Origin of the sequence: Pseudomonas sp. BE134, assembly GCF_031456105.1 — a bacterium.
In the GTDB taxonomy this organism is placed as follows: Bacteria; Pseudomonadota; Gammaproteobacteria; order Pseudomonadales; family Pseudomonadaceae; genus Aquipseudomonas.
Window position 1 is genome coordinate 55273 of record NZ_JAVDUA010000005.1, and the last position, 57161, is coordinate 112433.

The window sequence follows — 57161 nt, forward strand, 5'->3', positions numbered from 1 at the left end:
CATTCGTCGCTGCCAGCCTGTTCGGCATGACTGCCCAAGCCGCCGAAGCCCCCGCTGCCCCCTATGTCGAACTGACCAATCCGGTTCCGGTCGCAGTGCCTGGCAAGATCGAAGTGGTGGAGTTGTTCTGGTATGGCTGCCCGCACTGCTACGCATTCGAACCGGTAATCAATCCTTGGGTCGAGAAGCTGCCCTCCGATGTGAATTTTGTGCGCATTCCAGCGATGTTCGGCGGCCCTTGGGACGCACACGGCCAACTGTTCCTGACCCTTGAAGCCATGGGCGTCGAGCATCAGGTTCACACGGCGGTTTTCGAAGCCATCCAGAAAGAACACAAGAAGCTGGTCACTCCAGAAGAAATGGCAGAGTTCCTGGCCACTCAGGGCGTTGACAAGGACAAGTTCCTGGCCACCTTCAACTCCTTCGCCATCAAGGGCCAGATCACCAAAGCCAAAGACCTGGCGAAGAAGTATGAAATTTCCGGCGTACCGACCATGATCGTCAACGGTAAATATCGCTTTGACGTGGGCTCCGCCGGCGGTGCCGAGCAAGCCCTGAAACTGGCCGATACACTGGTCGACAAAGAGCGAGCGGCTAGCAAGGCTGCCGCCAACTAAGCGAAGCGACTGCCATGCGCCGCTGGGGAACTGAACGCGTTGTTGGCCTGCATGATCCACGGGTCAACGAACATCACCTGGAGTCGACGGGCTTGCCCGCAGACAGTCGACTGCGCTTGCTCAGTTTTAATATCCAGGTCGGCATCAGTACCGAGCGGTATCGGCACTACCTGACCCGAGGCTGGCAACACTTGTTGCCGCACACCGGGCGTGCCGACAATCTGCAAAAAATCGGCAACCTGCTGGGCGACTTCGATCTGGTCGCCTTGCAGGAAGCCGATGGCGGCAGCCTGCGATCAGGCTACGTCAATCAAGTCGAACACCTGGCGCAACTCGGCGCCTTCCCCTACTGGTATCAACAGCTCAATCGCAACCTCGGTCGCCTCGGTCAGCACAGCAATGGCGTGCTCAGCCGTATGCGCCCATGGGTCATTGAAGATCACCCGCTACCGGGCCCCAAGGGTCGCGGAGCGATTCTGGTGCGCTTCGGTGAAGGTCCGGAGGCCTTGGTGGTGGTCATGATGCATCTGGCGCTGGGCGCTCGCGTGCGCAGCCTCCAACTGGCTTACATCCGCGAGTTGATCGGCGGCTATAAACACCAAGTGCTGATGGGCGACATGAATACCCATGCCAGCGACTTGCTGCAAAACTCCCCGTTGCGTGACCTCGGCCTGCTCGCGCCGCAATTGGAAGCGACATTCCCTAGCTGGCGCCCACAACGCTGCCTGGACCATATTCTGCTAAGCCCGACGCTGACCCTTGAAAAGGTCCAGGTCCTGGCACAGCCCATTTCCGATCACCTGCCGGTCGCGGTAGAGATTCGTCTGCCGGGTTCGCTCACGGCAGATGCATTACCCGCGTTGAGCCCTGCCCCTCGCGGACCCCATGAATGAGCGACGAAACACAGCGCTGGAAAGAGAAGTACCTCAAAAACATCGAACAACAGGAAAAGCTTGAACGTCGCTGGGACGCCCGGCTTGACCTGCTGCGCCGTGGGCTGGTGCGTAGCACTCTGGCGGCTGAGGGTACCGACCGCGCCGTCGACCAATGCATGAAAGAGATGCGCGAAGTCGTGCGCACCGATGACATGGACGCCGCCTTGGCCGCCCTGCTGCCGCGACTTGAAAAAGCCGTGCTCGATTCCGAAAAGCGCCGGGAAACCCGAATCAGTCAGACCAGCGCCGCACTGACAGCGCTGGTCTCGCAACTGCAATCATTGCCGCTGCCTCGGGAAGTGAGCCGACCACTCAAGAGCTTTGCCAAAAAACTCGAGGGTAGAGTCAGTCAGGCCCGCGAAATTCCGTTGCTGCTCAGCGAACTAAGCGGCCTGCAAGGCAAGGCCTTGAACCAGTTGGAGACCCCAGCCGAACCTGACCGGCCCGGTTTTCTGCAGAGACTGTTCGGCAGCCGCGAAGCTGACGAGGAAGTGTCACAGGTCATCGCACCTTCCGTTCACACCACGGCTGCGCAACCTGTGGAGCCCGCTGCCGAAATTGCACATGTCGATCACGCATCGAGTGAGGACCGGCCGTCAGTTACACAACTAGTGGCACCCGCCTGTGAAGTGGTAGCACTTGTCCCGCCCGCCCTTGAAGCAGTCGCCGCCTGGACGCCAGCTCCAGAACCACAAACAGCGTCGGACAATGAACACCAGGAAGAGCCCACCCTTCCCTTCCTCGCCCCCGTCATTGCGATCCAACCGGCAATCAATCCCGATGAGCTGACCCCGGCATTTACGACCATTGATCCTGAGCACAGCGAACCAGAGCACTTCCTCTACGCCTTGCCTGACTCACCGGAGCCGTCCTACAGCTCTGTCGCCAAACACATCGAAGACACACTGCTCGGCCTGCTCGACGATTTGACATTACCGGAACGCCACCGACCCCAAGCGGAAGCGATGCGGGATCGCCTTCAACATGGTTTGAACTGGTATGAGCTGATTCCGATCCTCGACGATCTAGCGACCCTGATGTTGGCGATAAACCACGGCGGCGAGCACGAATTCGAAGCCTATTTACAGCAACTCAATGAACGCCTGGAATCCTTCCAGAGCAACTTGAAGGCGGCCAGCGAAGGGCACGCCGACAGCCGCTCTGCGGCGCGGCAGATGGATACGCAGATCCGCGAACAGGTCGATGGCTTGCACAGCAGCATGCAGGAAGCGGCGGACCTGGACGACCTCAAACTCGTTCTGGAGAATCATCTGGAAGGCCTGCTTGGCACCATGGATCACCACCAGAAGCAGCGCGATGAGCGTGAACAAGCGGTCGCAGCACGGTTACACAGCCTGGCGGAGCGGGTGGCGCACATGGAGCAGGAAGCGCAGGGTTATCGGAAGCACCTTGAAGAGCAGCGCCAGAAAGCGTTGATCGATCCGCTCACCGCCCTGCCCAATCGAGCCGCGTGGAGCGAACGCCTGGATCACGAAGTCGGCCAATGGCAGCGGCACGGCAATACCTTGTTGCTGGCCATGCTCGATCTCGATCACTTCAAACGTATTAACGACAACTATGGCCACCTGGCAGGCGACAAAGTGCTGAAGATCATCGCCAACGTGATGCGCAAGCGCCTGCGCGGTACCGATTTCGTCGCGCGATTTGGTGGCGAGGAGTTTGTGCTTCTGATGCCCGGCACCGTGCCGGCAGTCGGTGCAAAACTGCTGGAAACCCTGCGCGCCTCGATCGAGGCTTGCCCATTTCACTTTAAAGGTGAGCGCGTAACAATCACTATTTCCATGGGCTTTACGGCGCTTAAACCCGATGAAAATAGCGATATGGCCCTCAAAAGAGCCGATCAGGCGCTGTATCGCGCCAAAAATGCCGGGCGCAATCGAGTAGAGGCCGGCTAACGGCCATTTGTTCCATTTTGTTGAAAACAGCGCATTTGCCGTCGGCACTCAAAGCAGTACGTTACACTGTTGCATTACTGTCTTGTGTGTACAGACTTGCCATGAAATATCTAGCTCTCATCGCGTCTCTGCTGCTGTTGGCCGGTTGTGCCAGCGGCCCCCGTATCGACACCAGCCACGCTTCGAGAAACTACGACAGTCGCATTCAGTTCGTGGTGTTGCATTACACCAACGCCTCGCTGGAGCGCTCACTGCAGTTGTTGACCCATGGCGAAGTCAGCAGCCATTACCTCATTGGCGACGACAAGGGCGCCACCATCTATAAGCTGATGGACGAGCAATATCGCGCCTGGCACGCGGGCGAAAGCGAATGGCAAGGCAGGACCTGGCTGAACTCCAGCTCCATCGGTATCGAAATCGTCAACCCGGGCTTCAAAGACACCCCCACCGGACGCGTCTGGTACCCCTACAGCGAGGATCAAGTGCAATCGTTGATCTTCCTGCTCAAAGACATCAGCACGCGTTACAACATCCATCCTCGCGCCATCATCGGCCATAGTGACATCGCGCCAATGCGCAAGCTCGACCCCGGTCCGCTATTCCCATGGAAACGCCTGGCCGCCGAAGGCATAGGCGTGTGGCCCAACGAGCAAGCCGTAGCGCGCCAGCAAGCCCAATTCGCAGCACAACTGCCGAGCATCAGCTGGTTTCAGGGACAACTGGCCAAACTGGGTTATGACACCCCACAAACCGGTGAACTGGATGTAGCGACGCGCCATGTGTTGGCGGCCTTTCAGTTGCACTTTCGCCCTACCCGCTTCGACGGCACGCCGGACGCTGAATCAGCTGCAATCCTGCAAGTCGTGAATCAGACAAATTAATGGCGCCCGTCCGACAGTAAGGGCTTTTTCCCAATCAGCAGCTATAACTCATTGGTAATTCTTCGGATATCAATGATGGCTGTAGAGCGCGAGACACTACGTAGCTGGTTCTATCGTCCCTGGTTTTTGGCGATGCTGGCGGCTGCCCTGAGCGCGACCTTGTTGATCGCCGGCAGTCTGTTCGTGGCGATGCATCAGGTTGAACAGAACGAAAGCCAGGAAATGAACGCTCAGGGCGAGCGTTTTCTCGCCCGCCTGGAACAGCTATTCGGGCAGCTACGCGAAAGCCTCGACGACCTCGAATCCCAGCCACTTCGAGGCTGCGATGCCGAATTGATCGCAACGTTGCAACAGGTCAGCTTCAACTACCGCTTCGTTTACGAAGCGGCTTACGTCGATGATTCACGCTTGTGCTCCAACCGTCCTCGTCGGGAAGGGCTTTCGCTGCTGCGACCTCCCGACATCAAAGGCCCCACCTACAGCTATTGGCTGAACACCACCACCGAACCCGATGAAAACCGTGCCGCGCTGATGCTTGGAAGGGGAAATTTCCGGGTGGCAACGTCTCGCGGACATTTGACCGACATGGTCGACTTGACGCCTGGAAGCAGCCTGCTAGTGGTGCTGGACCGCGGAACGCGCGCGATTCCCGTATTGGGTGCAGCCCAAGTCTGGCCACCGACGGAATCCTGGGTCCCCAAAAGTCGCGACGCACTGCAAGTCACGCAAACCCGCTTGATTTACCACATGCCGACCAACAATCCGGAATACCAATTGGTATTGATCACACCGCGCACGGTCATGCACGTGCCAGCGGTGTGGTGGTGGCTGCTTCCTGCCAGTCTGATGCTGGGGGTGATTGTGGGTTTTCTGGTGTTTCTGCTGGTGCGCCAACGCCAGTCGCTGGACGCCGAACTGCACGGCGCCATACGACGAGGCGAGCTGCAGGTGCTTTATCAACCGATCTTCGATCTCGACAGCCGCAACTGTGTCGGTGCCGAAGCGTTGCTGCGCTGGCGAAGGCCAGACGGCACATTGACCAGCCCCGACCTGTTTATCCCGATGGCGGAAAACACCGGCCAGATCCGGCAAATGACCGACTTCGTGCTGCAACGCCTGCTCGAACAATTGGGGCAACTGCTACGCGCTAACCCGCAGTTGTACATCTCGGTCAATCTCGCTGCATGCGATGTAATGGTGCCGCGTATCGGTCAAGTAATGGCCCGCCTGCTGACCCTGCACCGGGTCGCCGCGCAGCAGATTGCCTTCGAAGTGACAGAGCGGGGATTGATTGATGTGGTGGTGGCCCGGGAAAACCTGCAAGCGTTGCGCGATGTCGGGCATCAAGTGCTGATCGATGACTTTGGCACTGGCTATTGCAGCCTCGCCTACCTGCAAACCTTGCCGGTGGATTGCCTGAAGATCGACAAGGCGTTTATCGATGCTCTGGGCCATGACGCCGCCAGCAGCGGCGTCGCACCGCACATCATCCACATGGCACAAGCACTGCAACTCAAAGTGATCGCCGAGGGCATCGAACATGAAGCGCAAGCCGCGTTTCTATGCAGCGAAGGGGTGAAGTTCGGTCAAGGTTGGCTGTTCGCCCACGCCTTGAGCTCCGTGCAGTTCATCGAACTGATTACCCGCGGTCGGCGAAAGGCTGGCCGACGCGTAAATGACGAGGCGTGAAAACGGCTTATACCGCCAGTGCCATGTAGAACTGCGTACCCTGCCCCGGCCGCGAATAGACACCCATCCGCCCACCGTGCAATTGCACGATTTCCTTGCACAGTGCCAAACCCAGCCCGGCCCCCCCTTTCTTGCGGCCAACCTGGACAAAGGGCTCAAAGATTCGCCCTTGCTGCCCATAGGCAATCCCTTCGCCGTTGTCCTCGACACTGATAATCACCCGCTCGCCATGGCGCCGGGCCTGCAACCGAATCAACCCTTCCCGCGCGGTATGGCGCAAAGCGTTGTCGATGAGGTTGTCGAGCACCCGGTCGAGTTGCGGTTGATCGGCCTGCAACCGGGGCAATGGCCCCTGCACTTCTACCCGCAATTCGATGCCCTGCTCTGTCGCGGCATCTGCAAAGCGAGCATGGGCCTGCGTCAGCAGATCCTCGATGGAACATGGCGCCAGGGACAGTTTCTGCAATCCGTTCTGGTAGCGAGAGAAATTCAGCAGGTCGTTGATCAACTGCATCAAGCGCTGCATTTCTTCGTTGACGGTATCCAGCAGGTCCGCTTCGCGGGAATCCTGTGGAAATTTCGCCCGCTCGCGAAACAGACCGAAAGCCATGTGCATGCCAGTGACCGGTGTTCGCAGCTCATGGGAAGCCCGCAGGACAAACTCGCTGCGTACCCGTTCGAATGCCCGCTGTTCGGTGACGTCATGTAACACCATCACCGCGCCAAGAATATGACCTTGGGTATGGATGACCGGCGTCAGGCTGTAGGTCAGCAACCTCGACTCACCATCGACCTCGATACTCAAATCTTCCGGCGCACGCTCCAGCGTGCCGCCACGCAGCACCAGTTGCAGCTGTTCATCCAGTTCCGGACGTTCAAGGGCCGCGCCCAGGCCCTGGCCCAGGCGATCGGTGTCCCAACCCAGTTGACGTTGAGCTACCGGATTGAGGTGTTCAAGATGGCCTTCACGATCGATCATCAACAAGCCGTCGTCGATGCTGTCGAGCACCGCTTGCAGGCGTTGTTGACCGGCGAGCAGTTCGTCGATGTTGGTGGCCTGGTGCTCGCGCAATGCCTCGGCCATGATCCCGAAGCGCTTGGTCAGAAGGTTCAGTTCCACGGCGGACGAAATCGGCAGGGTTACCTCGAAATTGCCCTGGCCGATATTGTCGGCGGCGTGGGCCAAAGCTTCGATAGGCTCACCAAAACGCCGGGCAATCGCGTGGGCCGTCACAAATCCAATGATCAACACCGCCAATCCCACCAACCCCAGCAGGCCAGCCACCAGCAATGCGCGCTCCCGAGACTGGCGCTCGGTGTCAGTGATGTTATCCAGCGCACGTTTGTGTTCTGTGAGTAGACCGTTGCGCAACGTGTTGAATTTTTCCGTGAGCGCTTCGTTGCCACTCAACACCTTGGCCGGGTCAGAGGCCTGGCCGTAGGCCTGGAGAAAATCCAGATAGTCGTCCTTGGCCTGTTCAAACCCGTATGGGCCGCCATTGCCGGATTGTTCGAGGGCGATGCCTTCATCGAGCAACTGGATGTAATGCTGCCTCGCCGACTCGAATCTGACGGGATCGGGCTTCTCGCTGACCATGACCATCAATTGATCACCCAGGGTCTGACGCAGTTTCAGCCCCAGGTCGAGGGTGGCGAAGTTGTTGCGAACGAGCGCTTCCTGGGAGCCGGCCATCTGCATCACGCTGACCAGCCCGAGCAAAAGCCCGAGCAGCGCCACGGTGATCAGTGCGGAAATACTCAGGAACAGCCGAGTACGCAGCTTCATCGCCAGTTTCATCGGTTACAGCTCACAAGTTGTATTGCTTGCGTTTGCGGTACAGCGTCGAGGCATCAATGCCCAAGGTCTTTGCCGCCTGATCCAGTGTATCCGCCGTGGCGAGTACTGCACCGATGTGAGCTTTTTCCAATTCATCCAGGCTCAACGCCGCGCCAATGCGCGGTGCATTGTTAACCGGGGTTTCGGCCATGCCCAAGTGGCTGATCTCAACCCGCTCCTGCGGACAAATAATGCTCGCCCGCTCCACCACGTTACGCAACTCGCGAATGTTGCCGGGCCAGCGATAACCCAGGAGCGCCTCACGGGCTTCATCGCTGAAGGCACGGGCCGGGCGCGCGTACTCTTTGACGAAGCGGGCGAGAAAGCGATCGGCCAGGTTGAGGATATCTTCACGGCGTTCGCGCAGCGGTGGCAGGTGCAAGGTGATGACGTTCAGGCGATAGAGCAAATCCTCGCGGAATCGCCCGTCGCGCACCATGTCTTCAAGGTTCAGGTTTGTCGCGGCGAGAATGCGCACATCGGCGCGGCGGGTCACTGGATCACCGACTCGCTCGTACTCCTTGTCCTGAATGAATCGCAGCAATTTAGGTTGCAATGTGAGAGGAAAATCGCCGATCTCGTCGAGAAACAGCGTTCCGCCGTCGGCCTGATTGACGCGCCCCAGCGTGCTTTCGCTGGCACCGGTGAAGGCACCACGACTGTGACCGAAGAGTTCGCTTTCCATGAGTTCAGCGGTCAGGGACGGGCAGTTGATCGTGACGCAGGATTTCTTCTGACGCTTGCTCCAGCCGTGAATGGCTTGGGACAGTTCACCTTTACCGGTGCCGGACTCGCCCAGAATCAGAATGTTGGCATCGGTACCGGCAACCTGGCGGGCGGTTTCGAGCACCACTTTCATGGCCGGACTGTGGGAGTCCAGACCATCCTTGGGTTTACGCACTTCACCTTCAAGGGCTTCCAGGCGGGCGGACAGTTGTCGCACTTCCAGCTGCTTAGCGGTGGCCAGACGCAATTGATCGGGACTGCATGGCTTGACGAGGTAGTCGGCGGCCCCCGCCTGAATCGCATCGACAGCAGTGTCCACGGCCGAGTGTGCGGTAACGATCACCACCCGCATCCATGGCGCCTGGATGCGCATTTGCGCCAGAACATCCAGGCCATTGTCCTCACCCAGACGTAAATCAAGAAAGCACAGATCGAACACTTGGCGCTGCAACAAGGCATCGGCCTGGGCCGCGCTGGTCGCGGTGGAAACGCTATAGCCTTCGTCTTCGAGGCAATAGCGGAAGGTTCGCAGGATAGCGGACTCATCATCCACCAGCAGAATGCGGCCTTGATGCACCGTGGCTGATTCCATGTTCCTGCGCTCCTTTAAAGTTTGATCTTGGTTAGTCCCGAACAAATCGGGCAAGTTGCATGGTCGATTCTGATCCATTCCAGCGCCAGTCGGGTAGCTATCTGCTGCTGCGCTGCTTAATTGACTGAATTGCATGGGTTTTTAGATAAAAATCGAATTCAGGCGAATGCTCGCCTCCCTTTCTGACATCTGCGTGCGCCACGCAATTCAAAAAAATTCCAGACACCCCTGAATTTATCGTGCATTTCGCACGAGCATGGAGGGAGCATCGTGCAGGATGCGTCGCGGACGATTTTTCAAATACTTATAACTTATTGATTTTGTTAGTTTTTATTCGCTCAAAAAAACTGGCATGCACGCTGCAATGGTCTGGGTAATCAGGGCATTTCCATACGACGCCCTCTAACAAGATCACCACCAAAGTGGGAGGAGCTTCAGGATGACTCGCTACCGTGCCGCCCAACTGCATATCTCGCCGCTGCATATCCAGCAAGGCTTGTTTGCTGTACTGGCAATGCTGATCACATTGATCGCCGGCCAGCAGTTCTTTCGCTGGGAGCAGAGCCAGCAGCCAGAGGCGCCACACCTGTCGATTCAACATCCGACCCAAACCCACTTCAGTGCCGCCAGCAGCAACCTCACCGACATCGCCCCCATGCGGATGATGGACGTCGACCAGGCGCAGCCTTTGGATGAGATGCCGCGTCAGGAGCGCTGGGTATTTTAGTTAACCGAACTTGGCGTGCTCCTTGCGCCGGGACAAGCACCACAAGTGACACCTCTAATTAATGAAGCGTAAGGAGAATCACCATGTTGAGCTGGGCAATCACATTCTTGATCATTGCCATCATCGCCGCAGTGCTGGGCTTCGGTGGTATCGCGGGCACCGCCACGGGTATCGCCAAGATTCTCTTTGTCGTGTTCCTGGTGATGTTCATTGCTTCCTTCTTCTTTGGCCGTCGCGGTCGAGGGTGAACATGAGCGTTCTGTTTAAGACACTGGCAGCCGCCCTGCTTCTGGGCGGTAGTGCCATGGCGATGGCGGCCAATGATGGCCAGATGCGGGTCAATGGATTGCTCACTACGGACCCGCAATACCGTGAAACATGGCAACACGTAGTCAAGAAGGAAGAACGCTTGCCTGAATGGGTCATGAACCTGTCTGGTGATGCCGAGCAAATGACTGCTGTGGAAGAGAATGGCCACAAATATCTGGTCGGGCCGCTGTGCCAAACGCAACCGACCTGCCAGAACGAGCGCTTGATTGTGGCCTTCAGTTTCGACAAGGAAGACGCCTACGCCATGCTGGTCGAAGTGCCCGCAGGACTGCCGGCCGACAAGTCGCCGACGCGACATGCCAACTACCGCTTCCTTGGCAAACCGGACCAGGGCATGCAGGGCTTGCTGATGGAACAGCTGAAGAAAGATCCGAACTGGTACTGAATTCGTCAAATGAAGGAAGCAACATGCTTCTTTCCACTGCGCTACCCGAGGAAGGTAGACGCATGACCATGGGGTCGGGACGTTCTGACTGTTCCAGGGTCGGAGTGACCTACGGGTACAGGGAGTACCTGCGCAAGGGCCGGGTCAGGCAAAGCTGCGACGCAAGTTCGCCGGGTCACAGGACTCGGCGGATTTGCGGAGAGCTTCACTCGCTAAAGCAGTCTCCATGAGCGTTCTGCTCAATTGCCGCTATGCTTCTTCTGCTACCTTTCCGCAAAAAGCATTTCGCGGTGTTTCCTTGCGACCGTATATCGAGAAAGATGCCTACGTATGACAGCGATTTTTCGCGGCTAAACGTAGGTTTTATCTCAAGTTTTAGTCCCGTGTCGTTCGTTCTCAAAATACCCGACCGCCGCTGAAATGGCCGGTTCACGGTACTTTTAGCTGCCGAAATGTCGTATCAAAACCGGTTGAGACTCCCGTTTCATTTAGAAAGGCTCATGCCGATTCGGCATAGGGTAGGCATTTACGGCATTAGACGTTGCTTCCTTGCATGGGAATAGTTGCGCCTTTTTTCGCCTGCCAGAGAGCCATAACAAGCGCTCCGGGGCTCCTTATACGGGGGCAGATGCACGCACTTTTTCGCCACAAGCGTTCCAGTGCCTGTTTCTGCCTGAGTCAAACGCAAGTAAGGGTAAAGATATGAAGAAGGCAAAGCTTAGCCTCGCCTGGCAGATCGTCATCGGTCTGGTATTGGGGATTGCAATCGGTGCGCTGCTCAACCATTTCAGTGCCGAAAAAGCCTGGTGGATCAGCAATGTCCTGCAACCGGCAGGCGATATCTTTATCCGTCTGATCAAGATGATCGTGATCCCGATCGTCATCTCCTCGCTGATCGTTGGCATTGCTGGCGTCGGCGACGCCAAGAAACTCGGTCGCATCGGTCTGAAGACCATCATCTACTTCGAGATTGTCACCACCATCGCCATTCTGGTGGGTCTGGTGTTGGCCAACCTGTTCCATCCGGGCAGCGGCATCGACATGAGCACCCTCGGTACCGTGGATATCTCCAAGTACCAGGCCACCGCTGCCGAGGTTCAGCATGAGCACGCGTTCATCCAGACCATCCTCAACCTGATCCCGTCGAACATCTTCGCGGCCATGGTTCGCGGCGAGATGCTGCCGATCATCTTCTTCTCCGTGTTGTTCGGCCTCGGTCTGTCGAGCCTGCAATCGGACCTGCGCGAGCCGCTGGTGAAGATGTTCCAGGGCGTGTCGGAAAGCATGTTCAAAGTCACCCACATGATCATGAACTACGCCCCGATCGGCGTATTTGCACTGATCGCGGTGACCGTGGCCAACTTCGGTTTCGCCTCGCTGCTGCCGCTGGCCAAGCTGGTGGTGCTGGTTTACTTCGCCATCGCGTTCTTTGCCTTTGTGGTGCTGGGCCTGATCGCTCGCCTGTTCGGCTTCTCGGTGATCAAGCTGATCCGCATCTTCAAGGATGAGCTGGTGCTGGCCTACTCCACCGCCAGCTCGGAAACCGTGCTGCCGCGCGTGATCGAGAAGATGGAAGCCTACGGCGCGCCGAAAGCCATTTGCAGCTTTGTGGTGCCGACCGGTTATTCGTTCAACCTCGACGGCTCGACCCTGTACCAGAGCATCGCGGCCATCTTCATTGCCCAGCTGTACGGCATCGACTTGTCCATCAGCCAGCAGCTGCTGCTGGTGCTCACCCTGATGGTCACCTCAAAAGGCATCGCCGGTGTACCGGGTGTGTCCTTCGTGGTGTTGCTGGCCACGTTGGGCAGCGTCGGTATTCCGCTGGAAGGTCTGGCGTTCATCGCTGGTGTCGACCGCATCATGGACATGGCCCGTACCGCGCTGAACGTGATCGGCAACGCCCTCGCCGTGCTGGTTATCGCACGTTGGGAAGGCATGTACGACGACGCCAAGGGTCAGCGCTACTGGAATTCCCTGCCGCACTGGCGCAGCAAGGAAAAACTGCCAGCCGGCGAGATTTCCAAGAACTAACGCAAACCTGTGGGAGCGGCCAGCCCTTAGAAATGGGTTCACCAAGGCCCCGATGCAGTACCAATCAAACCCCGGAGAAATCCGGGGTTTGTCGTTTCTGGCGACCCCGTTATCATTCGCCGCATCTTCCGGGGGATTTGACTGATGCTTAATGGCCTGTGGCTTGGCTTCTTCATCGTGGCTGCCGTTTCGGCGCTGGCGCAATGGCTGATCGGCGGCAACGCCGGGATCTTCGCGGCGATGGTGGAGAGTATTTTCGCCATGGCGAAATTGTCGGTGGAGGTCATGGTTCTGCTGTTCGGCACCCTCACTCTCTGGCTGGGTTTTCTGCGGATCGCCGAGAAGGCCGGCATCGTCGAGTGGCTGGCCAAAGCGCTGGGGCCGTTGTTCCTGCGCCTGATGCCGGAAGTGCCACCGGGTCACCCGGCCATCGGCCTGATCACCCTGAACTTCGCCGCCAACGGCCTGGGCCTGGACAACGCCGCCACGCCGATCGGCCTCAAGGCAATGAAGGCTCTGCAAGAGCTCAATCCCAGCGCTACCGTGGCCAGCAATGCGCAAATCCTGTTCCTGGTGCTCAACGCCTCCTCCCTGACCCTGCTGCCGGTGACGATCTTCATGTACCGCGCCCAGCAAGGCGCGCCCGATCCGACCCTCGTATTCCTGCCGATCCTGCTGGCGACCAGTTGCTCGACCCTGGTCGGTCTGTTGTCGGTGGCGGTCATGCAGCGTCTGCGCCTGTGGGACCCGGTGGTGCTGGCCTACATGATTCCCGGCGCCTTGGCCCTCGGTGCCTTCATGGCATTGCTGGCGACGCTCTCCGCGACCGCTCTGGCGAGCCTGTCATCGATCCTCGGCAACCTGACGCTATTCGGGCTGATCATGGTGTTTCTGATCATCGGCGCGTTGCGCAAAGTGAAGGTCTACGAAGCATTCGTCGAAGGCGCCAAAGAAGGCTTCGACGTGGCCAAGAACCTGCTGCCGTACCTGGTGGCGATGCTCTGCGCGGTGGGCGTGCTGCGGGCCTCCGGCGCGCTGGACTTCGGCCTGGACGGGATTCGACATCTGGTGGAGTGGGCCGGTTGGGATACGCGCTTCGTCGATGCGCTGCCGACGGCGATGGTCAAACCGTTCTCCGGCAGTGCCGCTCGGGCAATGCTGATCGAGACCATGAAAACGTCCGGGGTAGACAGCTTCCCGGCTCTGGTGGCCGCCACGATTCAGGGCAGCACCGAAACCACGTTCTATGTACTGGCGGTGTATTTCGGCGCGGTGGGCATCCAGCGCGCGCGGCATGCGGTAGGGTGTGCGTTGCTGGCAGAACTGGCCGGGGTTCTGGGCGCCATCGGGGTTTGCTATTGGTTCTTCGGCTAACAAAAAAACCTGTGGGAGCGGGCTTGCCCTAATGCCGATCAGTTAAGCCTTAACGCGGACCGTAGCAGCTGGCGAAGCCTGCGTTCGGCTGCGTAGCAGTCGTAAAACATGAGCTTGCGGTCTACCTGAAACACCGCATCGGCTAATTTCACGACTGCTGCGCAGCCGAACGCAGGCTTCGCCAGCTGCTACAAAGTGCGGTTCGGCTTAACTGACTGGCATTAGGGCTTGCCCGCGATAGCGGTGGAACATTCAACGTTGATGTCGACTGTGCTGCCAAATCGCGGGCAAGTCGAATCGTCGCACCGCCGCTCCCACAGGGATCTCCTGTGGCTTTAAGGTCGCGGTGGCAACGCCACTTTCTGCCCTTGCTCAACCGCCCAATTCACCACTTGCGCCGTCAACTGGTCGCTCGCCTGGCCGAACCCGGCGACTACTGCGGGCACCTTCACATCGCTCAATGGCTGGCGTACTTCGAAGCGTCTGCTGGCGAGGATTCGCTGGTCATAACCGCGTACCAGCAAGGCATCCAGGCTCACGACCACGCTAGCGGTCGAGCCCTGATACTCGGTCTGAAACGCCCGCAACTGGCCACCCAGCTCCAGGTCTGTCTGGAAAATGCTGTCATCGGTGCTCAACAACGGCACCCGACCGTCCCGCTGGAAGCCGTCCAGCAGACGATTACGCAGCAGCACCGGTGCCGGGTCGCTCCAGCGTGAGCCCTTGTAGCTGACGATCAGATCGCCTTGGGGAATCACCGCGATGTTCGGGCTGTTCAACGCGTCGCTGGCCTGGAGTTTGTTCAGGCGCAGCGACCAGCGTTGCGGCGTGCCATGACTGACCGCTGCGTTGCTTTGGGCCGAAGGCAATCGGTAGACATCGAAGACCTCAGCCTTGGGCAGAATCGAGCACGAACTGATCAGCGTGAAGCCGGCGAGGAGGGCGATACGAGTCAGCTTCATGGCGTGAATTCCTTGTTCTTTTCACGGCCCAGCAGGTAACCGCTGGGGTTTTCCTCCAGGCGTTGAGAGATGACGCGCAACGAAGTCAGGGTTTCGCGCAGTTCGCGAATCGCCGGGGCCAGGCCATTGAGGCCCTGCATGCCGCTGTTGAGCGACTCCTGATTGGTGGCGAGCAGCTTGTTGATTGTCGTGCTGCTCTGCTCCAGCGATTTCATCGCCTGCTCGGCGCTGCCCAACGCCTGCTTGCCATGGTCATTGAGCAGTCCGTTGGCATTGCGCATCAGCGCCGTGGTTTGCTCCAGCATGTTGTTGGCTTGCTTGCCGACCGATGCCAGTTGCTGCATCGCCTGACGAATATCGCCACGCTGATCGGCAATCGTCCCGGTGGTTTGCTCCAAGTGCTCCAGAGTGCTGCTGATGCGCTCGATGTTTTCCGCGGAAAACAACAGATTGGCGTTATGCATCAGCGTGTTCACGCCGGATATCAACTCGTTGCTGTCATTGAGCAAGACGGCGATAGGCGAGGGCGAGGCGACGATGGTCGGCAGCTGTCCGTCCTTGCCCTTGAGCTCCGGGCTCTGAGGCGTGCCGCCGCTGAGCTGGATGATCGAGGTCCCGGTGACCCCGGTCAGTGCCAGTTTTGCCCTGGTGTCTTCCTTGACCGGGGTGTCACCGCCCAGGCGAATACGCGCCAGCACCCGGCGCGGGTCTTTCGGGTCCAGACGCAATGTCACCACGTCGCCGACCTTGATCCCGCTGTACTGCACCGAGCTGCCCTTGGACAGGCCGCTGACCGCTTCGTTGAAGACGACTTCGTAATCCTTGAACTCGGTGTCGACGCTGGACTTGGCCAGCCACAAGCCGAAGAGCAGGGCGCCCGTCACCACAATCACGGTGAACAGGCCGATCAATACATGATGGGCTCGGGTTTCCATGTCAGACCTCGTTAAGCTGTTGAGCGGCCGTCAAAGCCGCGCGGCCGCGAGGGCCATGGAAGTATTCGTGGATCCACGGGTCGTCGGTTTCCGAGACCTTGTCGATGGCGTCCGCCACCAGCACTTTTTTCTGCGCCAGCACCGCCACCCGGTCGGTGATGGTGTAGAGCGTGTCGAGGTCGTGGGTCACCAGAAAAACACTCAGGCCCAGCGCATCGCGCAGCGTCAGGATCAATTGATCGAACGCCGCCGCACCAATCGGGTCGAGGCCGGCGGTGGGCTCGTCGAGAAACAGGATGTCCGGGTCCAGCGCCAGCGCACGGGCCAGCGCCGCTCGCTTGATCATGCCGCCAGACAGCGCAGCGGGGTACTTGTCGGCAGCCGACAGCGGCAACCCGGCCAGCGCCAGTTTGACCGCGGCCAGATGTTCGGCATCTTCACGGTTCAGGCCGGCGTGTTCGATCAAGGGCAGGGCAACGTTTTCGGTCACGGTCAGCGAAGTGAAGAGGGCGCCTTGCTGGAACAGCACACCAAAACGCCGTTCAACCATCGAACGCTCATGTTCAGACAAGGTCGGCAGGTTTTTACCGAAGACCTTTACCACCCCTTCACTGGGCTGACGCAAGCCGATAATGCTGCGCAGCAGCACCGATTTACCGCTGCCGGAACCGCCGACCACGGCAAGAATTTCACCTTTGTACAGATCGAGATCGAGGTTTTCGTGCACGCTTTGACTGCCGAAGCGATTGCACAGCCCACGGACTTCGATCACTGCCTCGGAAGGCGCTCGGGGTAAACGACTCACCAGCCCATCTCCATGAAAAACAGCGCGGCCACGGCGTCGAGCACGATCACCACGAATATCGACTGGACCACGCTGGACGTGGTGTGTGCACCGACAGACTCGGCGCTGCCGCTGACTTTGAAACCTTCGAGACAGCCAATCGAGGCGATCAGGAAGGCGAAAACCGGGGCTTTGACGATCCCCACCAGAAAATGCTGAACCCCAATGTCCGATTGCAGCAGCGACAGGAACATCGCCGGCGAAATATCCAGCGACACCGCACAGACCACGCCGCCGCCAATAATCCCCGAGAGCATTGCCAGAAAGGTCAGCATCGGCAGCGCCACCAGCAGGGCCAGGACGCGCGGCACCACGAGCAATTCCATCGGGTCGAGGCCCAAGGTGCGGATGGCGTCGATTTCTTCGTTGGCCTTCATTGAGCCGATCTGCGCGGTGAACGCACTGGCGGTGCGCCCGGCCATCAGGATTGCCGTCAGCAACACAGCGAATTCACGCAGGAAGGAAAAGGCCACCAGGTCCACGGTGAATATTGTGGCGCCGAAATTGGCCAATACCGTCGCCCCGAGAAACGCCACCACAGCGCCCACCAAAAAAGTCAGCAGGGCGACGATGGGGGCGGCATCAAGGCCGGTTTGTTCGATGTGCGCCACCATCGGCGTGATGCGCCAACGCTTGGGCTGGAACAGGCCGCGAACGATGGTTTCCAGAATCAGACCGACGAAGCCCAGCAGTTGCAGGGTGTCCTGCCAGACCGCATCTACCGCGACGCCAATTCGGGTCAGCAATTGAATACTGACGCTGATTTCCGGCTCCTTTACCGGCACACAGAAATTGGTCATTGAGCTGTAGATGGTCTGCAGCAGCGCGCGATCGGCGCTGGTCAGGGTGCAATCGGGGTGTTCGGCGGATCGCCCCAGGCGCTCGGGGCCCAGCAGCTCTACCAACAGCGAGGCACCGGCGGTGTCGAGGGCGCCGAGACTGTTGAGGTCAATGTGGGTGTCGTCGTCGTATTGGCCGCGAAGTTTTTCGCACAAGCGCTTGAGATCGGCGTAATGGGCAAGCGTCCAGTCACCCGTCACCCGCAACTGCGCAGGGGAGTGAGAGGCATCCAGTTGGGCATTGCCGGCCATTGTGCTGCTGCTCATAAGCTCCGTGCTTGTTCAGTCTATGCAGAGCTACGTAATAGCACGAACCGCGCTACTTTTCTTTGGTCGATGTGCTGTCCATGACCTTGAAGCGCAGCACGCCGATGACCTGGCCATCCTCGGTCAACACCCGGACCTGCCATTTACCCACCGGGTTGCCCGGGAAATTCTGCTTGTGCGTCCAGGCGCGGTAGCCTTCCTTGCGCCCACCGTGGATGTCCAGCGGGATGCGGTCGACCTCTTTGCCGTTGAACTGCCACACGTGATAAATCCGCTCATCCAGACCGCGCGGGGCGTTGATTGCGGTGTAGGCGTACAACCCGCCACCACGAATCTGCTCGGCCGTGACTTCCTCCAGGCTGGCACCCGGTGTGCGGTCCTGCATTTGCGTGCTGATCGCCACGTCAGTCATCCACAAGGTCGCCGGTGGCACCCACGAACGCAAGACCCAACCGAGGGCGCCGACCCCCAACGTGATGCTCAGGATCGCCAAGGCGTTGCGCACCGTACGGATCGGGAAGATCGACGCCAGGCTCGGGAACGACAGCAGCACGGCGGTACCCAGCGCCAGTTTGAAACTCTGGGACGTGGTGAGGTGCATGATGACGGGCAGGGCGGTCAGCAACGCAGCAAACAACGTCAGGGTATGCAACGCCAGGAACGCCCAGCGCCGAGGTGCCAGCCATTTGTAGTAGAGCGGATCGATGATGGAGATCAGTGCCGCAATACCTAACAGCCCGGTGAAGAACAATTGGCCGCTGTTCCAGGTGGTGGTGATGAAAAAGAACGGCAGGACGAAGAACAGGCTTTCCTGGTGGATCATCTGCGTGGCGTAACGCAGCAGTGGCTGGGGAATTTCGCGCTTGAAGATTTTTGCGAACAGCTTGGTTAAGCTGTTTTCCAGCATCAGCCAGACCCAGCTGAGCACCATGATGATGGTGATCCAGGTCGCCAGGCCTTGTTGGCGATCCACCAGGATGAAGCTGCCGACACCGGAGATGAAACCACCGAGTGCAATGACCCCAGGGTAGCGCTTCATCAATTCCAGAATGCGCTGGAAGTATTGGGTCAGGATCGGCATTCGGCGGTTCACATTCATCGTAGGAAATTTCCTCGACAGGTTACCCGCCGGGGGGCTGCGTGGCGAGGCCCACAGTCCGGCCCAGGAGCCTTTGTAGCAGCTGCCGAAGGCTGCGTTCGACTGCGCAGCAGGCGCAATCCGTTATGTCAGATGTTCCAGATACACCTTGATGAATGGTTTGACGACTGCTTCGCAGCCGAACGCAGCCTTCGGCAGCTGCTACACAGGTGGTGGTGTCCTTCGGTGGAGGCGCCAGCCCAATAGTCCGAGCAGCAGTAACCCAAACACCCCGACAATCGTCCAAATCAACTGGTCATCCCCCATCAACGGCTTCTCGATCCGCAAATACCCCGGTTGCAGCAGCAATTCGCGCAATGCCTTGTTGGCTTCCTCCAGTGTCACGCCTTGCAGTTCCCTGGCCGGGTTGGTGAAACGTCCGCCCTCGTACTCCCCAAGGGCACTCCAGTAATAATCGGCCAACGCGCTATTGCCTTGCACCGCCCAGGCCTGACGGGCAATAGCGGCCTGTTTCAGGCGGTTGAAGGTGTCGGCGTCGAGACCGTCCTTGAGCAATTGGGCTTTCAACTCCTCAAGGACCTGTTCAGCCTGCGGCACATCATCGCGCTCAAGGTCGGCGTTCAGGCTCATGAAACCCACACCGCCAAACAACTCGCGCTCAGCCGAGGGGCCATAAGACAAACTGTGGACCAGGCGCATCTGGCGATAAAGCGCCCAGTCCAGATAGTCCTTGAGCAGATCGAACGTTTCGTCGTGCTGATCCTCCATCACCGGCTCTGGCACCAACCAATGCAACTTGGCCCCCCCGCCGACGAAACCGCTACTGAGCGTGCGCTCATGGGCAGCACTGGTCTGGATTTCTGGCAGAGGCAGGTGGTCGCTTGGGTCGACCGCCTCAAGCTCACCCCAGGCCCGCTCCAGATAGGCCGGGAGCAACCGCTCGAGGTCACCGACCACGATCAGGGTCATGTTGTTGGGCGCGTACCAGAGCTTGCGCACCTTTTCCAATTGTTCGCGGGTCAGGTGATCGACTTCGGCGCGCTCCGGGCATTTGAGGCCCAACTCCACGGCCAGTTGATTGCTCGCCGTGTGGCCAAGGTCCTGGCGATCCAGCCAGCGTTGCAAGCGTGTGTAATGCCCGCCGTCTTCGCGCTCGACCACTTGCTTGGCGGCCTTGATGGCGTTGTCGTCGATGCGGGTCTGGGACAGCAGCGCCAGCAACAGGTCGAGGACCTTGCGCTGGTTTTTCGCTGGCGCTTCGATGACGAAGGTCGTGTCGGCATTGCTGGTGAAAGCATTCCATTCACCCCCCAGCGCCTGCATGCGCTCTTCCAGGCCACCTTCACCGGTGGCGTCGATACCGCTGAACAGCAGGTGTTCGAGCAGATGCGGCAGCTCTTTGTCCTCGCAGCTGAAATCATCCAGGCCAACGCCAATCACCAGACGAATCGCCACATGCCCGCGCTCGGTGCCCGGTTTGAGCAGCAATTGCAGGCCATTGGGCAGCGTATATCCCTCGACCTGAAAGCGATCCAGGGCAAACAAAGGAAATGAGCCAAGAAACAAACAGGCGAACAGCAGACAACGCATAACAGGTTTCCATACGGCTGATTGGCGATCCGTGTTGCTTTCCGGGCAGCCATCGCGAGCAGGCTCGCTCCCACGTTGGTTTTGCGGTGGGAGCAAGCCTGCTCGCGATGCTTTTGAACCGGAACTCAAGTTACTGACTGACTACACTGCCAGACGTTCAAGGCGAATGCGTGATGTCCGCCAAATCGTCGACAGCCAGTGCCCCGGTGTCCGACGTTTCCAGCACTGCATACGCGCTGCTGCAGAACAGCGAATTCAGACGTTTCATGTCGGCAATCAACTCCAGGTGCAACGAACTGGTTTCCAGACTTTGCACAATCTTACGTTGCAACCGGCTGACATGGGCATGAGCCAGACGCCGTTCCTGTGCGCGAAAGCGACGCTTTTCTCGCAACAACTGACGGGCACTGTCCTTGTCGGAACTCAAAAACACAGACAATCCCAGGCGCAGGTTGGAGATTAACTGACTGTGCAGCCCGGCCAACTCTTCCAGCCCAACCTGGGAAAAAGACCGGCGCTGCGCGGTTTTCTGCTGCTGCACCTTGCGCAGCATGCGTTCGATCAGGTCGCTGGCGAGTTTGAGGTTGATCGCCAACTCAATGATTTCCGCCCAACGGTGGCTGTCCTGGCCGCTGAGGTCCTCGCGGGGCATTTGCGCCAGATAGAGCTTGATCGCGCTGTAGAGTGCTTCGACATCATCGGTCAGGCGACGCATTTCCTGGGTCACGGCGGTTTGCTTGCCGTGCAGCACATCGAGCATCGCTTCGAGCATGTTGTCGATCAGATCGCCCATGCGCAGGGTTTCCCGGGCCGCATTGGCCAACGCCAGGCTCGGCGTGACCAGCGCTGTCGGGTCGAGGTGCCGGGCTTTGGCCATTCCGTTGACTTCAGGTCGCTCCGGCAACAGCCAGGCGCACAACCTGGCCATTACCCCGACACTCGGCAGCAGGATCAAACAACGCGCGGTGTTGTAGAGCAGGTGGAAGCCAATCACCATTTCCTGAGGGCTGAAATCCAGGCTATCCATCCAGTGCACCAGCGGGTCGAGCACCGGGATGATCAGCAGCAAACCGATCAGCTTGTACAACAGGCTACCGAGCGCGACCTGGCGGCCCGCGGCGTTTTGCATGCTAGTGCTGAGGAACGCGAGGATGCCACTGCCAATGTTGGCGCCAATCACCAGGCCAATGGCCACTGGCAGACTGATCACATTGGCCCCGGCCAGGGTCGCGGTCAGCAGGACGGCCGCGAGACTGGAGTAGGAGACCATCGCGAACAGCGCCCCTATCAGGGCATCGAGCAGGATGTCGCCGGTCAGCGAGGCGAAGATCACCTTCACCCCTTGCGCATGGGTGATCGGCCCGGCGGCTTCGACAATCAGTTGCAGCGCCAGAATGATCAGGCCCAGGCCGATACACACTCGCCCCATCTGCCCGACCCGGGTCTGTTTGCGCGACAGGAAGAGAATCACCCCGACAAAGATCAACAAGGGCGACAGCCAGGACAAATCGAACGTCAGCACCCGCGCCATCAACGCCGTACCGACGTCGGCGCCGAGCATGGTCGCCAGGGCCGGGGTCAACGCCATCAGGCCCTGACCGACAAACGAGGTGACGAGCATGGCGGTGGCGTTACTGCTCTGGACCATCGCCGTCACCACGATCCCGGCGACAAACGCCAGCCAGCGCTTGGACATGTTCCGGCCAATCACATGGCGCAGGTTGGTGCCGTAAACCCGCAGGATGCCGGTTCGGACGATGTGCGTGCCCCAGATCAACAAGGCCACGGCCGATAACAAATTGAGCAGGGTGAGCATAAAGGCCCCCTGTGGTGGTCGCGCCCCAAAGGGGCAAGTTGACGGTACTGCGCTTTTTTCTACGTTCTGTACTTAAGCTGTAGTTGGCTAATGGTCTGGACGCCAGCATTGCACAGCTAGTGACGTGAATGAAACAGAACTGTCATGAAAACAGCGCCTCCCTTGTGGGAGCTAGCTTGCTCGCGATGGCGGTATTGCCAGCAACGGCGGCAAGCCTTGGAGCGACTTTTCATTCGCTGTAGTAATCCGCTCCCACGCTGACATCGATCAGATACTTCGCCGTCTTCGGATCGCGCTCATCGCAGCGAGCGTAGCATTTGACGTTGAGGGCAAGACCGTACTTATGGGGAACCAGCAGCATCACGACAACAACCTGATCGAATAACAGGCTCTGTAGAGTATTTCTGTCATCTTCGTTACTTACCATAAGCCACGCATGATCATCGCTATCCCGTGGCACCCAACCGGAACTCTTAAACATCTCTTGTAAATGATTAAGCAAGGGAATCAACTGATCAAACCGCAACGTATCCAACATCGGAGAAGTAGTAATAGTTGATACCTTTTCATTGTTGTAACCGACAGCACCGAATTTCGTTGGGGGCAAAGTGAAACCGTATTTGGGATCATCAAATTTGACAATCACTGGACTGCTGATCCAAGTGGAATCAACTTCGGGTGGTTCACTTGGATAGATTGCCGTTTTAGCCCTGACTGGAAATGTCGAGTCACGCTCTACATCTTTATAGGACTTTCCGATATGAACGGAAATTGTATCCACAGATGGTTGCTCATGGATGACATAAGCAAGCAAAAACAAACACATTACAGCCACAAGACTCAAAATTAATTTGCGCCTCATTTGACTCCTCTCCCATTGGCAATTTCCGTAATGGAAATTTTTACTTGAGCGAGAGTGGCTGGATTTTTGAGTAAATTGTCGAATTGTGTTGCCGCTCGCAACACGAACTCCATACGTTGATTTTTGTCTGCCAGATCAGCGATTGGATTACTACTAAAAGCAACTTTCCGGTCGTCAGGTGCTTTGCACTGACTTGCCAGGGTTAGTTGAATTTCTTCTGGTAGTCCCGAAAATAATCCGGTGACAACGGAGGCAACGTCGCCAGCTTGAGTTCCTCTCATTATCAGCGCGAAATGCGCTATGTCATACATTGCAGGTTGAAGGATATTCAACTGTTCGTGCCGTGCCATAGCCCTGACACTGCCGCTAACATCGCCTTCATTGATCGAGGCGAATGTTTGGGATATTTCGAAGTGATTAGTTCCAAATTCAACTTTATCTGCAATGGGCCAAAGTACTTCATTTTTTAGCCTGCTGCGGTCGGGCAGACACTTCTCCATTTCCTTGAATCCTCGCACCATGAAAAACCGGTGTAGTGGATACACATCCAGGAAAAGGGCAGTGTTTCCAAGCGCTAGCATTTCATGAACGTATTGCAATTCTTCTTGAAGAAATGCAATCGCTTCGCCTGATAGTGGATCACTCGTAAGGGGAACCGGGTTCTGCTGCTTGGCCTGATCCCACTGGTTCCAAAGCTCAGGATCCGAACGCAATTTGTTCACCACTACGCGTTCATACAAGTCCTTTGACTGACTGTCTTTTAACGTTCGGTAAGCTTTTTTCTCCGCTTCGATTCTCTGATCTAGCGTGGAGGCATGAATCAATCCACACCCCACCTGCTTCGAAGCAAACGCCGCCAACCCCGCCCACTGAAACCGGTTATCCGCCAGCCACAACTGCGCATACGCGGCGTTGATCTTACGGTTGCGGGCTTGTGGGTCGGCAATCAGCACGCCACCCGGTGCAACCCATTCTTCGGCTTCTTTCTGAAACCTGCGCCACAGGCAATTACACGTCAGCAACGGCACTTCGACGCGGGTCTTGGGGATGGGGCCGCCCGTGGTGGTTTCGCGTTTGCAGGCGGGCAGTTCGCAGGTGCTGTCCCAGAGTTTTTTCATGTCCAGGTCGGCTGGCGCGATGCATTGTCCGGTCATTTGATTCTTCCTTGAGGCTTAGACGGTCCAGCGAACGACGGCGAGGTCGGGTTTTAGCGTGGCGACGCTTTGGGTCATACCTTGGGCGTTGGTCTGGCCTTTGACGATGCGGCCTTCGGCTGTTTCGATTTCGTAGTCTTGTTCGGCAATCGGTTCGCCATTGCCGGCGCTGACGGCTTTGAATTCCACGACGGGCTGGCCAATGATCGGCAGGGGTGGAGTGAAGGGCGCGGAGGTGTGAGTGCTGCCGATGATGACATCGCCGGAGCCGCCGATGATCACGCCGCCGTGGCTCGTGGTGCCATCGAGGGTCATGGCGTTCAGGCCGTTGATGAACACCGTTGAAGAGAAATTGCCGCTGAGTGCCTGGCCACAGGTGCATTGGTCGCCGACTCTCGCCGCGGCGAGGCCATTGAAAAACACGTCGGGGGAGCCGCTGGCGATGGGGTTGGTGCCATGGCCCGGAAGCGGGCAGGTGGTCGGGTCCGTGACGCGTGCAGCCGGTTTTCCAGACATATGAATTCCTTGTCATTGTCGTTTGAAGCGAGCGGGGGACGCTAACCACCGGGGGCTTGTGCGTCAACCTTTTGAAGGCCGACCGTATCAAGCACCACACGGATTAGCTGTAGGAAAACGCTTAAATTTTCGAGCGCCGGGAGTCGTGTTTAAAAACATCCCGAGTTACTTCTCGCAGGCTACAACGCCTTGCGTAGTTGCCTACGGCTACGCCAGAATCCGCCGGCTTGTGCGCCTTGAACCTGGCCCCTATCGTTTCCCGGTCGCTGAAAAACAGTGATCGGGTTTGGTAGCCCGGAGTTCTGGCGCATAGCCACTTCCTGCGGACGCTTTTTGAGTTCGTAGCTTTAGGGTGGCCATGCGCAGGGTCCTTTCGGGGGCGCCGGTTCCAGTACTCCGGTCTACCAACCTGTGTATGGCCACCACCTTCGTTTGGTAGCGAGTGTGATGGCTCCACGTAACCAGTACTGGAGTTCTATCTATGTTCAAGGTAACGCCCAACCCACCGGACACCGATCCGGTTCCCCACGACTTCCCGCCGCGCAAACCCAGCACCATCTTCCTCATAGACCCCAAGGTCGATAACGAAACCCTGCTCGCTCACGCCTGCGAATCATTGGCGTCAGCCAGCGTCATGGCCAGTGATTTCGCCGGGTTTCTGGAGGGCCCGCAACGCAACACTCTGCTGGGCATTCAGCAGGTGATCATGCTTGGGGAGTTGGCGGTGAATCGAGTGCTGGATAACCTCGATCCACCGGTCAGCCACTAATCCTTAAACCTTGCGCAAAAAAATGTGGGAGCGATCTTGCTCGCGATGGCGGCCTGTCAGTCAACGAAAATGTTGAATCTGATGGCCTCATCGCGAGCAAGCTCGCTCCCACAGGTTTTGCGTAGACGCCGGGGTTATTGCCCCGGAATGTCCTTGCGCAGTTTCACCGGATCTTGCTGTTTCTTCTTTTTCGCGATGGCAGTGCGCATTCTGATGTTGATCGCTTCAACCGCCAGCGAGAACGCCATGGCGAAGTAGACGTAGCCTTTTGGCACGTGGAAGTCCAGGGATTCGGCAATCAGCACGGTACCGACGATCAGCAGGAACGACAGCGCCAGCATCTTCAGGGAAGGGTGCTTGTCGATGAACTCGCTGATGGTGCCGGACGCCCACATCATCACCAGTACGGCAACGACGATCGCGGCGACCATGACCGGTACATGGGAGACCATGCCGACAGCGGTGATGACCGAGTCCAGCGAGAACACGATGTCGATGATCGCGATCTGCACGATGGTGTAGAGGAAGTTGCCGCCCTTGCCGCTCGGCTCTTCGTTGGTTTCGTCTTCCCCTTCCAGCGCGTGGTACATCTCTTGCGAGCTCTTCCACAACAGGAACAGACCACCGAAGAACAGGATCAGGTCGCGCCCGGAAATGCCTTGGCCGAACACTACGAACAGGTCCGCCGTGAGGCGCATGACCCAGGTGATCGACAGCAGCAACAGGATCCGCGTGATCATGGCCAGTGCCAGACCGAAAATCCGGGTGCGCGCCTGCATGTGCTTGGGCATGCGGCTGACCAGGATCGAAATCATGATGATGTTATCGATGCCCAGGACGATTTCCAGGGCGGTCAGGGTAAAGAAGGCAACCCAGATTTCAGGGTTGGTCAGCCATTCCATGTTTTTTCCTTTGAGCGAGTGTTAAACCACGAAAGGCCCGGACTTCGAACTGCGAAGACCGGACCCGTCATGGTGAGTCGTTGGTTATAGAGTGCTGAACAGCGGAAAAATCCCCATCAGCAATGCTGCGAACAGTATGCACAAGCAGACCAGTACTGCCCACTTCAAGGTAAACCGCTGATGGTCACCGAATTCAATGCCGGCCAGCGCCACCAACAAGTAGGTCGATGGTACCAGCGGGCTCAACAAGTGGACGGGCTGACCGACGATCGAGGCACGTGCCATTTCAACTGCGGTTATACCGTAATGACTGGCGGCTTCGGCAAGAACTGGTAACACGCCGTAATAAAATGCGTCGTTCGACATGAAAAACGTGAACGGCATGCTCACCAACGCCGTGATCACAGCCAGGTACGGGCCGAGGAAATCCGGGATGACCGCCAACAGGCTTTTGGACATCGCGTCGACCATGCCGGTGCCGGTCAGGATACCGGTGAAGATACCGGCGGCAAAGATCAGGCCGACCACCGACAGAACGCTACCGGCGTGGGCTGCAACGCGATCCTTCTGCATTTGCAGGCAAGGATAGTTGACGATCATCGCGATACTGAACGCCACCATGAACAGTACCGGCAGCGGCAACAGGCCGGCGACCAGCGTGCACATCAGGGCCAGGGTCAGGAAGCCGTTGAACCAGATCAACTTCGGACGACGAGCGTCAGGGAACTGCGAAACGGTGATTTCGCTGTGGTCGATTTCATCGCCGATCAGGTGCAATTCACCCAGACGCGCACGCTCGCGCTTACCGTAGAAGTAAGCAATCGCCAGGATCGCCAGCACACCGGCCAGCATCGCTGGAATCATCGGTACGAAAATATCGGATGGGTCCACATGCAGTGCGCTGGCCGCACGAGCGGTCGGGCCACCCCATGGGGTCATGTTCATCACGCCCCCGGCGAGGATGATCAGACCGGCCATGATCCGCGGGCTCATGCCGATGCGGCTGTAGAGCGGCAGCATGGCGGCCACGCAGATCATATAAGTGGTCGCGCCGTCCCCATCAAGGGACACGACAAGCGCCAGTACGGCGGTGCCGACCGACACTTTCAACGGGTCGCCCTTGACCAGTTTGAGGATCTTGCGCACTGCCGGGTCAAACAGGCCGGAGTCGATCATCAGGGCGAAGTACAGAATGGCGAACATCAGCATCACACCGGTCGGCGCGAGCTTGGTGATGCCTTCGAGCATCATTGGGCCGATTTTCCCCGCAAAACCACCGAACAGGGCAAAGAGGATCGGGATGATGATCAAGGCGATCAGCGCGGACAGGCGCTTGGTCATGATCAGGAACATGAACGTGATGACCATGGCAAAGCCAAGGAAAGTCAGCATGGGAATACTCCAGGCGTAGCGCGGCTAGGGGAAATGGGCGAACCGGATGGGGTCAGCGCAGAACGGGAGGCACGAGACGTACGGTCGGAGTAACAGCAAAGCGGCGGGTAGCAGAGGACATCAGAATCACCATTGTTGTTGTTTAATGGGCTGTGCGAGCGATAAAACGCTGGCACTGGCCAACCGGTCTGTTGCCGGCAGTGGGGGCGATCCTAATCGGGGAAGCTTTCAGCAAGCTTTCGCTGGTGAAAGCTCTGACAAGAGGCATGATCAGTTTCAGGCAAAAAGAAAGAAGTTGAACACGGAGAGTCGTAAGACTCTTCCGTCATTTCTGAAAGGCCTTGCTTCTGGCTGTATGGACGGGAGTCGCAATGCTAGGCTTGCGCCCCACTGCACAGTTTGAGAGGAGCCCCAACCAATGCTCAACAGCGTTGAATTAGACAATTTCGGTCCTTTACGAAGAATCCGCTGGAGCAAGCTCTCAAACTTGAATCTGATCATTGGAGCAAACAGCAGCGGCAAGACATTTTTGCTCAAGGCGTTGTATTGCACGATGCGCACGCTTGAGGAGTACCAGCGCGGAAATGAACAGCGTTCCGCCGCAGAAATTCTGACAGATAAGCTCTACTGGACGTTTCAGGCAGACAAGATAGGCGACCTGGTAACAAAAAGTGCAGATGGTCCTTTGGGCTGCAAAGTCAAAGTCGACTCACGCGAATTTCGTTACGGGTTCGGCAAAGATACGACCAAGAACATTGCGTCTCTGGAAAATCACGTCCCACCAAGAGGCAGCAACTCTATATTTCTTCCTCCTAAGGAAGTGCTTTCGCTTCAGCACATCATTTTGAAAAGCCGTGATGTGGATAAAGACTTTGGTTTCGACGATACCTACTACGACTTGGCTAAAGCCCTGCGGCTTTTACCGACAAAAGGAAAGAACCACGCTCATTTCGCAAAGGCCCGGGAGAGCCTGGAAGACATGTTCGGTGGAAAAGTAGAGTTCGATAGCAGCGCCAATCGCTGGCAGTTCAAAAAGGGCAATCAGAAATTTCAGATCGGTTCGACGGCTGAAGGGATCAAGAAAATTGCAATCCTCGACACTTTGCTGGGTAATCGATATCTGACCAAAGACTCGATAGTGTTCATCGATGAGCCAGAATCTGCTCTGCACCCGGTCGCGATAACCAAACTGATCGACATCATTGTGTCTCTTGCTGATAGCGGTATTCAGTTCTTCATCGCAAGCCATTCATATTTTGTAGTCAAAGCTCTCTACCTGGCTGCACGCCGACAACAAGTATCCATCCCCGTGCTTTCCTCAATAGAAGACCAATGGATAACCAACGACCTTCGGGCCGGAATGCCTGAAAACCCGATAATCGATGAGTCCATTAGGCTGTATGAACAGGAAGTGGAGTTAGCGCTGGGATGAGTATCGAATTTATAGAGTCTGAAATGCGGTTTGGCCCCTTCCAGCAAGAAAATTGCTTTCGAATTGAGCAGAGTGACTTGTATAGAAGAATCCAGGACGGGTTGAAAATTCCTGAGTTTGTTCTTCTGCGCTCGCAACCTGGGGATATAGCCAGCGTATGGATTGTGGAGGCTAAAACTAGCGTACCCAGGGAAGGAGAACGCTTGAATCAATACATGGGAGAAATCCGGGAAAAGCTGACTAACGCGATCCAGATCATTTTCGCGGGACGCCTTCTACGCCACCCCGAAGCGATACACGAGTTTCCAAGAGCTCTTCAAGAGTTCGACTTGCAAGCTGCTGGTTTCAAATGCGTGCTCGTGATCAATGGGGCACCCAAACAATACATGGCGCCTTTGCAAAGCGCCCTGGCTAAAGAAATGGGCACTATCGTGAAAACACTAGGGTTGGATCCAGATTCAGTTGCTGTAATCAATGATGAGCAGGCGCGAAACTACCGATTGATCGTGTGATAACTGTTCCTGACTCAAAGGAGCGTTGTTATGTTGGGTATTCACACCGGCGGCTGCCACTGCGGCCATCTGCGCTATCAATTCAGCGGACCGTTGCACGACATCGCCCACTGTCATTGTTCGATCTGCCGACGGGTCAGCGGCGCAATCGTCACCACCTGGATCACCGTGCCGGCGTCAGCCTTTCAATGGCTGAAAGGCACACCTGCGCAGTACAACTCTTCTTCAACCTGTGTGCGTTATTTCTGCCCGAACTGTGGCGCCCAGCTGGCGCTGCTGACCCGTCTGAGCCCCGAGAGCATCGACGTGACCATCGCTACCCTCGACCACCCGGAACTGGCGCCAGCCGAGCGGCATATCTGGACCGACAGTCGTTTGCCCTGGCTGCACCTGGACGAGCATTTACCCGGTGAAGCGCAAGAAACCATCTGATCAGAAAACAGACAGATCCAGCGGTCGGATCGCGCCCATCCAGATCGCGTGCTCGGTGTGATCGAGCAAGTCGTCGCCCGTGTCGGGGTGCAGGAACACCACCAACCCCTTGCGGTTGAGCGCCAGCCACGGCAGCACTTCACCAATAAGTTCGGGGGTGAACGCCAGCTGGCAGCTCCAGTCCGGGTGCGGGCCGACCGGGCGTTCGTGTACGCGACCCATTTTTAGCGGGAACAACTGCGCCGCCTGCTCGCACAACGCCCGCGCCTGATCGATTGTTCTGGCATCGAAATACACATGGGCGTGATAACCCTTGATCTGCTGCATCTGAATCCCTCTAAAACCCGGTCGAACCCTCACCGTTTCCCACAGGTCACACGCTATATACGTAGGAAACAAGGAACTTCAGCCATGAAAAACGCCGAAACCCCCGTGGTAAAAGTGGTGCTTTATGGTGCCATGAGTAGCCTCGGCAGTGCGCTGATGGCTGAAATGCTGCGGCGCCAACATGAAGTAATCGCCATTCTCGATGACCTGACGGCGCTTGCGCCGCGGCCGGGCCTGCGAACAAAAACCGGCGACCTGTTCGAAGCGCAGCGCGTTAAACAAAGTGTGGCGGGTTGCTCGGCTGTCATCTGCCTGCTGGACGCACCCGGGTTGCCGTTCAACAGCGAACATGTGGAAAAAACCATTGTGCCCGGCCGCGTCGAGCAAGTGCTGGCCGTGGATGCGCTGATCGAGGGCATGCAGGCGGCAGGCATTACGCGGCTGTTTCTGGTGGGTGATTTCGAATTGCTGGACGATCCGGATATTGAAGATCAATTGCAACGCCACGCCGACGAAGAAATCCGCGAAGCTCTGCAAAACAGTACCTTGCACTGGACGTTGGTCAACGCACCTCGCGGCGTTTCCGGCCTGACGATTGAGCACTTCATTCATGTCAGCAGTAGCCTTGAACCCGGTTTGGCCGAACCGCTTCAACGCTTGAACCGCGTGGCCGTCGGAATTGCCGATGAACTAAAGCTGAATTTGCACGTTGGCGAACACGTTAACTTCATCGCCGCTGCCCCCTAAATAGCGATAGAGGGCAGCGCCAGGCCATTGAGCGACTGTGCACTGCTGGCTTGCTCGGCCATCAACCAGTCCACAAACTGTTGAATCAACACCCCACGGCGTTTTCGCTGGGGCAAGACCACGTAATAGCCCAGCCTGGATATTGCGGACTCCGCGATGGGTCGACATAACAAACCCTGCGCCAGCAAGTTATCCACAAGGTGCCGCCAGCCAATCGCCACACCTTGGCCGCCAATTGCCGCTTGAATCAGCAACGTGTAATTGTCAAAGCGCAGTTGCCCCGGTGCCGGGGCCGACGTTATCCCCAACTCGCGAAACACGCCGCTCCAGTCAAACCAGTTGCTACTGTGTTCGCCCCTTAAATGAAGCAACGGAAACTCCAACAGTGACTGAGCCGGCAGGGGAAGGGGTCGATCCTTGAGTAGTAGCGGACTGCAGACCGGAAACACTTCTTCGCTAAACAGCCAATGGCTTTCACCCTGTTTGAAACGTCCGTCACCGAACAACACCGCCACATCGATATCGGTGCGCAACATGTTGTGATTGCGTTCACTGGTGACCAGGCTGACATCGACTTGCGGATTGGCTTGGTGAAAGCGGTGCAAACGGGGCATCAGCCAGTACGCAGCGAAGGCAAAGTCGGTGGCCACCTGCAACACTTCATGTTGCTGCTGCGCGCTGATTGCGCTCAATCCCGCGTCGATATTCTGCAAACCGAGCTGAACCTGCTCGAAAAGAATAGTCCCGGCTTCTGTCAATTCGATGCCCCGGTAGATGCGATCAAACAGCCTAGTCCCGAGTTGCTCCTCCAACCGTTTGATCTGCTGACTAACCGCCGGCTGCGTGGTGCCAAGCTCCACAGCCGCAGCGGTGAAGCTGCGATGACGGGCTGCCGCTTCAAAGACACGCAGCAGGTCGAGAGAAAGATCACCAAGGGCGTCATACATAAGCTGGGCTAATCCTAGTCATTGCGTGGCATGGGCTTTACCGCAAACGGGCTGGGTAACATGCTCGATCGCAGCACTCTCGCATAAATATTCACTATGGAATGCCGCGATCACATGAAGCGCAAGAACATCCTCTTCATCATGGCCGATCAAATGGCCGCGCCAATGTTGCCGTTCTACGGTCCTTCGCCGATCAAACTCCCTAATCTCAGCCGCCTCGCCGCCCAAGGCGTGGTGTTCGATGCCGCGTATTGCAACAGCCCCTTGTGCGCGCCGTCGCGTTTCACCCTGGTCAGCGGACAGTTGCCGAGCAAGATCGGCGCCTACGACAACGCGGCTGATTTCCCCGCCGACGTGCCGACTTATGCCCACTACCTGCGTCGCCTCGGCTACCGCACCGCGCTGTCGGGCAAGATGCACTTTTGCGGCCCGGACCAACTCCATGGCTACGAAGAACGCCTGACCAGCGACATTTACCCCGCCGATTACGGTTGGGCGGTGAATTGGGACGAGCCGGATGTGCGCCCGTCCTGGTATCACAACATGTCATCGGTGCTGCAAGCCGGGCCCTGCGTTCGCACCAACCAGCTGGATTTCGACGAAGAGGTGGTGTTCAAGGCCCAGCAATATTTGTTTGATCACATCCGCGAGGACGGCGACCAGCCGTTTTGCCTGACAGTTTCGATGACCCACCCACACGATCCGTACACAATCCCCAAGGCTTTCTGGGACATGTACGACGATGCCGACATCCCGTTACCCGAAACCCAGGCACAAACGGAACTCGACCCTCACTCCCAGCGTTTGCTCAAGGTTTACGACCTGTGGGACAAGCCGCTGCCTGTGGATAAGATTCGTGACGCGCGCCGCGCCTATTTCGGTGCGTGCAGCTATATAGACAGTAACGTCGGCAAACTTCTGCAAACGCTCGAAGAAACCGGGCTGATCGACGACACCATCATTGTGTTCTCCGCCGACCATGGCGACATGCTCGGCGAGCGTGGGCTCTGGTACAAAATGCACTGGTACGAAATGGCCGCCCGCGTGCCCCTGTTGATCAGTGCGCCGGGGCAGTTCGGAGCAGGGCGCGTCAGTGCCGCGGTTTCCACCGCCGACCTGCTGCCCACCTTTGTGGAACTGGCCGGCGGCGCGCTGGAGCCAGGCTTGCCGCTGGACGGTCGCTCATTGGTTTCGCACCTGCAAGGGCAGGGCGGTCACGACGAAGTGTTCGGCGAATACATGGCCGAAGGCACTATCAGCCCATTGATGATGATCCGTCGCGGCGCTTACAAATTCATCTACAGCGAAGACGACCCGTGCCTGCTCTTCGACGTACACAACGATCCGCGCGAACTGGAAGAACTCAGCCAATCGCCGCAACATTGCGCGCTTTTCGCAGAGTTTTTGAGCGAAGCTCGCGCCAAATGGAACATCCCGGCAATTCACCAACAAGTGCTCGCCAGCCAGCGGCGCCGGCGTTTCGTTGCCGATGCGTTGACCCTCGGCAAGCTGAAGAGCTGGGATCACCAGCCGCTGGTGGACGCCAGTCAGCAGTACATGCGCAACCACATCGACCTTGATGATCTGGAGCGCAAAGCACGTTATCCACAACCCTGCCAAAACCAATAATGCTAAGGGGAAGTCCATGCAAAGGTTATCCACAGTACTGACGGTCGGGCTTCTGGCTCTGGGCAGCGCGTCGGCCTATGCCGATCAAAGCTGCGAGACGGTGAAAATGGCCGACCCTGGCTGGAGCGACATCGCCGCGACTAACGCCATCACCGGGTTTCTGCTGGATGGCATGGGCTACAAGGCCAAAGTCGACACCCTCGCGGTGCCGATCACCTTTGGCGGGTTGAAGGATGGGCAGGTCGATGTGTTCCTGGGTAACTGGATGCCGGCGCAGCAGGGCTTCTACGACAAGTTCGTGGCCACGGGTGATGTCACGCAGTTAGCCAAGAACCTCGACGGCACCGAGTTCACGCTAGCGGTTCCGGACTACGTCTGGGACGCGGGGGTGCAAGACTTTGCCGACCTGAACAAATTCGCCGACAAGTTCGACAAGAAAATCTACGGCATTGGCTCCGGCGCGCCAGCGAACATTTCGTTGCAGGAGATCATCAAGAAGAATGATTTCGACATGGGCCAGTGGAAACTGGTTGAATCCAGCGAGCAGGCAATGCTGGCCGAAGTGTCTCGCGCGGTGAAAAAACAGAAATTCGTCACCTTCCTCGGCTGGACCCCGCACCCGATGAACGTGCAGCTGAAAATGCATTACCTGAAGGGCGGCGAGAAATATTTCGGTGACACCGGCAGTGTTCATACCTTGACCCGCAAGGGATACGCCGAAGCCTGTCCGAACGTTGGCAAGCTATTGACCAACCTGAGTTTCACCCAGGACATGGAGAACAGCATCATGTCTGAAGTGGTGAACAAGAAAATCAGCAATGCGCAGGCGGCCAAGGCGTGGATCAAGGCCAACCCGGCGGTGCTGGATAAATGGCTGGATGGCGTGAAGACCGCAGATGGCAAAGACGCATTGCCAGCCGTCAAAGCCAAGCTCTGATCTCTGTGGGAGCAAGCCTGCTCGCGATAGCGGTGTGTCATTCAACATTAACGTGTCTGACAGGACCTCATCGCGAGCAGGCTCGCTCCCACACTGGGAACAATCGGCGTTTGTCCTGATACTCTTGCGCCAAAACCCCACCCGAGAAGACCCATGGCCTTCCCCAGCCGCCATTCTCTCTTCCCCTTCCTCAGTTGGTTGCCCCGGCAAACCCGCGCCAGCGTCGGGCGTGACCTTATCGTCGGCCTCAGCGGGGCCATTCTTGCGTTGCCGCAATCCATTGCCTATGCACTGATCGCAGGTCTTCCACCGGAGTATGGCTTGTACGCCGCGATCATCCCGGTGTTGATTGCTTGTCTCTGGGGTTCGTCGTGGCATTTGATCTGCGGTCCTACAGCGGCGATTTCTATCGTCTTGTACGCCAGCGTCAGTCCTCTGGCCGTTCCCGCGTCAGAGGACTACGTCACCCTGATCCTGCTTCTGACGTTGCTCGCCGGCATTTTCCAGTGGTTGCTCGGTTTGCTGCGCTTCGGCGCCCTGGTGAATTTCATCTCTCACTCGGTGGTGCTGGGTTTCACCTTTGGTGCAGCGGTGGTGATCGTCATCGGGCAACTACCGAACCTGCTGGGGCTGGACTTGCCCGGCCAGGCCACGGCGCTGGACAGTTTTTTGATGCTGTTCAAGCATCTCGGCGCCTTGGATAAACCCTCGTTGGCGCTGGGCCTGGCGACGGTCGTTGCCGGCGCGGTCCTGAAGTTGTTGCTGCCTCGCTGGCCGACTTTGCTGATTACGCTAATTCTGGGCGGATTGCTGGTGTGGTGCTGGCCAGCGATGTTCGGCCATGTGAAGTTGGTCAGCGCGTTTGTCGGGCGCTTGCCACCCTTCAGCCCGTTGCCGCTGGACCTGGACCTGATCCTGCGTTTGCTGCCCAGCGCAGTGGCGGTGGGAATGTTGGGGCTGGTGACCAGTCTGTCGATTGCGCGCTCCCTGTCAGCGCGCTCGCAGCAGTTGATCGACGCCAACCAGGAAGTCAGAGCCCAGGGCCTATCGAACATGGTCGGGGCGTTTTTTTCCGGCTCGCTGTCCGCCGGTTCCTTTACTCGCTCGGGCCTGAGCTACGACGCGGGGGCCTGTTCACCGATGGCTGGCGTATTTTCAGCCCTGTGGGTGGCGCTGTTCGCGATCTTCGGTGCAGAGCTGATCGCCCACATCCCGATCCCGGCCATGGCTGGCAGCATTCTGTTAATCGCGTGGGGACTGGTGGACCATCGCGGTATTCGCGCCTTGTGGCGGGTCAGCCACGCCGAGTTCCTGGTCATGGCGCTAACCTGTGTCGCCACGTTGCTGCTGGAGTTGCAGACGGCCATCTACGCCGGGGTGCTGGCGTCCTTGTTCTTCTACCTCAAACGCACCTCGCAACCGCGCGTCCAGCATTCTCGCGAGGGTGATGAAGACATTTTGCGGGTAGGTGGGTCGATCTTTTTCGGCGCCAGCCATTACCTGCAAGTGCGCTTGCAACGCCTGCACGGCGCGCGGGTGGTGATCGAGGCGCAGCAGATCAACTTCATCGACTATTCAGGGGTGGAAATGCTGCATCAGGAAGCGCGTCGGCTGCTCAAGCAGGATCGCAGCCTGACGTTGCGGCGGGCAAGGCCGCAGGTAGTGGAGGAATTGAGGAAGCTTGAAGGGGCGGAGAAATGCCCGATCCGGTTTGAAGACTGATCCGACTTGCCCGCGATTGCTTTTAAAGGGCGAGTTGGCGGCGCAGTTCAGCCAGTACCGGCGCTGTGTCCGGGCGCACGCCGCGCCACAGGAAGAAGGCTTCCGCCGCTTGTTCCGCGAGCATACCCAAGCCATCCATCGCGACGGCCGCGCCATTTTCCGTGGCCCAACGGCAGAACGAAGTCGGCTCCTTGCCATACATCATGTCGTAGCAGACGGTTTTACCCGGCTCGATCAAGCTGCCGGCAATGGGCGGTACATCGCCCGACAGGCTCGCCGATGTCGCATTGATGATCAGGTCCACCGACTCCTCCAACCAATCGAAACCACTGGCCGACACCGGTCCCAGATCCGCGAACAATTCCGCCAGCAACTCGGCTTTCTCAACCGTGCGGTTGGCGATGACCACTGAGGCCGGTTGCTGGGCCAGCAGCGGCTCCAGCGCACCACGCACCGCGCCGCCGGCGCCCAGCAGCAGGATGCGTTTGCCCTTGAGGCTGAAACCGGCGTTGACCGTCAGATCCCGCACCAGCCCGGCACCGTCAGTGTTGTCGCCCAGCAATGTGCCATCGGCGAGTTTGCTCAAGGTGTTTACCGCACCGGCCCGCTGCGCACGTTCCGTCAGGCTGTCGGCCAGGCGGAAGGCGTCTTCCTTGAACGGCACCGTCACATTCGCCCCGCGACCTTCACGGAAAAACGCCCGGGCAAAGTCGGAAAAATCGTCGAGCGGCGCCAGCGAGGTGCTGTAGTCCAATTGCTGAGCGGTTTGCTCGGCAAACAAACGGTGGATCAGCGGCGACTTGCTGTGGCCAATCGGGTTACCGAATACGACGTAACGGTCCATCAGAACTCCTCGTTCAGGCCTCGGCCAACCAATTACGGTCTTGCAGGAAGTACTCGGTCAGGCGGGCTTCTTCGCTGCCCGGTTCGGCTTTCCAGTCATAGCCCCAGCGCACTTGCGGTGGCAACGACATCAGAATCGACTCGGTACGCCCACCCGATTGCAGGCCAAACAGCGTGCCACGGTCGTAGACCAGGTTGAACTCCACGTAGCGGCCGCGACGGAATTCCTGGAACTCACGCTGCTTCGCGGTGAACGCATCATTTTTGCGGCGTTGCACAATCGGCAGGTACGCATCGATGTAGGCATCGCCGATGGCGCGCAAGAACGCGAAGCTGGTGTCGAAGTCCCACTCGTTCAAGTCATCGAAGAACAGACCGCCGATACCGCGTGGCTCGTGGCGATGCTTGATGTGGAAATAGCTGTCGCACCAGGCTTTGTAGCGCGAATAGACGTCCGGACCGAACGGCGCACAGGCCCGCTCGGCGACGCGGTGCCAGTGCACGCAGTCTTCTTCATTGCCGTAGTAAGGCGTCAGATCGAAGCCGCCGCCGAACCACCAGACCGGTTCCTCACCCTCTTTTTCAGCAATGAAAAAGCGCACGTTGGCGTGGGAAGTCGGCACATGAGGATTATGCGGGTGAATGACCAACGACACGCCCAAGGCTTCGAAGCCGCGGCCGGCCAATTCCGGGCGATGAGCGCTGGCGGACGGTGGCAGACCGCTGCCAAAGACGTGGGAAAAGTTGACGCCGCCCTTTTCGATCACTGAGCCGTTTTCGATCACACGGGTGCGACCGCCACCGCCGGCAGCCCGGGTCCAAGCGTCTTCGACGAAGTGCGTGCCGCCGTCTTCGGCTTCCAGCGCAGCACAAATACGGTCTTGCAGGTCAAGCAGATAGGCTTTTACGGCCTCGGTGCGGGTCGTCATGTCATCACCTTGATCGGGCAAAGCTACGCGGCGCTCCATCGGAGCGGGGGTCCGGCGCAAATGGGCGCGTAGCATAACATCGCCGAAGGGCCTGCCGCAGTTGACGAAGATCAAGCTTGGGAGTTCGATAGGGGGCTTCGTGCTACACCTCCCGTAGCCAAGACCCAAGGAGTAGGCAGATGGCTAAGCGTATCCAGTTCCGCGCCCATGGCGGTCCCGAAGTACTCGAATATGTCGATTACCAACCCGCCGAGCCCGGTCCACAGCAGGTTCGCGTCACCAACAAGGCCATCGGCCTGAATTTTATCGACACCTATTACCGCAGCGGTCTGTATGCACCACCCGCCTTGCCATCGGGCGTGGGTTCGGAAGGCGCGGGCGTGGTCGAAGCGGTAGGCAGCGAGGTCACGCGCTTCAAGGTCGGTGATCGCGTGGCGTACGGCAGCGGACCGTTGGGCGCCTACAGCGACGTTCACGTATTACCCGAGGCCAATCTGGTGCTGCTGCCGGATGCGATCAGCTTCGAAACGGCCGCCGGGGTCATGCTCAAGGGGCTGACCGTGCAGTACCTGCTGCGTCAGACTTATGAACTCAAGGGTGGCGAAACTATCCTGTTCCACGCCGCTGCCGGCGGTGTCGGCTCGCTGGCCTGCCAATGGGCCAAGGCCTTGGGTGTGAAATTGATCGGTACGGTCAGCTCCCCCGAGAAAGCCGCACTGGCCCAGGCCAACGGCGCCTGGGCAACCATCGACTACAGCCACGAAAACGTCGCTCAACGTGTGCTGGAATTGACCGACGGGAAGAAAGTGCCGGTGGTGTATGACGGCGTCGGTAAAGACACCTGGCTGACGTCGCTGGATAGCGTATCCCAGCGCGGGCTGGTGGTGAGCTTTGGCAACGCGTCAGGTGCGGTGGACGGGGTCAATCTGGGGATCCTGGCGGCGAAGGGCTCGCTGTACGTGACCCGGCCAACGCTGGCGACTTACGCCAACAACGCCGAGAACCTGCAACGGATGGCGGATGAATTGTTCGAAATGATCAGCAGCGGGAAGTTGAACGTGGATATCAGCCACACCTACTCGTTGGCTGACGCGGCGAAGGCGCAAACCGAGTTGTCGGCGCGGCGCACGACTGGCTCGACTGTTTTGTTGCCTTGAGGGCCTCTTCGCGAGCAAGCCCGCTCCCACATTCGATCATTGTTGAACGCAAATTTTGTGTTCACTGAAGATCCAGTGTGGGAGCGGGCTTGCTCGCGAAGTACAATAACGCGGTGTCAGTCGGGGCGCACAACGTGGCCAGTCGCCAGATCCCGGATAACGCTCGGATTCTTGCGCCCCCCCAGGTTCCCGCCCAACACAAAATCCACCTGCCCACGGAAATACTGGTCCACGCGAATCCGCGTGCGCGCCGCCGGGCGTCCCTGTGGGTTGGCCGAGGTTGAGACCAGTGGCCCGACCGCTGCGCACAAATCCCGCACCAGCGGATGATCGCTGACCCGCAGGGCTACCGTTTCATGCACCCCGGTGATCCATTGCGGCAACAGATTCTGATGCGGCACCAGCCAGGTGTTCGGCCCCGGCCAGGTACTGGCCATGCGGTCCATCCAGAGTTCAGGGAAGTCTTCGAAGAGAAAATCGAATTGGCGGATGTTATCGGCCACCAGAATCAGGCCCTTCTCCACTGACCGCCCCTTGATTGCCAGCAGACGATAGACCGCCGCTTCATCCCACGGGTCGCAACCCAACCCCCAGACCGCTTCGGTTGGATAGGCAATCACCGCCCCTGCACGAACGGCTTGCGCGGCTTGTTGCACTCGCCAACTGTTGACCATGAAAAACTCTCCGGAATAAGGCTCTGCGCAGTTTACCGATCTTCCTTATAAAACCTAGCTCACCCGCGCAAACCAGCGCCCGCTTTCGCAGACGGCGCGACCGTCCATTTCCAGCTCCGTCAATGCGGCCAGCACTTTGGGCAAGGCCCAGCCACTGGTGATAGCTAAAGCTTCACTGGTGTGCGGAGCCGCATGCAGCAACATGAGCAGCGGATGGGTCACCGAAGGTGCCTCGGTGGACAACGGCATCTGTTGCCAGCCGCGCAAGGCTTCGAGGATATGTTCGATAGTTTCCACCAGCATCGCGCCGTCACGGATCAGTTGATGGCAGCCCTTGGCGCCGGGATGATGAATCGACCCGGGAATCGCGTACACCTCGCGACCTTGCTCCGCTGCCAGCCTCGCGGTGATCAACGAACCACTCGCCACACTGGCCTCGACCACCAGCACGCCGAGGGACAAACCGCTGATGATCCGGTTACGCCGGGGGAAGTTGCTGGCGCTAGGGCCGGCGTCCAGCGGGAACTCCGAAAGCACCGCACTGCCCGACGCGATCATGGCATCGGCGAGTCGTCGATTGCGTTGTGGATAAAACTTTTCAAGTCCCGTGCCAAGTACACCCACCGTTCGCCCGCCGACGTCCAAAGCGGCTTGATGCGCGGCAGCATCAATGCCCAGCGCCAGACCACTGGTGATGACGAAACCGGCGCCGGCCAGGCTGCGGGAAAACGCGGCGGCCGTGTCCATGCCCGGACGTGAGGCGCGTCGGCTACCGACCATCGCCAGCTGCGGTTTTTCCAGAATGCCCGGGGCGCCCGCGACGAATAACAAGGGCGGTGCGTCGCTGATTTCCGCGAGCAGCGCCGGGTACTCAGGCTGGTCCCACATCAGTAAATGCTGGCCCGGACGCTCTAGCCAGGCCAATGCGTGGCTGGCTCCATCGCGTACTTCATTGGTGCGTCGAGCCTCGGCGCACGCCAATGGCAAGCCCAGTGAACGCCAGGCGCTGGCCGGCGCGCTGATGGCTTTGGACGCCGAGCCGAAGGCCTCAAGCAGTTTCTTGAACCGCGCCGGGCCGAGTTCCGGTAAACGGTGCAAACGTAAACGAGCTTCCAGTTCAGCAGGGGAAACCGGTGTAACGGCAGGCAGTGACATTGGATCATCCTTGATCGTTATGAGCCCCGTCGAAACGGGAATAAGCTGTGGATAACTCTGTTGGTAACTTGTGGAGCCGACTTATGGATTTCGCACTTTGTCCATGATGGCCAGAGAGCGCGAAGCATTGAGGACCAGCCCGTAGCTGAGTTTGTCGTAGGTGCGGAAAACCATGAGCAATCCGGCCCGCTCATCGGGGATTTTCAGTGGCTCGCCAGTAATCCGGTCGCGCACGGTTTCACCGGTTTTCATCACCACCAGTACATTGCCTTCGGCCAAGCCATCGCGCTGCCCCTTGTTCAGCGTGACCACATCCAGCGCACCGATCTGTGTCACACCACGCGGAACATCGATGATCAACCCGTCAACCGCGGTTTTCGGCGCACTGGGCATGAAGGTCGAGTTGATCGACCGTTCCTCACCGCTGAACAAACGGTCGCCGAGACGCACTTCCTGGGTCGTGCGCTGCAAGGCGAGGGTCGCGACATCGCCTTCGGTGGCGACAATTTCGCCACCACCGATGTCATCGGCGTTGATCCCCAAGAACTCCTGGGTCTCGGGGTCGGTGTAGACCTTGCCCTGGCGGAAGATGCCATAAGCCGGCTGATCTGGATTGAAATGGCCGCGGGCGAAGATGCGATCTCCGGTGCCGCTGAGCACACGTTCGGCATCGCCGGCCACGACATAGGGCGCCTTGTCGAACTCCTCGACCTTGTCGACGATCCGGTTGCTCAGTAAAAAGCTGTTGATTGATCGTAGCGGAATGCTCGGGATGGCATCGGCCACCGGCGAGGTGCGCACCTGTGGCGAGAGCTTGAGGGTGCCGCGCGAGGCGCCGCGATTGAGGGTCAGGTGCGGCTGGCCGTTGACGTATACCACCGACAGCGAGTCGCCGGGATAGATGAGATCAGGGTTTTCGATATGCGAATTGGCCTGCCACAGTTCAGGCCATTGCCACGGCTGGCGCAGGTATTTAGCGGAAATGTCCCAGAGTGTGTCCCCCGCAACCACGGTGTATTGCTGTGGAAAACCTTCCTTGAGTTGCACTTGCCCGTGCGCCAGACCGGCCGAAGCCAGAAGGAGCAAGGCGAGTAGTGATTTCCTCATGCGGTGAATCCCTTTATTATGTGCATTCGCGTGAAACGCTTTAGCCCTCAGTGGCTCGCTCCCGGCTTGCTTATGAAGAGAAGGGAGCTACGTTTTACAACGGTAGCCTGCCTCTTCGGACTCACCAGGCGACCGACCCGACCTTACTTCACACGTGCAGTCATCAAGCTTATGGCCATTTTAAACATCCTCGAATTCCCCGACTCGCGTCTGCGCACTATCGCCAAACCTGTGGCCGTAGTGGACGACGAAGTGCGTCAGTTGGTCGATGACATGTTTGAAACAATGTATGAAGCGCCAGGCATCGGCCTCGCCGCGACCCAAGTCAACGTACACAAACGTATCGTGGTGATGGACCTCTCCGAAGACCGCTCCGAACCACGGGTGTTCATCAACCCCGAGTTCGAAACCCTGACCGACGAGATGGAGCAGTATCAGGAAGGCTGTCTCTCGGTACCGGGCTTCTACGAAAACGTCGATCGCCCGCAGAAGGTCAAGGTCAAGGCCCTGGACCGCGACGGCCAGCCTTACGAACTGATCGCCGAAGGCCTGCTTGCCGTGTGCATCCAGCATGAATGCGACCACCTGAACGGCAAATTGTTCGTCGATTACCTGTCCAGCCTCAAACGCGACCGAATCAAGAAGAAACTGGAAAAGCTCCATCGCCAGAACGCTTGATGCCCTTCTTTCAAAGGCTTGCTGCGGCAAGCCTTTTTCTTTTGCGACTGCTTTGTAAATGAGAGTTTTTACATGACTGAGCCACTGCGCATCGTCTTTGCCGGCACCCCGGAATTCGCCGCCGAACACCTCAAGGCCCTGCTCGATAGCCCATACGAGATCGTCGCGGTTTACACCCAGCCGGACCGTCCGGCGGGCCGTGGGCAAAAGCTGATGCCGAGCCCGGTCAAGCAACTCGCACTGGAAAACAACATCCCGGTGTTGCAGCCGCCAACCCTGCGCAACGAAGACGCTCAGGCTGAACTGGAAGCGCTTAAGCCGGACTTGCTGGTGGTGGTCGCCTACGGCCTGATCCTGCCGCAAGCGGTACTGGATATTCCGCGCCTGGGCTGCATTAACAGCCACGCGTCCCTGCTGCCGCGCTGGCGTGGGGCCGCGCCGATCCAGCGCGCCGTCGAAGCGGGCGACAGTGAAAGCGGCGTGACCGTGATGCGCATGGAGCTGGGCCTGGACACCGGGCCGATGCTGCTCAAAGTCATAACGCCGATCACGGGTGACGACACTGGCGGCAGTCTCCACGATCGTCTGGCCGAACTGGGTCCATCGGCGGTGATTCAAGCGATTGCCGGCCTCGCCGCCGGTACGCTGGAAGGTGAAGTGCAGGACGACAGCCTCGCCACTTATGCTCATAAATTGAACAAGGACGAAGCGCGCATAGACTGGACTCGGCCGGCCATCGAGCTTGAACGCCTGGTCCGCGCCTTCAACCCATGGCCGGTTACCCACAGCACGTTGAACGGCGAAGCGCTGAAAGTGCTGGCCGCGAGTTTCGCTGAAGGGAATGGCGCACCGGGGGAAATCCTCAGCGCCAGCAAGGACGGTTTGATCGTCGCTTGCGGTGAGCAGGCGTTGTGTCTGACCCGTCTGCAATTGCCCGGCGGCAAGGCGCTGAACTTCAGCGACCTGTTCAATAGCCGTCGAGAGAAATTCGCCGTCGGCACCGTGCTCGGTCAAGCGGTGGACGCTCAATGAACCCGCGTCTGGCCGCCGCCAAGGCACTCGCCGCTGTTCTTAACGGAAAAGCCTCGCTCAACAGTTCCCTGCCGACCCAAATGGACAGGGTTGAAGACCGCGATCGCGGCTTCACTCAGGACTTGGCGTTCGGCACCGCGCGCTGGCAGCCACGGCTGTCGGCGTTGGCGGCCAAATTGCTGCAAAAGCCCTTCAAAGCGGCGGATGCCGATGTCGAAGCGCTGTTGCTGGTCGGTCTCTATCAGTTGCTCTACACCCGAGTCCCGGCCCACGCCGCCATCGGTGAAACGGTCGGTTGCGCCGACAAGCTGAAAAAACCATGGGCCAAAGCCTTGCTCAACGCCGTGTTGCGCCGCGCCCAGCGTGAAAGCGAAGCATTGCTGGCCGAGCTTGAACACGACCCGGTGGTGCGCACGGCGCATCCGCGCTGGCTGCAAAAATCCCTGAAAGCGTTCTGGCCCGAGCAATGGGAAGCCATTTGCGCGGCGAACAACGCGCATCCACCGATGATTCTGCGGGTTAACCGTCGTCATCACGCTCGCGACGCCTACCTTGGGCTGTTGACCGAAGCGGGGATCGCTGCGACGCCGTGTGTCTACAGTCAGGATGGCCTCATCCTGGAAGCCGCCGCCGACGTACGCAGCCTGCCGGGCTTCGCCGAAGGCTGGATCAGCGTGCAGGATGAAGCCGCGCAACTGGCTGCCGACCTGCTCGACTTGGCGCCGGGCCAACGAGTGCTTGATGCCTGTTGCGCACCGGGCGGCAAAACCTGCCACATCCTTGAAGCCGAGCCACAACTGGCCGGTGTCGTGGCGGTGGACCTCGAAGCCAAGCGTCTGGTGCGGGTGCGAGAAAACCTCGCACGTCTGGGCCTGAGCGCCGAACTCATTGCCGCCGACGGGCGCGACACCGCCACCTGGTGGGACGGCAAACCGTTCCAGCGCATCTTGCTGGATGCGCCGTGCTCGGCCACCGGCGTCATCCGTCGTCACCCGGACATCAAACTGACGCGCCAGCCCGACGACATCGCCGCGCTTGCAGTGCTTCAGGGCGAATTGCTCGATGCTATGTGGATAACTTTGGACGTTGGCGGCATCCTGCTTTATGCCACTTGTTCCACGCTGCCGACCGAAAACACCGAAGTCATCGAAGCGTTCCTCGCCCGTACGCCAGGCGCTCGTGAGCTTGACCTCGCCACGGCGGCCGGCATCAAGCAACCTCACGGTCGCCAGTTACTGGCCCAGGAAGGCGGGCACGACGGGTTTTACTACGCCAAGCTGATCAAGATTGCCGCCGCGCGCGGTTAACGGATTGAATGGAGTGACTGGATGAAAATCATCATCCTCGGTGCGGGGCAGGTCGGCGGTTCGCTGGCAGAACATTTGGCCAGTGAAGCCAATGACATCACGGTGGTCGACACCGACGGCGAACGCCTGCGCGACCTCGGCGATCGGCTGGACATCCGCACCGTTCAGGGCCGTGGCTCACTGCCGACAGTGCTGCGCCAGGCCGGTGCGGACGATGCCGACATGCTGGTGGCCGTGACCAATAGCGACGAAACCAACATGGTAGCCTGTCAGGTCGCCCACACGCTGTTCCATACGCCGACCAAAATCGCACGCGTGCGCGAAGCCTCCTACCTCACGCGCTCCGAATTGTTCGATAACGACGCGATCCCGGTCGATGTGCTGATCAGCCCTGAACAAGTGGTGACCAACTACATCAAGCGCCTGATCGAGCATCCGGGCGCCTTGCAGGTGATCGACTTCGCCGAAGGCAAAGCGCAGTTGGTCGCGGTTAAGGCGTACTACGGCGGGCCGCTGGTGGGTCAGCAACTGCGGCAATTGCGCGAACACATGCCGAATGTCGAAACCCGCGTCGCCGCGATTTTCCGTCGCGACCGGCCGATTCTGCCGCAGGGTGACACGGTCATCGAGGCGGACGACGAGGTGTTTTTCATCGCCGCCAAGGCCAACATTCGCGCAGTAATGAGCGAAATGCGCCGGCTGGATGAAACCTACAAACGCATCGTCATTGCCGGGGGCGGGCAAATCGGTGAGCGTCTGGCCGAGGCCATCGAAAGCCGCTACCAGGTGAAGATCATCGAGATGAGCCCGGCTCGCTGCCGCCATCTCTCGGACACCCTCGACAGCACCGTGGTGTTGCAAGGCAGTGCCTCCGACCGAGATTTGCTGATGGAAGAGAACATCGCCGACGCTGATATCTTCCTGGCCCTGACCAACGATGACGAAGCCAACATCATGTCTTCGCTGCTGGCCAAGCGCCTGGGCGCGAAGAAGGTGATGACGATCATCAACAACCCGGCGTACGTTGATTTGATTCAGGGCGGCGACATCGACATCGCCATCAGCCCGCAACTGGCAACCATCGGCACCTTGCTGGCCCACGTGCGCCGTGGCGATATTGTCAGCGTGCACTCATTACGTCGGGGCGCGGCGGAAGCCATCGAGGCGATTGCCCATGGTGATGCGAAGTCGAGCAAGGTGATTGGCAAGGCCATCCAGAACATCGGCTTACCGCCGGGTACAACAATTGGTGCGATCATTCGTGATGAGGAAGTGATCATTGCCCATGACAAGACGGTGATCGAATCCGGCGACCATGTGATTTTGTTCCTTGTGGATAAAAAGCACATTCGGGATGTGGAGAAGCTGTTTCATGTGGGGTTGAGCTTCTTCTGACTGATCGTTCCCACGCTCTGCGTGGGAATGCAGCCCAGACGCTCCGCGTCCTTACCGAAGCGGACGCGGAGCGTCCATTGAGGTATTCCCACGCAGAGCGTGGGAACGATCACTGAACCCATCACTCACAGGAAGCACTGATGCTCGAATCCCTGGAAAAAATGCTCGCCAAGGGTGTGGATAACTCGCTGCTACGTTTTGGCTTGGGCAAGGGTTATCTGGATCTTGGGGAAAACGCCAAGGCTGCCGCACATTTCCAGCGTTGCGTCGAATTCGATCCGAAGTATTCAGCGGCCTGGAAACTGTTAGGCAAGGCCTACCTGGCGCAAGAGGAGTTCGCGGCGGCTCGCAAAGCGTGGGAACAAGGCCTGGAAGCCGCCCGCGCACACGGCGACAAGCAGGCGGAGAAGGAGATGACGGTGTTTCTGAAGAAACTTGAGCGAAACGCGCACTGATCAGAGATAACGCAGGCCTATCCCTTCACCATCCACCTGAATCACTTCCATGCGCACACGCGGCGCACCTGTGGGTAAGTCCTGCACCTGCCCGTAAACCACCGCGCCTTTTGGCAACGAAGACAGGCCCGGATGCTTGACGTAGACGCCCGTAGTCGAAAGATTGCGTGTCTGGCCCAGGCATTCGCCGAAGCTTTCATGACTGATTTTGATGCGAAACGATTTGCGGTGTTCGGACATCTGCTGCGCCCTTAAATGAACAGTTGTGGATAACCCTGGCCCGAGGATTATCCACAGATCATGCCAGTTGACTCAATACCAGCGTTCTTCACCCGGTGGCCGCTTCTTGAAGCGCTTCATGCTCCACATGTACTGGCTTGGATAAGCCCGCACATAACGCTCGACCACTTGGCTCATGGCCGCGCAGGAGGTCTCGGTATCGGTGCTGTACATGGCCTCTGGCGCCGCTTCCAGGATCACTTTGTAACCCGAACCGTCCGGCAAACGCAGCGCATGCAGGAACACGCCGACCGCTTTGCCGCCCGCGAGCATGTTCGGCACGAACTTGCTGGTCAGCGCCTGGGTGGCAAAGAAGGGCACGAAGATCCCGGCGGATTCGGCCGGTTCCGGGTCAGCCGGAATGCCCACTGCACCACCTTTGCGCACTTCCTTGATCACGCTGAGGATGCCTTCCTTGGTGGAAGCCGCCACTCGGTTGCCCAATTGCACCCGCTGTTTGCGCAGCAATTCATCCACAGCCTTCAACTTCGGTGGCCGATAGAAAATGATCGGTTTGCACTGGTTGCAATAGAAGTGGTTCAACACTTCCCAGTTACCCAAATGGCTGGTGATGCCCACGACACCTTTGCCGGAGGCGAGGGCGTCCTTCAACACGTCGAGGCCTTCGACTTCGCGCACCAGGTCGATGGACCGCTGCGCCGGCCAGATCCAGGCGCAGGCGCTTTCGGTCAGGGACTTGCCGATGTCTTTCAGACTCTGGCCGACCAGGCGTTCGCGTTCGGCGGGGTCCATGTCCGGAAAACACTTGGCCAGATTGATCCGCACCACGTCGCGGGAACGGTTGGGGGTTTTCCACATGGCCCAGCCAATCGCCGAGCCAACGGCCTGAACGGCCCGCCACGGGAGCAGGGCAAACAGCCGCAGAGCGCCTACCAGCAAGGCGCCTTTAAACTTATCCACAGGTCACTCCTGATTTTGTGCTGTGCGCGAGGCGGCTATTCTAACCGCCGTTCGCCAGAGTCGCGTAGCGATCGCAATCGCGGGTGTGGTCCATCACCATGCCCGATGCCTGCATCAGCGCGTAACAAATCGTCGGCCCGACGAACGTGAAACCGGCCTTTTTCAGGCCTTTGCTCATTTCCACCGCCACCGGCGTGACGGCCGGGACTTCAGTGCGATCCTTGAAATGATTGATCACAGGCGTACCGCCGACGAAGGACCAGAGAAACTCCACCGGGTCCTCCAGCGCCAGCCAGGCCTGGGCATTGCGCCGGGCAGCATTGAGTTTGAGGCGGTTGCGGATGATGCCTGGATCGAGCATCAATTCATCGATTTCCGCATCGCTCATCTGTGCCACGCGCTGGACATCGAAGCCGAACAGCACCTCGCGATAACGCTCCCGTTTACGCAAGACCGTGATCCATGAGAGGCCGGCCTGGAACCCTTCGAGCAAAAGCAACTCGAACAATCCCTGCGCATCGCGTAGCGGCGTGCCCCACTCCTGGTCGTGATAAGCCATGTACAGCGGATCTTCGGAACACCAAAAGCAGCGTGGCATAAGGCTCCAGGGGGCGTGCGCAGCAATGAATCGGGTATACTCCCGCTCTTTAAATCGCAGCCCAAGAAACAGGTGAATTTCGTGAGCCAGCCTACGCCAGCCGTGCGTACCTTCCAAGACTTGATCCTCGCCCTCCAGCAATACTGGGCCGAGCAAGGTTGTGTGGTACTTCAGCCCTACGATATGGAAGTAGGCGCCGGCACTTTCCACACTGCTACATTCCTGCGCGCCATTGGCCCGGAAACCTGGAACGCCGCTTATGTGCAGCCCAGTCGTCGCCCGACTGACGGCCGCTACGGCGAAAACCCGAACCGTCTGCAGCACTACTACCAGTTCCAGGTGGTACTGAAGCCGAACCCGGACAACTTCCAGGAACTGTACCTGGGCTCCCTCAAGCACGTTGGCCTGGACCCGTTGGTCCACGACATTCGCTTCGTTGAGGACAACTGGGAATCGCCAACCCTCGGCGCCTGGGGTCTGGGCTGGGAAGTCTGGCTCAACGGCATGGAAGTAACGCAGTTCACGTACTTCCAGCAAGCGGGCGGCATCGAATGCTACCCGGTGACCGGCGAGATCACTTACGGCCTGGAACGTCTGGCCATGTACCTGCAAGGCGTGGACTCGGTCTACGACCTGGTCTGGGCTGACGGTCCGTTCGGCAAAGTGACCTACGGCGACGTGTTCCACCAGAACGAAGTGGAGCAGTCGACCTACAACTTCGAGCACGCCAACGTCGAGAAGCTGTTCGAACTGTTCGATTTCTACGAAAGCGAAGCCAAGCGCCTGATCGAACTCGATCAACCGCTGCCGTTGCCGAGCTACGAAATGGTGTTGAAGGCCTCCCATACTTTCAACCTGCTGGATGCGCGTCGGGCGATTTCCGTGACCGCGCGTCAGCAATACATTCTGCGTGTGCGCACCCTGGCGCGTTCCGTTGCGCAAGCCTACCTGCTGGCTCGCGCCAAGCTGGGCTTCCCGATGGCGACCCCGGACCTGCGTGATGAAGTACTGGCCAAGCTGGAGGCTGCACAATGAGTGCTCTGGATTTTCTGGTTGAACTGGGCACTGAAGAACTGCCACCCAAAGCCCTGAACACCCTGGCCGAGGCGTTCCTCGCCGGTATCGACAAGGGCCTGCAAGCCGCCGGCCTGAATTACGAAACCAAAACAGTTTATGCCGCGCCACGTCGCCTGGCGGTGCTGATCACGTCGCTGGCCACCCAGCAACCGGATCGCAGCATTAACCTCGATGGTCCGCCACGTCAGGCAGCATTCGATGCTGAAGGCAACCCGACCCAAGCGGCACTGGGTTTTGCCAAGAAGTGCGGCGTCGAACTGAGCGAAATCGATCAGAGCGGCCCGAAGCTGCGTTACAGCCAAAGCATCGCCGGCAAACCGACGTCGAGCCTGCTGCCGACCATCGTTGAAGATTCGCTGAACGACCTGCCGATCCCGAAACGCATGCGTTGGGGCGCTCGCAAGGAAGAATTCGTTCGGCCGACCCAATGGCTGGTGATGCTGCTCGGTGACGAAGTCATCGACTGCACCATCCTCGCCCAGAAGGCCGGCCGTGATTCCCGTGGTCACCGCTTCCACCACCCGGAAAACGTGCGCATCACCTCGCCGGCCAATTACCTGGCCGACTTGCGTGCCGCTTACGTGCTGGCCGATGCCAACGAGCGTCGCGACATCATCAGCAAGCGCACCGAAGAACTGGCCACCCGCCAGGAAGGTACGGCGATTGTTCCGCCGGCGCTGCTCGACGAAGTGACCGCGCTGGTTGAATGGCCGGTGCCGCTGGTGTGCTCGTTCGAAGAGCGTTTCCTCGACGTGCCGCAAGAAGCACTGATCACCACCATGCAGGACAACCAGAAGTACTTCTGCCTGCTGGATGCCGACGGCAAGTTGCTGCCACGTTTCATTACCGTGGCCAACATCGAAAGCAAAGACCCGCAGCAGATCATCGCCGGTAACGAGAAAGTGGTACGCCCACGCCTGACCGACGCCGAGTTCTTCTTCAAGCAAGACAAGAAGCAGAAACTCGAAGACTTCAACCTGCGCCTGCAAAACGTGGTGTTCCAGGAAAAACTCGGCAGCGTTTACGACAAGGCCGAGCGCGTTTCCAAACTGGCCGCATTCATCGCGCAACGCATTGGCGGCAATGCTGCATGGGCTTCCCGTGCGGGCCTGCTGTCCAAGTGCGACCTGTCGACCGAGATGGTCGGTGAGTTCCCGGAGATGCAAGGTGTCGCCGGTTACTACTACGCCCTCAATGACGGCGAGCCGGAAGAAGTCGCCCTGGCGTTGAACGAGCAGTACATGCCACGCGGTGCTGGCGCTGAACTGCCGACCACCCTGACCGGTGCGGCCGTGGCGATCGCCGACAAGCTCGACACGCTGGTGGGCATTTTCGGTATCGGCATGCTGCCAACCGGCAGCAAAGACCCGTATGCCCTGCGCCGTGCAGCGCTGGGTGTGTTGCGCATCCTGATCGACAAGAAGCTTGAACTCGACCTGAACGACGCCGTGGCCTTCGCCGTGAATGCATTCGGTGCCAAGGTCAAGGCTGTCGGCCTGAACGACGCGGTGCTGGAGTTCATCTTCGACCGTCTGCGTGCCCGTTACGAAGACGAAGGTGTCGACGTGGCCACCTACCTGTCGGTTCGTGCCCTGAAGCCGGGTTCAGCGCTGGACTTCGATCAGCGCGTACAAGCGGTCGAGGCCTTCCGCAAATTGCCGGAAGCTGCAGCCCTGGCTGCCGTGAACAAGCGTGTATCGAACTTGCTGAGCAAGGTCGAAGGCTCCGTTCCGACAGTGGTTGAAGCCAAATACTTCGACAATGCCAACGAGTTCTCTCTGTACTCGGCGATCCAGCAGGCTGACCAGGCCGTCCAGCCAATGGCTGCCGCGCGTCAGTACAGCGAATCGCTGGCCCGCCTGGCCGCCTTGCGCGAGCCGGTGGATGCGTTCTTCGAAGCGGTGATGGTCAACGCGGAAGATGCGAAGGTGCGCGCCAACCGTTATGCCTTGCTGGCGCGTCTGCGCGGGCTGTTCCTCGGCGTCGCTGATATTTCGTTGCTGAGCTAAGGGGTTGCTGTTGAAACTGCTGATTCTCGATCGCGACGGGGTGATCAATTACGACTCCGACGCTTACATCAAGTCGGTGGAGGAGTGGATTCCACTCCCCGGTTCGATCGAAGCCATCGCGCAGTTGAGCAAGGCCGGCTGGACGGTAGCGGTCGCTACCAACCAGTCGGGCATTGCTCGCGGCTATTACGACATCGCTACCCTGGACGCCATGCACGAGCGCTTGCGCGCACTAGTGGCGGAGCAGGGCGGTGAAGTCGGGCTGATCGTCTATTGCCCACACGGGCCGGACGAAGGCTGCAATTGCCGCAAACCGAAACCCGGGATGTTGAAAATCATCGCCGAGCATTACAACGTGTCGCTGACCCATCTTTGGTTCGTTGGCGACAGCCTTGGTGACCTGGAAGCCGCCAAAGCCGTCGACTCACAGCCAGTTTTGGTAAAGACCGGGAAAGGCGAAAAGACGTTGGGCAAGACCCTACCGGTAGGCACCTTGATTTTTGACGATCTGGCGGCGATTGCCGCAGAACTTATCCACAATTAAAGTGCTTCGATTATTCCGATTAAGGACTGATCGGGAGTGCGCTTATAGACGGGCAGAGCCCGCACGGTAAACGTCACCATGTCGATACTGCAGGCCATCAGAACTTTCCTCTTTTACCTTCTGCTGGGCACCAGCTCATTGCTCTGGTGCAGCCTGAGCTTTTTCATCGCGCCGTTTCTGCCGTTCAAGGCGCGTTATCGCTTCATCAACGTGTACTGGTGCCGCTGCGCCTTGTGGCTGAGCAAAATATTCCTGGGCATCAGCTACGTAGTGAAGGGTGCCGAGAACGTGCCTGATCAGCCCTGCGTGATTCAGTCGAACCACCAGAGCACATGGGAGACGTTCTTTCTATCCGCTTATTTCGAACCGTTGAGCCAGGTGCTCAAGCGTTCATTGCTGTTTGTGCCGTTCTTCGGCTGGGCCATGGCCATGCTGCGACCGATCGCCATCGACCGCGACAATCCAAAAGCCGCGCTCAAGCATGTGGCGAAGAAGGGCGATGAACTGCTGAGGGATGGCGTCTGGGTGCTGATTTTCCCTGAGGGGACTCGCGTGCCTTTTGGCACTATCGGCAAGTTCTCGCGCGGTGGCACCGCATTGGCCGTTAACGCCGCGCTTCCGGTACTGCCGATTGCGCACAATGCCGGCAAGTTTTGGCCAAAAACCGGTTGGGCGAAGAAGCATGGTGTCATCACCGTGATCATAGGCGCACCGATGTACGCCGAGGGTAGCGGGCCGCGCGCCATCGCCGATCTGAACGACCGGGTGCAAGCCTGGAACGAGCAGATGCAACGGGAAATGGGCTCGCTGCCCGCGGCCCCCGCGGCACCAACCGCCAGTGATCAAGTGGCTGTCTAAGATTCTGTGGATAACCTGTGTACCGTTTTCTCGAAATCTAGCGATTTTGTTATTTAAGTTACTGATTTATATACATATTTCTTAAACACATAAAACGCTGAAATTGGTGCATAAGTTTTTTCAGGGAGCAAAAAAACCGGTTGATATAGCCGGTTTTTTTATGCCCTCCATTTGCTGTTTTCCACTCTATGGAATTCGGCGTGGCGGTGCTCGTTTTGACACAGGTCCTAACATTTCATCTCTTGCGCCGATTCATTTAGACTCGTCCATTGGCTCATAGGGCGATGCAACCCTATAACGGATGTCTAAATAAATTCTTATGAAAAAAATCATCGATACCGTCCGAAATCATTTTTGGAAGAAATGGATTCGCAGGCATAAATGCAAAGTGGCAGGCGGTGTGTTGTCGTTGTTCAAGAGATCGACGCTGACTCTGGAAGAGGGGGTATCTCTGGGGTATGTGGTCATAGAATCAAAAAAACTGGGAATCGGTGCCCATACCTATATCCGAAGTGATTGCGTCCTATCTGCAGTCGCTTCTATTGGTCGATTCTGTTCTATTGGCAGTGGCTGTTTTATCGGACAGCAAAAGAGTTCACATCCGTCAGACTGGCTCAGTTCACATCCTTTTCAGTACACCGATACGGACCTGACTTACGATCCCGAGGTTGCTGATGTCACGATTGGCCACGATGTCTGGATTGGGCACAGTGCGATGATCCTGGAAGGGGTCACAGTCGGCACAGGTGCAATTATCGCAACCCGCGCTTTGGTTGCCCATGACGTGCCACCCTACGCTATCGTTGCCGGGATCCCTGCAAAAGTCGTCAAGTATCGGCATGCACCTGAGCTAATTGAAAAACTGATCAGTAGCCAGTGGTGGGATCATGATGTCGAATTGCTCAAGACGTTGCCGTTGAATGATCCACACACCACTTTAGCGCTATTGGCAGACAGGCCTGAAGAAGGTCGTGCCCGCTATAAGCAGATTCAAATCACTCGCAAAAAGTGCAGCGTCCTGCCCTCCCTGTAAATCGATGGGGACAACGTTCCCGTCTTAAACCAGACAATAAAAAAGGCCAACGTTAAACGTTGGCCTTTTTTGTTTGGCAGATTCTCTGGATCAGAAGTCCAGGTTGGAAACCGCCAGTGCGTTACTTTCGATGAAGTCACGGCGAGGTTCGACCGCATCACCCATCAGGGTGTTGAAGATCTGGTCTGCGCCAATGGCGTCTTCGATGGTCACTTTGAGCATCCGGCGCTGTGCTGGGTCCATGGTGGTTTCCCACAGCTGATCCGGGTTCATCTCACCCAGACCTTTGTATCGCTGGATGGTGTGACGCTTGGTACTTTCAGCCATCAGCCATTCAAGGGCTTCCTTGAACTCGGTGACTGGCTTCTTGCGCTCGCCACGCTGGATGTACGCGCCGTCGTCGAGCAGGGTGCTCAATTGAGCGCCCAGGGAAACGACCGTCTTGTAGTCGTTGCTGCCGAAGAAGTCGCGGTTGAAGGTGACGTAGTTCGACAGGCCGTGGGAGATCAGTTCGACCTCTGGCAGCCAGACGTTACGTTCACGGTCTTCACGCAGGCTGGCTTTGTACACCAGGCCGGATTTCTCGACGGTACGCAGGCGTACTTCGTATTGAGCCAGCCAATCTTGCATCGCTGCGTGATCGGACAGTTGATCCATGCTCACCGCTGGCAGGTAGATGAAGTGCTCGGTCAGCTCCTGCGGGTACAGACGCGACAGTCGCTTGAGGGTCTTCATTACCAGACGGAAGTCATTCACCAGACGCTCAAGCGCTTCACCGGAGATGCCCGGTGCTTCTTCGTTCAGGTGCAGACTTGCATCTTCCAGGGCCGACTGCGTCATGTACTCTTCCATGGCGTCGTCGTCTTTGATGTATTGCTCTTGCTTGCCTTTCTTGACCTTGTACAACGGTGGCTGCGCAATGTAGATGTAGCCACGCTCGATCAGCTCCGGCAGCTGACGGAAGAAGAAGGTCAGCAGCAGGGTACGGATGTGCGAACCGTCGACGTCAGCATCGGTCATGATGATGATGTTGTGATAGCGCAGCTTGTCGATGTTGTACTCGTCGCGGCCGATGCCACAGCCCAGCGCGGTGATCAAGGTGCCTACTTCTTGCGAAGAGATCATCTTGTCGAAGCGTGCCTTCTCGACGTTCAGGATCTTGCCCTTGAGCGGCAGGATGGCCTGGGTGCGGCGATTGCGACCCTGCTTGGCGGAGCCGCCAGCAGAGTCACCTTCCACGAGGTACAGTTCGGACAGGGCAGGGTCTTTTTCCTGGCAGTCCGCGAGTTTGCCCGGCAGGCCGGCGATATCCAGCGCGCCTTTACGACGGGTCATCTCACGGGCTTTACGCGCTGCTTCACGCGCACGCGCCGCATCGATCATCTTGCCGACGACCAGTTTGGCTTCGTTCGGGTTTTCCAGCAGGAAGTCGGAGAAGTACTTGCCCATTTCCTGTTCAACTGCGGTCTTCACTTCGGAAGACACCAGCTTGTCTTTGGTCTGGGAGCTGAACTTCGGATCCGGTACTTTCACCGAAATGATCGCGGTCAGACCTTCACGGGCGTCGTCACCGGTGGTCGCGACTTTGTGCTTCTTCGCCAGACCTTCAGCTTCGATGTAGGTGTTCAGGTTACGCGTCAGTGCGGAACGGAAACCCACCAGGTGAGTACCGCCATCGCGCTGAGGAATGTTGTTGGTGAAGCACAACAGGTTCTCGTTGAAGCTGTCGTTCCACTGCAGGGCGATTTCCACGCCGATGCCGTCTTCACGCTGGATGTTGAAGTGGAACACCTGGTTGACCGCAGTCTTGTTGGTGTTCAGGTATTCAACGAACGCACGCAGGCCACCTTCGTACTTGAACAGCTCTTCCTTGCCGCTGCGTTCATCCTTGAGGACGATGCCGACACCGGAGTTGAGGAAGGACAGTTCACGAATCCGCTTGGCCAGGATGTCCCAGCTGAAGTGGATGTTCTTGAAGGTTTCAGCCGAAGGCTTGAAGTGAATCTGGGTGCCTGTGGTTTCGCTCTCGCCAACGATCTTCATCGGCTCTTGCGGAACACCGTGGACGTAAGTCTGTTCCCAGATCTTGCCACTGCGGCGGACCGTCAGGATCAGCTCCTTGGACAGTGCGTTCACTACCGACACACCTACACCGTGCAGACCGCCGGACACTTTGTAGGAGTTATCGTCGAACTTACCGCCGGCGTGCAGCACGGTCATGATGACCTCGGCTGCCGACACGCCTTCTTCTTTGTGAACGTCTACCGGGATGCCACGGCCGTTGTCACGAACGGTGATCGACTCATCCGGGTGAATGATGATGCTGATGTCGTCGCAGTGGCCGGCGAGAGCTTCGTCGATCGAGTTATCGACCACTTCAAACACCATGTGGTGCAGACCGCTGCCATCGTCGGTGTCACCAATGTACATACCGG

Annotated in this window: 54 protein-coding genes (2 of these 54 only partly in view); 29 read left to right on the forward strand and 25 right to left on the reverse strand. The window is 58.3% G+C overall.

From position 1 onward, the window contains the following. The 5 genes from J2Y56_RS06210 to J2Y56_RS06230 form a co-directional block, all read left to right on the forward strand. Nucleotides 1-617, forward strand: partial view of a thiol:disulfide interchange protein DsbA/DsbL gene (locus J2Y56_RS06210; RefSeq protein ID WP_007947951.1) — the 3' portion only. Its footprint begins 25 nt before the window's first position; 617 of the gene's 642 nt are visible here — the last part of the coding sequence; the start codon falls outside the window, past its left edge; its stop codon occupies nt 615-617. A 14-nt stretch (nt 618-631) separates the two neighbouring features. Further along, on the forward strand, nt 632-1510 hold the full coding sequence (locus tag J2Y56_RS06215; RefSeq protein ID WP_150779528.1) for an endonuclease/exonuclease/phosphatase family protein: 879 nt from the start codon (nt 632-634) through the stop codon (nt 1508-1510). After that, nucleotides 1507-3468 (forward strand): diguanylate cyclase, encoded by a 1962-nt coding sequence (locus J2Y56_RS06220; protein WP_310333293.1) that lies wholly within the window; start codon nt 1507-1509, stop codon nt 3466-3468. The genes J2Y56_RS06215 and J2Y56_RS06220 overlap by 4 nt, the downstream gene beginning before the upstream one ends. A gap of 101 nt (nt 3469-3569) precedes the next feature. Further along, the gene (locus J2Y56_RS06225; protein WP_310333294.1) at nt 3570-4349 is read left to right on the forward strand and encodes an N-acetylmuramoyl-L-alanine amidase; all 780 of its coding nucleotides are present in this window, start codon (nt 3570-3572) and stop codon (nt 4347-4349) included. Between the two features lie 75 nt (nt 4350-4424). Continuing rightward, nucleotides 4425-6038 (forward strand): EAL domain-containing protein, encoded by a 1614-nt coding sequence (locus J2Y56_RS06230; protein WP_033049581.1) that lies wholly within the window; start codon nt 4425-4427, stop codon nt 6036-6038. 7 nt (nt 6039-6045) lie between these two features. Here the strand turns inward: J2Y56_RS06230 and J2Y56_RS06235 are convergent, their stop codons facing one another. After that, a complete protein-coding gene (locus J2Y56_RS06235; RefSeq protein WP_150779531.1) occupies nt 6046-7836 on the reverse strand; it encodes a KinB sensor domain-containing domain in 1791 nt (596 codons plus the stop codon). 10 nt (nt 7837-7846) lie between these two features. Further along, nucleotides 7847-9193, reverse strand: a complete 1347-nt coding sequence (algB, locus tag J2Y56_RS06240; protein ID WP_007947958.1) for a sigma-54-dependent response regulator transcription factor AlgB — start codon at nt 9191-9193, stop codon at nt 7847-7849. 439 nt (nt 9194-9632) lie between these two features. Between algB and J2Y56_RS06245 the strand changes: the two genes are divergently transcribed. The 5 genes from J2Y56_RS06245 (at nt 9633) to J2Y56_RS06265 (ending at nt 14043) form a co-directional block, all read left to right on the forward strand. Continuing rightward, nucleotides 9633-9920, forward strand: a complete 288-nt coding sequence (locus J2Y56_RS06245; protein ID WP_310349256.1) for a hypothetical protein — start codon at nt 9633-9635, stop codon at nt 9918-9920. 83 nt (nt 9921-10003) lie between these two features. Next, nucleotides 10004-10168, forward strand: coding sequence for a DUF1328 domain-containing protein (locus tag J2Y56_RS06250; RefSeq protein ID WP_003177151.1), 165 nt, complete (start codon nt 10004-10006; stop codon nt 10166-10168). A 2-nt stretch (nt 10169-10170) separates the two neighbouring features. Further along, nucleotides 10171-10635: an inhibitor of vertebrate lysozyme family protein gene (locus J2Y56_RS06255; protein ID WP_007947960.1), complete on the forward strand. Its 465-nt coding sequence runs from the start codon at nt 10171-10173 to the stop codon at nt 10633-10635. 702 nt (nt 10636-11337) lie between these two features. Then, nucleotides 11338-12669 carry a glutamate/aspartate:proton symporter GltP gene (gene gltP, locus J2Y56_RS06260; RefSeq protein WP_007947961.1) on the forward strand — a complete coding sequence of 444 codons (1332 nt, stop codon included), beginning with the start codon at nt 11338-11340 and terminating at the stop codon, nt 12667-12669. Between the two features lie 144 nt (nt 12670-12813). Continuing rightward, nucleotides 12814-14043 carry a nucleoside recognition domain-containing protein gene (locus tag J2Y56_RS06265; RefSeq protein ID WP_007947962.1) on the forward strand — a complete coding sequence of 410 codons (1230 nt, stop codon included), beginning with the start codon at nt 12814-12816 and terminating at the stop codon, nt 14041-14043. A gap of 335 nt (nt 14044-14378) precedes the next feature. Here the strand turns inward: J2Y56_RS06265 and J2Y56_RS06270 are convergent, their stop codons facing one another. The 10 genes from J2Y56_RS06270 to J2Y56_RS06315 form a co-directional block, all read right to left on the reverse strand. After that, entirely contained in the window at nt 14379-15005 is a 627-nt protein-coding gene (locus J2Y56_RS06270) for an ABC-type transport auxiliary lipoprotein family protein (protein WP_007948159.1), read from the reverse strand. Then, on the reverse strand, nt 15002-15940 hold the full coding sequence (locus J2Y56_RS06275; RefSeq protein WP_007948158.1) for an MlaD family protein: 939 nt from the start codon (nt 15938-15940) through the stop codon (nt 15002-15004). The genes J2Y56_RS06270 and J2Y56_RS06275 overlap by 4 nt, the downstream gene beginning before the upstream one ends. Nucleotide 15941: 1 nt before the next feature. After that, nucleotides 15942-16745 carry an ABC transporter ATP-binding protein gene (locus tag J2Y56_RS06280; protein WP_007948157.1) on the reverse strand — a complete coding sequence of 268 codons (804 nt, stop codon included), beginning with the start codon at nt 16743-16745 and terminating at the stop codon, nt 15942-15944. Then, a complete protein-coding gene (locus J2Y56_RS06285) occupies nt 16742-17890 on the reverse strand; it encodes an ABC transporter permease (protein ID WP_150779536.1) in 1149 nt (382 codons plus the stop codon). The genes J2Y56_RS06280 and J2Y56_RS06285 overlap by 4 nt, the downstream gene beginning before the upstream one ends. Before the next feature lie 52 nt (nt 17891-17942). Then, nucleotides 17943-18971 (reverse strand): DUF5924 family protein, encoded by a 1029-nt coding sequence (locus J2Y56_RS06290; protein WP_033049623.1) that lies wholly within the window; start codon nt 18969-18971, stop codon nt 17943-17945. Nucleotides 18972-19190: 219 nt separating this feature from the next. After that, on the reverse strand, nt 19191-20579 hold the full coding sequence (locus tag J2Y56_RS06295; protein ID WP_310333298.1) for an insulinase family protein: 1389 nt from the start codon (nt 20577-20579) through the stop codon (nt 19191-19193). 157 nt (nt 20580-20736) lie between these two features. Beyond that, nucleotides 20737-22395 carry a Na/Pi cotransporter family protein gene (locus J2Y56_RS06300; protein ID WP_310349265.1) on the reverse strand — a complete coding sequence of 553 codons (1659 nt, stop codon included), beginning with the start codon at nt 22393-22395 and terminating at the stop codon, nt 20737-20739. 229 nt (nt 22396-22624) lie between these two features. Further along, the gene (locus tag J2Y56_RS06305; RefSeq protein WP_007948151.1) at nt 22625-23257 is read right to left on the reverse strand and encodes a hypothetical protein; all 633 of its coding nucleotides are present in this window, start codon (nt 23255-23257) and stop codon (nt 22625-22627) included. Then, the gene (locus J2Y56_RS06310) at nt 23254-24411 is read right to left on the reverse strand and encodes a DUF2515 family protein (RefSeq protein WP_310349269.1); all 1158 of its coding nucleotides are present in this window, start codon (nt 24409-24411) and stop codon (nt 23254-23256) included. Before J2Y56_RS06310 ends, J2Y56_RS06305 begins: the two co-directional genes overlap by 4 nt. An 18-nt stretch (nt 24412-24429) precedes the next feature. Beyond that, nucleotides 24430-24927: a PAAR domain-containing protein gene (locus tag J2Y56_RS06315; protein WP_310349272.1), complete on the reverse strand. Its 498-nt coding sequence runs from the start codon at nt 24925-24927 to the stop codon at nt 24430-24432. Between the two features lie 481 nt (nt 24928-25408). Here J2Y56_RS06315 and J2Y56_RS06320 point away from each other — a divergent pair, with 481 nt between their 5' ends. Further along, on the forward strand, nt 25409-25696 hold the full coding sequence (locus J2Y56_RS06320) for a DUF6124 family protein (RefSeq protein ID WP_310333302.1): 288 nt from the start codon (nt 25409-25411) through the stop codon (nt 25694-25696). A gap of 134 nt (nt 25697-25830) precedes the next feature. On the opposite strand, the gene J2Y56_RS06325 is transcribed toward J2Y56_RS06320, so the two are convergent. Beyond that, nucleotides 25831-26598 (reverse strand): TerC family protein, encoded by a 768-nt coding sequence (locus J2Y56_RS06325; protein ID WP_310349275.1) that lies wholly within the window; start codon nt 26596-26598, stop codon nt 25831-25833. An 84-nt stretch (nt 26599-26682) separates the two neighbouring features. Then, nucleotides 26683-27990, reverse strand: a complete 1308-nt coding sequence (locus J2Y56_RS06330) for a CitMHS family transporter (RefSeq protein WP_007948144.1) — start codon at nt 27988-27990, stop codon at nt 26683-26685. Between the two features lie 418 nt (nt 27991-28408). On the opposite strand from J2Y56_RS06330, the gene J2Y56_RS06335 reads away from it, so the two are divergent. The 3 genes from J2Y56_RS06335 to J2Y56_RS06345 are packed head-to-tail and all read left to right on the forward strand — an operon-like array spanning nt 28409 to nt 30366. After that, entirely contained in the window at nt 28409-29422 is a 1014-nt protein-coding gene (locus J2Y56_RS06335; RefSeq protein ID WP_007948141.1) for an AAA family ATPase, read from the forward strand. Then, nucleotides 29419-29934, forward strand: coding sequence for a hypothetical protein (locus tag J2Y56_RS06340; RefSeq protein WP_310349279.1), 516 nt, complete (start codon nt 29419-29421; stop codon nt 29932-29934). The genes J2Y56_RS06335 and J2Y56_RS06340 overlap by 4 nt, the downstream gene beginning before the upstream one ends. Nucleotides 29935-29964: 30 nt before the next feature. Then, entirely contained in the window at nt 29965-30366 is a 402-nt protein-coding gene (locus J2Y56_RS06345) for a GFA family protein (protein ID WP_310349280.1), read from the forward strand. Here J2Y56_RS06345 and J2Y56_RS06350 read toward each other — a convergent pair whose 3' ends face one another. Next, nucleotides 30367-30693: a DOPA 4,5-dioxygenase family protein gene (locus J2Y56_RS06350; protein ID WP_310349282.1), complete on the reverse strand. Its 327-nt coding sequence runs from the start codon at nt 30691-30693 to the stop codon at nt 30367-30369. A gap of 84 nt (nt 30694-30777) precedes the next feature. Between J2Y56_RS06350 and J2Y56_RS06355 the strand changes: the two genes are divergently transcribed. Beyond that, a complete protein-coding gene (locus J2Y56_RS06355) occupies nt 30778-31440 on the forward strand; it encodes an NAD(P)H-binding protein (protein WP_310349285.1) in 663 nt (220 codons plus the stop codon). Here the strand turns inward: J2Y56_RS06355 and J2Y56_RS06360 are convergent. Beyond that, complete coding sequence (locus J2Y56_RS06360; protein WP_007948133.1) at nt 31437-32387, reverse strand: choline sulfate utilization transcriptional regulator; 951 nt, start codon at nt 32385-32387, stop codon at nt 31437-31439. The two genes, J2Y56_RS06355 and J2Y56_RS06360, sit on opposite strands and share 4 nt — an antisense overlap. A gap of 114 nt (nt 32388-32501) precedes the next feature. Between J2Y56_RS06360 and betC the strand changes: the two genes are divergently transcribed. The 3 genes from betC (at nt 32502) to J2Y56_RS06375 (ending at nt 36675) form a co-directional block, all read left to right on the forward strand. Further along, the gene (gene betC / locus J2Y56_RS06365; RefSeq protein WP_310349288.1) at nt 32502-34016 is read left to right on the forward strand and encodes a choline-sulfatase; all 1515 of its coding nucleotides are present in this window, start codon (nt 32502-32504) and stop codon (nt 34014-34016) included. 16 nt (nt 34017-34032) lie between these two features. Next, on the forward strand, nt 34033-34953 hold the full coding sequence (choX, locus tag J2Y56_RS06370) for a choline ABC transporter substrate-binding protein (RefSeq protein ID WP_310349292.1): 921 nt from the start codon (nt 34033-34035) through the stop codon (nt 34951-34953). Between the two features lie 153 nt (nt 34954-35106). Then, nucleotides 35107-36675: a SulP family inorganic anion transporter gene (locus J2Y56_RS06375; protein WP_310349295.1), complete on the forward strand. Its 1569-nt coding sequence runs from the start codon at nt 35107-35109 to the stop codon at nt 36673-36675. Nucleotides 36676-36697: 22 nt separating this feature from the next. On the opposite strand, the gene aroE is transcribed toward J2Y56_RS06375, so the two are convergent. Next, entirely contained in the window at nt 36698-37519 is an 822-nt protein-coding gene (gene aroE / locus J2Y56_RS06380) for a shikimate dehydrogenase (protein ID WP_007948128.1), read from the reverse strand. Between the two features lie 13 nt (nt 37520-37532). Next, on the reverse strand, nt 37533-38447 hold the full coding sequence (hemF, locus tag J2Y56_RS06385) for an oxygen-dependent coproporphyrinogen oxidase (protein WP_310349300.1): 915 nt from the start codon (nt 38445-38447) through the stop codon (nt 37533-37535). Between the two features lie 179 nt (nt 38448-38626). On the opposite strand from hemF, the gene J2Y56_RS06390 reads away from it, so the two are divergent. Next, nucleotides 38627-39604, forward strand: a complete 978-nt coding sequence (locus J2Y56_RS06390; protein WP_007948126.1) for an NADPH:quinone reductase — start codon at nt 38627-38629, stop codon at nt 39602-39604. Nucleotides 39605-39720: 116 nt separating this feature from the next. On the opposite strand, the gene J2Y56_RS06395 is transcribed toward J2Y56_RS06390, so the two are convergent. The 3 genes from J2Y56_RS06395 to J2Y56_RS06405 all read right to left on the reverse strand — a co-directional run bounded on the left by J2Y56_RS06395 (nt 39721) and on the right by J2Y56_RS06405 (nt 42540). After that, nucleotides 39721-40278, reverse strand: coding sequence for an L-threonylcarbamoyladenylate synthase (locus tag J2Y56_RS06395; protein WP_007948125.1), 558 nt, complete (start codon nt 40276-40278; stop codon nt 39721-39723). A 54-nt stretch (nt 40279-40332) separates the two neighbouring features. Next, nucleotides 40333-41433: a DNA-processing protein DprA gene (gene dprA / locus J2Y56_RS06400; protein ID WP_310349304.1), complete on the reverse strand. Its 1101-nt coding sequence runs from the start codon at nt 41431-41433 to the stop codon at nt 40333-40335. Between the two features lie 81 nt (nt 41434-41514). Beyond that, complete coding sequence (locus tag J2Y56_RS06405) at nt 41515-42540, reverse strand: LysM peptidoglycan-binding domain-containing protein (RefSeq protein WP_007948123.1); 1026 nt, start codon at nt 42538-42540, stop codon at nt 41515-41517. Between the two features lie 171 nt (nt 42541-42711). Here J2Y56_RS06405 and def point away from each other — a divergent pair, with 171 nt between their 5' ends. The 5 genes from def (at nt 42712) to J2Y56_RS06430 (ending at nt 47407) form a co-directional block, all read left to right on the forward strand. After that, a complete protein-coding gene (gene def, locus J2Y56_RS06410) occupies nt 42712-43218 on the forward strand; it encodes a peptide deformylase (protein WP_007948122.1) in 507 nt (168 codons plus the stop codon). Between the two features lie 72 nt (nt 43219-43290). Further along, a complete protein-coding gene (gene fmt, locus J2Y56_RS06415; protein ID WP_310349308.1) occupies nt 43291-44250 on the forward strand; it encodes a methionyl-tRNA formyltransferase in 960 nt (319 codons plus the stop codon). Further along, a complete protein-coding gene (gene rsmB / locus J2Y56_RS06420; RefSeq protein ID WP_310349311.1) occupies nt 44247-45557 on the forward strand; it encodes a 16S rRNA (cytosine(967)-C(5))-methyltransferase RsmB in 1311 nt (436 codons plus the stop codon). The genes fmt and rsmB overlap by 4 nt, the downstream gene beginning before the upstream one ends. A gap of 21 nt (nt 45558-45578) precedes the next feature. Next, nucleotides 45579-46952, forward strand: a complete 1374-nt coding sequence (trkA, locus tag J2Y56_RS06425; RefSeq protein WP_007948119.1) for a Trk system potassium transporter TrkA — start codon at nt 45579-45581, stop codon at nt 46950-46952. A 140-nt stretch (nt 46953-47092) separates the two neighbouring features. Continuing rightward, on the forward strand, nt 47093-47407 hold the full coding sequence (locus J2Y56_RS06430) for a tetratricopeptide repeat protein (RefSeq protein WP_310349315.1): 315 nt from the start codon (nt 47093-47095) through the stop codon (nt 47405-47407). Here J2Y56_RS06430 and J2Y56_RS06435 read toward each other — a convergent pair whose 3' ends face one another. The 3 genes from J2Y56_RS06435 to tag form a co-directional block, all read right to left on the reverse strand. Continuing rightward, a complete protein-coding gene (locus J2Y56_RS06435) occupies nt 47408-47647 on the reverse strand; it encodes a PilZ domain-containing protein (RefSeq protein ID WP_007948117.1) in 240 nt (79 codons plus the stop codon). Between the two features lie 72 nt (nt 47648-47719). After that, nucleotides 47720-48607, reverse strand: coding sequence for a lysophospholipid acyltransferase (locus J2Y56_RS06440; RefSeq protein ID WP_150779558.1), 888 nt, complete (start codon nt 48605-48607; stop codon nt 47720-47722). Nucleotides 48608-48647: 40 nt separating this feature from the next. Further along, the gene (tag, locus tag J2Y56_RS06445) at nt 48648-49205 is read right to left on the reverse strand and encodes a DNA-3-methyladenine glycosylase I (RefSeq protein WP_007948114.1); all 558 of its coding nucleotides are present in this window, start codon (nt 49203-49205) and stop codon (nt 48648-48650) included. A gap of 81 nt (nt 49206-49286) precedes the next feature. Here tag and glyQ point away from each other — a divergent pair, with 81 nt between their 5' ends. The 5 genes from glyQ to J2Y56_RS06470 all read left to right on the forward strand — a co-directional run bounded on the left by glyQ (nt 49287) and on the right by J2Y56_RS06470 (nt 54726). Further along, on the forward strand, nt 49287-50240 hold the full coding sequence (glyQ, locus tag J2Y56_RS06450; RefSeq protein ID WP_003213601.1) for a glycine--tRNA ligase subunit alpha: 954 nt from the start codon (nt 49287-49289) through the stop codon (nt 50238-50240). Continuing rightward, nucleotides 50237-52291, forward strand: a complete 2055-nt coding sequence (gene glyS, locus J2Y56_RS06455; RefSeq protein ID WP_007948112.1) for a glycine--tRNA ligase subunit beta — start codon at nt 50237-50239, stop codon at nt 52289-52291. Before glyQ ends, glyS begins: the two co-directional genes overlap by 4 nt. 4 nt (nt 52292-52295) lie before the next feature. After that, nucleotides 52296-52835 carry a D-glycero-beta-D-manno-heptose 1,7-bisphosphate 7-phosphatase gene (gene gmhB, locus J2Y56_RS06460; RefSeq protein ID WP_310333316.1) on the forward strand — a complete coding sequence of 180 codons (540 nt, stop codon included), beginning with the start codon at nt 52296-52298 and terminating at the stop codon, nt 52833-52835. Nucleotides 52836-52913: 78 nt separating this feature from the next. Further along, complete coding sequence (locus tag J2Y56_RS06465; RefSeq protein WP_310349318.1) at nt 52914-53693, forward strand: lysophospholipid acyltransferase family protein; 780 nt, start codon at nt 52914-52916, stop codon at nt 53691-53693. A gap of 319 nt (nt 53694-54012) precedes the next feature. Next, a complete protein-coding gene (locus J2Y56_RS06470) occupies nt 54013-54726 on the forward strand; it encodes a CatB-related O-acetyltransferase (protein WP_007948109.1) in 714 nt (237 codons plus the stop codon). A 90-nt stretch (nt 54727-54816) separates the two neighbouring features. On the opposite strand, the gene gyrB is transcribed toward J2Y56_RS06470, so the two are convergent. Then, on the reverse strand, nt 54817-57161 hold the 3' portion of the coding sequence (gene gyrB, locus J2Y56_RS06475; protein ID WP_007948108.1) for a DNA topoisomerase (ATP-hydrolyzing) subunit B. The gene runs 73 nt beyond the window's last position; only the last 2345 of its 2418 coding nucleotides appear in the window; the start codon falls outside the window, past its right edge — the gene reads right to left on this strand; it ends in the stop codon at nt 54817-54819.

Coding starts and splice junctions, on each gene's coding strand:
- J2Y56_RS06215 (WP_150779528.1), top strand. CDS start 632: ATGCGCCGCTGGGGAACTGAACGCGTTGTTGGCCTGCATGATCCACGG.
- J2Y56_RS06220 (WP_310333293.1), top strand. CDS start 1,507: ATGAGCGACGAAACACAGCGCTGGAAAGAGAAGTACCTCAAAAACATC.
- J2Y56_RS06225 (WP_310333294.1), top strand. CDS start 3,570: ATGAAATATCTAGCTCTCATCGCGTCTCTGCTGCTGTTGGCCGGTTGT.
- J2Y56_RS06230 (WP_033049581.1), top strand. CDS start 4,425: ATGGCTGTAGAGCGCGAGACACTACGTAGCTGGTTCTATCGTCCCTGG.
- J2Y56_RS06235 (WP_150779531.1), bottom strand. CDS start 7,836: ATGAAACTGGCGATGAAGCTGCGTACTCGGCTGTTCCTGAGTATTTCC.
- algB (WP_007947958.1), bottom strand. CDS start 9,193: ATGGAATCAGCCACGGTGCATCAAGGCCGCATTCTGCTGGTGGATGAT.
- J2Y56_RS06245 (WP_310349256.1), top strand. CDS start 9,633: ATGACTCGCTACCGTGCCGCCCAACTGCATATCTCGCCGCTGCATATC.
- J2Y56_RS06250 (WP_003177151.1), top strand. CDS start 10,004: ATGTTGAGCTGGGCAATCACATTCTTGATCATTGCCATCATCGCCGCA.
- J2Y56_RS06255 (WP_007947960.1), top strand. CDS start 10,171: ATGAGCGTTCTGTTTAAGACACTGGCAGCCGCCCTGCTTCTGGGCGGT.
- gltP (WP_007947961.1), top strand. CDS start 11,338: ATGAAGAAGGCAAAGCTTAGCCTCGCCTGGCAGATCGTCATCGGTCTG.
- J2Y56_RS06265 (WP_007947962.1), top strand. CDS start 12,814: ATGCTTAATGGCCTGTGGCTTGGCTTCTTCATCGTGGCTGCCGTTTCG.
- J2Y56_RS06270 (WP_007948159.1), bottom strand. CDS start 15,005: ATGAAGCTGACTCGTATCGCCCTCCTCGCCGGCTTCACGCTGATCAGT.
- J2Y56_RS06275 (WP_007948158.1), bottom strand. CDS start 15,940: ATGGAAACCCGAGCCCATCATGTATTGATCGGCCTGTTCACCGTGATT.
- J2Y56_RS06285 (WP_150779536.1), bottom strand. CDS start 17,890: ATGAGCAGCAGCACAATGGCCGGCAATGCCCAACTGGATGCCTCTCAC.
- J2Y56_RS06290 (WP_033049623.1), bottom strand. CDS start 18,971: ATGCCGATCCTGACCCAATACTTCCAGCGCATTCTGGAATTGATGAAG.
- J2Y56_RS06295 (WP_310333298.1), bottom strand. CDS start 20,579: ATGCGTTGTCTGCTGTTCGCCTGTTTGTTTCTTGGCTCATTTCCTTTG.
- J2Y56_RS06300 (WP_310349265.1), bottom strand. CDS start 22,395: ATGCTCACCCTGCTCAATTTGTTATCGGCCGTGGCCTTGTTGATCTGG.
- J2Y56_RS06305 (WP_007948151.1), bottom strand. CDS start 23,257: ATGAGGCGCAAATTAATTTTGAGTCTTGTGGCTGTAATGTGTTTGTTT.
- J2Y56_RS06310 (WP_310349269.1), bottom strand. CDS start 24,411: ATGACCGGACAATGCATCGCGCCAGCCGACCTGGACATGAAAAAACTC.
- J2Y56_RS06315 (WP_310349272.1), bottom strand. CDS start 24,927: ATGTCTGGAAAACCGGCTGCACGCGTCACGGACCCGACCACCTGCCCG.
- J2Y56_RS06320 (WP_310333302.1), top strand. CDS start 25,409: ATGTTCAAGGTAACGCCCAACCCACCGGACACCGATCCGGTTCCCCAC.
- J2Y56_RS06325 (WP_310349275.1), bottom strand. CDS start 26,598: ATGGAATGGCTGACCAACCCTGAAATCTGGGTTGCCTTCTTTACCCTG.
- J2Y56_RS06330 (WP_007948144.1), bottom strand. CDS start 27,990: ATGCTGACTTTCCTTGGCTTTGCCATGGTCATCACGTTCATGTTCCTG.
- J2Y56_RS06335 (WP_007948141.1), top strand. CDS start 28,409: ATGCTCAACAGCGTTGAATTAGACAATTTCGGTCCTTTACGAAGAATC.
- J2Y56_RS06340 (WP_310349279.1), top strand. CDS start 29,419: ATGAGTATCGAATTTATAGAGTCTGAAATGCGGTTTGGCCCCTTCCAG.
- J2Y56_RS06345 (WP_310349280.1), top strand. CDS start 29,965: ATGTTGGGTATTCACACCGGCGGCTGCCACTGCGGCCATCTGCGCTAT.
- J2Y56_RS06350 (WP_310349282.1), bottom strand. CDS start 30,693: ATGCAGCAGATCAAGGGTTATCACGCCCATGTGTATTTCGATGCCAGA.
- J2Y56_RS06355 (WP_310349285.1), top strand. CDS start 30,778: ATGAAAAACGCCGAAACCCCCGTGGTAAAAGTGGTGCTTTATGGTGCC.
- J2Y56_RS06360 (WP_007948133.1), bottom strand. CDS start 32,387: ATGTATGACGCCCTTGGTGATCTTTCTCTCGACCTGCTGCGTGTCTTT.
- betC (WP_310349288.1), top strand. CDS start 32,502: ATGAAGCGCAAGAACATCCTCTTCATCATGGCCGATCAAATGGCCGCG.
- choX (WP_310349292.1), top strand. CDS start 34,033: ATGCAAAGGTTATCCACAGTACTGACGGTCGGGCTTCTGGCTCTGGGC.
- J2Y56_RS06375 (WP_310349295.1), top strand. CDS start 35,107: ATGGCCTTCCCCAGCCGCCATTCTCTCTTCCCCTTCCTCAGTTGGTTG.
- aroE (WP_007948128.1), bottom strand. CDS start 37,519: ATGGACCGTTACGTCGTATTCGGTAACCCGATTGGCCACAGCAAGTCG.
- hemF (WP_310349300.1), bottom strand. CDS start 38,447: ATGACGACCCGCACCGAGGCCGTAAAAGCCTATCTGCTTGACCTGCAA.
- J2Y56_RS06390 (WP_007948126.1), top strand. CDS start 38,627: ATGGCTAAGCGTATCCAGTTCCGCGCCCATGGCGGTCCCGAAGTACTC.
- J2Y56_RS06395 (WP_007948125.1), bottom strand. CDS start 40,278: ATGGTCAACAGTTGGCGAGTGCAACAAGCCGCGCAAGCCGTTCGTGCA.
- dprA (WP_310349304.1), bottom strand. CDS start 41,433: ATGTCACTGCCTGCCGTTACACCGGTTTCCCCTGCTGAACTGGAAGCT.
- J2Y56_RS06405 (WP_007948123.1), bottom strand. CDS start 42,540: ATGAGGAAATCACTACTCGCCTTGCTCCTTCTGGCTTCGGCCGGTCTG.
- def (WP_007948122.1), top strand. CDS start 42,712: ATGGCCATTTTAAACATCCTCGAATTCCCCGACTCGCGTCTGCGCACT.
- fmt (WP_310349308.1), top strand. CDS start 43,291: ATGACTGAGCCACTGCGCATCGTCTTTGCCGGCACCCCGGAATTCGCC.
- rsmB (WP_310349311.1), top strand. CDS start 44,247: ATGAACCCGCGTCTGGCCGCCGCCAAGGCACTCGCCGCTGTTCTTAAC.
- trkA (WP_007948119.1), top strand. CDS start 45,579: ATGAAAATCATCATCCTCGGTGCGGGGCAGGTCGGCGGTTCGCTGGCA.
- J2Y56_RS06430 (WP_310349315.1), top strand. CDS start 47,093: ATGCTCGAATCCCTGGAAAAAATGCTCGCCAAGGGTGTGGATAACTCG.
- J2Y56_RS06435 (WP_007948117.1), bottom strand. CDS start 47,647: ATGTCCGAACACCGCAAATCGTTTCGCATCAAAATCAGTCATGAAAGC.
- tag (WP_007948114.1), bottom strand. CDS start 49,205: ATGCCACGCTGCTTTTGGTGTTCCGAAGATCCGCTGTACATGGCTTAT.
- glyS (WP_007948112.1), top strand. CDS start 50,237: ATGAGTGCTCTGGATTTTCTGGTTGAACTGGGCACTGAAGAACTGCCA.
- J2Y56_RS06465 (WP_310349318.1), top strand. CDS start 52,914: ATGTCGATACTGCAGGCCATCAGAACTTTCCTCTTTTACCTTCTGCTG.
- J2Y56_RS06470 (WP_007948109.1), top strand. CDS start 54,013: ATGAAAAAAATCATCGATACCGTCCGAAATCATTTTTGGAAGAAATGG.